Consider the following 56,507-nt stretch of genomic DNA (forward strand, 5'->3'; position numbering starts at 1 on the left):
CGGGGCGCTGAGTGAGGTAGTTGAAAATAAAAATCTCCTGTCAGCATCCTGACAGGAGATTTTTTCAACATAGTCAGCACTGCGGCTGCTATTTAACAATTAAGCGTTTTCCACCACTTTATAGTTTTCATGCGAAACAACCGTGAAGTTTGTACCGTAATCTAAAAGTAAAGCGTCTTCTTCTGATATACTTACAATCACAGATCGTTCGAGAATTTTTGTTACTTCGCCGGTAATATCAAAACCGTGGCGTGTAAATTTAACTTTCTGTCCTACATTAGCCTGTGTCATATCAGCACCCCATATTCTTAAAAAATAATTTGTAACGGACTGCACCCTATTATACATTAGCTGAGCCGTTTCTTTAAATCCTACGTCTATTTATTAGGTATATACCCCATTAGTACTTATGTATTCTACTATAAATAGTCCACAATAGGGTGAAATTTCTGTAATTTTGCTAAAAAATCGCTATCACTTACGATTGAGCGATCAGTCTGATAGAATAAACGATAGCTGATTTAAAGCGGAGGGCTTATTTGTATGAAAAGTAAACGATCATTTTGGTTCACAGCAGGTGGATACAGCATTATTATTCTGCTGATGACGCTTGCAGTTACGCTGAATATTTATCCGGGCGGCTATGGCTATATTTATGATGAAACAACACAGCAATTAACACTTGAGCGGGGCACGTTTGTAAAAGAAGACGTAACTGTTGAAGTAAACGAGGATAACACACTCACATATCTGCTCTACCAGGATGAAGTCAACCGTGCAATCCAGTCCTGGGTTCTCTCATTGACTCTTGGTATCTTTGCAGTCTATCTGCTGCAGCGCGTGATCCCGACCTTCCAAAAGAGGAAAGAAGAGGGGTATAAGGTAAAAGATATCCTGTACGCCGTTCTGCTGCTGATCTCACTCGTGATGATGGTTTTAATGCTAACATCTTTAAGCGGCAGCATTCAATATCTCGAGCAGGTATTTAATACAGCTGCTTCTTAACATCCCGCCATGTGCGGGATTTTTTTCGGCTTATGCGGAAATGTAACATGTCGCTGTCTTGAAATAGATCAGTAGCATAAACAGGTGAGTCAGAATCAGATTTGATTGGTTAATCACCTCTGGTAATTGAATCATCTTCCTTATGATTACACGATAAAAGCAATGAATTTTCTGATAAGTTGTGATAGCATTAGACTATCTTGTATAGCAAAGCAGGTGAATAAATGCGTAAAAAAAGAAGCAGATCTTCAGGAGAAGGGCTCATAAATCTTACTTTCACGATCATTTACCTAACATACTGGTGGTTTATCCTGCAGGAGATTTTCCAGGGAGCGTCTCATTTTATTTACATAAGCATTGTTCCATTTATCGGGCTGATGTTTCTTCACTCTCTTGCCACAAAGTGGCTTGAGCGTCGAAAAGAAAAGCAGCTTGTACTAAGCGTTGAAAAAAGCATTGCGAGATACAAGGACCGGATTAGACCCGGTGCGTAAAACTGCCGATATGAGCCCGGCGGTTTTTTTATTTTGTATGCTTTGTTAAAGGCAGGCTAGTAATTTTCGCTCCAGCACCGAGCCTTAGCAAATTAAAAAAGTGGTGCTGCGATCACGCAGTCACCACTTTATTACTGACAGGTTATCTCGACTTCACGAGCAGCTGTACAGCTTCATTAATATAATCTGCTGAATCTCCGTCCTTTTCAGCATTACGCAGGCATTCCTCGAGGTTCCGCGCCACAATCAGACCAATTGTACGGTCGAGTGCCGTGCGCGTAGCAGAAAGCTGAGTGACAACGTCTCTGCAGTCTTTACCTTCTTCCATCATTCGTAAAATACCCTTTATCTGTCCTTCAGCGCGTTTTAGACGATTAATTTGCTGCTTATCATATTCCATAACAGGATAAACTCCTTTAATTAAAATATCTAACTCATTATATCGTATAAGGCTACTCGGGATTTGTAAAGAAGTTAGCGTTTTACTTTTGAATTGTAAAAAGGTCCTCAAGCTTTTCCTCTAAAAATTGATGAGCGTCTGCAATCCCTTGATTATAGACAACAGGGGCGATTGTTTTTAAAAAGAAGTCCAGGATCAGTGTAGCCTTCAGCTGACCGATCTCTTCATCATGTTCCTGAAGAAAGTAGTGCTGAATCTGATCTGTCATGTCATGTTTGACTTCGGCACTTAACGAAAAAGGATCATTCATCTGGTTCCCTCCTGAATCGAAAAAGATGCCGGGCGAACCGGCATCATTTTTCTACGATTTTCTCATATATTGCTGCATATCTTTTTTGTGTTTTTCATCCCGTATAACAATAATTGCATGAATCAATCCAGGGATATAACCCAGAATTGTCAGTAGAATGTTCAGCAGGAATGAGCCGAATCTGCCTGTAAATAATACCGCAAGCGGAGGCAGGAATATTGCCAGAATATAAAGCATATCATCATCAACCCTTCTCGTTTGTATACAGGATTATTCCCGTATATCCTGCGCGTTAAACGGAAGTGCCAGGACGTAGGTGCTGTGACGGCTCACTTCAACCATATCCGATCTCAGAACCCCGAGCGGCTTGCTGTCTGCATGAATGCCATCTGCAAGGATATGCCACGGTCCGCTGGAATCGAGGTGGTATTTCACGGGTCCGCCGTGTGCATTATGAATGACGGTAAAGCGCTCATATGGTCCTTCTTTTGTAGTCAGGTCATACGAAATTAACCGTTCGTCAGTTGGATGGATATGCATACGTTCAATGATCTCTTCTTTTGTTCTCATTCTAAATGCAGGATGTGCTTTTCTGAGTTTAATTAACCCTTTAATGAATTCGACTGTCTGATTGAACTCTTCCCGTCTGTGCCAATCAAGCTTATTAATTTCATCAGGGGAGCGATAGCTGTTTTCAATGCCGTACTTTGTTCTCATAAACTCCTGACCTGCATGCAGGAATGGAACACCCTGTGATAAAAGGATAATCGATGTCGCCAGACGATGCATGCGTTTATGGTCGCTCATCGTGGCATTTGGCGTGGTGAAGCATAGTTTATCCCAAAGCGTATGGTTATCGTGTGCTTCTGCGTAATTGACGACCTGCTCAGGCGAGAGAAATGTTTTTCTGTCATAAGGAACCTTCATTCCTGCAGATACGCCCTGCAGCAGATGATGTCTCATTCCGAGTCGCCCATTGATAAATCCATTATCCTGCTTTGAAAAAGTATTTCCTTTTAAATGGTCACGCAGTGCATCGTTAAAATGAGCGACACCTATCATTTGATCTGCCTGGTACTGATTTGCCTTTAGATGATCAGGTAGAGCAGTCTGCAGGTCCCAGCCTTCCCCGAGCATGATAATGGCAGGGTCAATCTCGTTGAGTGCTTCTCTTGCAGCCCTCATTGTCTCAACGTCGTGAATACCCATCAGATCAAAGCGGAAGCCGTCAATCTGGTATTCAGTCGCCCAGTATACGAGTGAATCAACGATAAAGCGTCTCATCATTGCACGCTCAGAAGCAGTATCATTTCCTACTCCGGTCCCATTAGACAGTTTGCCATTTCGCGCGTAGCGGAAGTAATAGCCCGGTACAAGCTGATGGAAAGGGGATCTGGTGACATCATAGACATGGTTGTAGACAACATCCATAATGACACTCATTCCGCGATCGTGAATAGACTGAATGAGCGTTTTAAGTTCTGTAATCCGGAGCGCATGATGAGTCGGGTCTGTTGAGTAGGACCCCTCAGGTGCATTGAAATGTTTTGGGTCATAGCCCCAGTTATATTGAGGCTGATCAAGCTTTGTTTCATCCACCGTCCAGTAATCATAAAAAGGAAGGAGTTGAATATGCGTCACGCCAAGCTCTGATAGATAATCAAGCCCGGTTGAAAATCCGTGCTCTGTCACTGTTCCCTCTTCAGCAAGTCCTAGATATTTCCCCTTATTAAAGATCCCGCTGTCATGGTGAATCGTGGCATCTCTGATATGCAGCTCATAAATGACGGCATCAACTGGTGACTCAAGTGTTCTGGTGACAGGTTTCCAGGAAGCCGGATTTGTTTTTTCAAGATCGACGATGGCACTCCGCAGCCCATTTACACTGACTGCTTTGCCGTAAGGGTCCTGTGTTTCACGCCATTCCTTACCGATACGGACCCGGTACAGATAATGCGCACCCTCCCAGTCGCCGTTGAGATCAGTATGCCACGTGCCGCGTTCACCCTGATGCATTTTATATAAAAAGACTTTATCATTTTTAAATAATTTAATTTCAGCCTGCCGGGCAGAAGGGGCCCAGAAGCAGAAATAGGTCTTATCACGCGTATATTGTGAGCCCAGAAAGCCGTCATATTTAAATGTCTGGTCAAATTTTTTCGTTCGCATAATATCACCGAACGTTACATCGCAATAACCGAAGTGTGACAGGCTCACCTTATATTGCTTTGTTAAAGACAACCTGTTTTTCGTTTTGATAATTAAGCGGTTTGCAAGGTCTGATCCTGCATTTTCCTTTTCAACGCGGACTTTTTTTATTTCTCCACCTGCCAGTGAGACATGAAGATTATCATGCTCCCAGTCAAAAGACAGATTGGTCAAAACAGAGATCTCATCCCATTTATCCATTTTTGCGCTGATAATACCGGGGAAAACAGTCACATCGTTCAGATTTTCATATATTCGTTCCATGCCCTGCATCAGCCAGACCTCGGCTTGGCCGGAGGAATCAAAAGAAGTAATAAACCGGTCGTCAAAGCGCTTGCCAGCCCAGTCATTTTCTTCTGTACTTTTTCTTATAATAAAGCCGACACGCTCAATTTCTTCGGTACTCTGCATAGAGAATACAGCTGTTTTGCCATAGCTGTCCTCATCTGAGAACTCAACCATATTACCGGTTTCACCTTCCAGCCAAACCCACAGATTCCATCCGTCATAATCCTGGTCGTAGCGATGGTAATGAAGTGTAACGGTCACTTCTTTTAAAATTGGTGGTTGTTTTTCATAGGATTCTATTCTCACCATGGATATCAGACCTTTCTCTGTGGTGTACTGTTAAAAGTTTTGATTATTCAATCTCTTTGTATTCATTATACGGCACATTTGTGAAAAGAGGCACTTTAAGTTTCGATAAGTATGTAAAATGAGTATTTTCAATAGTCCGCACCAGCTTCATATAAAAATAAAGAAGATCAGGCAGACACCTTATCCGCTAAAAGTCTGAATTTTAAAAAGATTAAGCACTGATACGTGGCAACCGGAAGAAGATCGCTTAAAATAGAAGGAGCAGGATAATAAGGTTAGGGAGGAATTGTGATGAAAGTATTATATATTAATGCGAACCCGCGCACAAAAAAGTCAGTTAGTGAAGAGATCGCGGATACGTTTATAGAAGAACTGAAAAAAGCTGAACACGGTGTAGAGATTGAATATGCACACCTTTACGAAATGGATCTGCAGGAAATTGATGAGGATGTATTAGGTTCGTGGGGGAAGCATCGTACAGGAGAAGAATTTACAGAGGTAGAGAAAGAAAAAGTGAAAAGAATGGATGATGTACTGGATCAGTTTTTAGCAGCTGATTTGTATGTGTTTGTCACACCATTCTGGAATCTGTTATTCCCGCCTAGAGTCAAAACATACATTGATTCACTTTGTATTCCGGGCAAAACATTCCGCTATACAGCAAGCGGGCAGGAAGGCCTGATCGAGGGCAAGCGTGCCGTCCATATCGAATCAGTCGGCGGCGTTTACAAAGGAACAGGGCTGAATTTCTCTGAAGAATACCTGCGCGAAGTCATGCGCTTTTTAGGCATTAAAGAATATGATTCAGTCGTTTGTGAAGGGATGAGCCAGTACCCTGATATGGCTGATAAGATTCTTGATGAATCTAAAGCAGAAGCACGGGAACTGGCTCAAAAACTTGCACGACTTGAGTAGGCTGTTAATCCTGAGTGAAAAAGCGGATCACAAGCGGAATCTTAAAGACTTCACCTTTTAACGCGTACAATCCGGCAATGATCGCAAATACGATCCATAATACAGTCAGCACGGTATTGATCACAAAGCCGATACCGATAAAGAATAGAAAGCCTGCAGCTGCCTGATATAAAAAGTAGCTGACGGCAAAATTTAAATACACATAGCCATGCTCCCTGACAAAGGGGGCATCTCTTTTGATGTACCAGAGAATCAGTGGTCCGACAATGAACGTAACGGTACTCGTGAAATAGATCATTGCGGCGACGAGACGGTCCTGGTCTTCTGAATGCATGATCATGCTCCTTTCAAGAACAGTCTGTGTAGCTAAGTATACGTTATAGCAGCTGATAAGTTTCAACTTTGCAGATTTTTAGCAGCTGGGGCTGTCTGATGGAAAAGTGAGTTGGATTGAAGGAATTAATTGCTGTGCTGAATGAATTAACAGCCGAATTGATGGGAATATGTGCGCCGCAAGGGCAGTTGAGGCAATCATTTTGATATTGAAGGAATCATTTTCAAAATTGAAGGTATTATTTTCAGCATTGACGGAAAAGTTTCCGAATTGAGGGGAATACGCCTTGTCCCTTTGCCCCTTTGCCCCCTTGCCCCTTTGCCACTTTGCCCCCTTGCCCAGCCATATATTCCGCACACTCAACTACCACCTGAAAAGGACCTTCTCCCGTCACAGGAAAAGGTCCTTTCATTAGCTGCTTCTGCCAAGCAATACTGCTGCATAAAAGCCTGCAGCAAGTGTAATCATACAGATGATAATGTTACCTGCAGTCAGGGCAAGTCCCGGGTACACAACAAACAGTGAGCCGAATACAAGTCCGATGATAAATGCATACATCATCACCGGATAACGGTTCAGCATGTAGCGGATCAGTTTACTTGTGAAAATAAATCCGAATGCTACACCTGCTCCGATCAATGCAATGATAGGAAGGTTTAGATTACTTACAGCAGAAATTGCCGTGTTATAAACGCCTATGACAAGCAGCAGAAATGAACCGCTGATGCCAGGCAGCATCATTGCAGAGCTCGCAAGGATTCCGGCTCCAAAAAGCAGCGCCATATTCGGAGCCGTTAAGTTTGTAATCACTGCTCCTTCTTCAGAAGGATTTGAAAAACCGATAATCAGTACAATGACTGCCCCAACAACCAGCATCGCAATATGTTTCGCTTTAAAGTTTTCTTTCGCATTGGATTCCTTCAGCAAATAAGGCAGAATTCCGCCAATCAGACCGATAAAAAAGAAATAAGTAGGCTGCGGATGAACCTCTAGCAGCCATTCAATCAGGTTGCTGAGTGCAAGAATTGAAATGCCCATTCCGGCACCAAGTGTAATTAAAAATGGCAGGTGTTTTTTCCATTCTCTCGATGTAATACCGCTTAAAGCATTGATAAACTGATCATAAATGCCAAGCAGGACGGCAATCGTACCACCGCTGACGCCTGGGACAACATCACTTGCACCCATGGCCATGCCGCGGAATATATTTCTCCAATCAAACATACATACATGCTCCTTTTAGGTTGGTAAAATCAACAATATTCATTATACGGGAACAAAACGGTTTCGTCATGGCTGAAAAAAGGAAAGACATATAGAAAACGTTCACATTTTTAGGAGGTCTGGAGAATGCAGAAAGCAATGCTGATTTTAAACCCTTCTTCCGGTAAAGAAGAAGCGCTTGATCATAAGGAATCTGTACTTAAAGTACTGAAAGAAATGAACTATGACATTACGCTGAAAGAAACAGAAAAAGAAGATGACGCGACACGATTTGCTGAACAGGCATGCCAGGAGCGCTATGATCTCGTTGTATCAATGGGTGGGGATGGTACATTGAATGAAACCATCACAGGACTTGCAAAGCAGGAATACCAGCCAGCGCTTGGTATTGTACCACTTGGAACCGTTAATGACTTTGCGCGCGCGCTGAATATTTCAATGGATCCGGAAGAAGCGATCCAACAGCTGAAGACGGCTGAAACGAAGCGTGTGGATATCGGCCGGATCAATGACCGCTACTTTATGAATATTATTGCGCTCGGCGGGATCGCAGAAGCGACTTTCGGGGTGTCAGTTGAACAAAAAACAAAGCTTGGACCACTTGCCTATATGATAGAAGGATTTAAGACGATCCGTGAAAAGGAACCTTTTGAAGCTGACATTACATATGACGGTCAAAAATGGGAAGGCGATGCACTGTTATTTTTAATGGCACTGACAAACTCTGTCGGCGGGTTTGAAAAACTTGCACCGGATGCTGAAGTCAATGATGGCCATCTGCACTGCTTTATCATCAAGGATGTACCGCTTTATAAGCTGATCACGATCATGACTGCTTTACTGAAAGGTGAACTTGAAGAAGAAGAGAATGTAACGTATTTTAAAGCAAAAGAAGTACATGTGAATGCGGATAAGGATTTGATATCGAATGTTGACGGGGATGAAGGTGCGCACGTTCCTTTAACAGTAGAAGTGTTAAGCAGACATATTCCGATTATGTGCCCGTCAGACAATCAGAAAGAATAACAGGAGGCTAACAATGAATAAAGCAATGGTAACCGGTGGATCAAAAGGACTTGGAGCGGCAATTGTCAGCCATTTAATTGATCGTGACATTGAGGTGACTGATGTATCAAGGTCAGGTAACAGCATCTTGAAAGGTAATGATCTTTACCGCCATCAGCAGGTGGATATGACATCACTTTCTGAATCAATGAATTTCCTGAGATCCTGGACAGAAGAGCAGCGTGATTTGACGAAACTTTATCTGATTCAAAATGCAGGCACCGTTCAGCCGATGGAGACAGTCGGACATATGGACCCTTCAGCAATTGAAACAGCGATAGCCCTTAATTATACAGCGCCGGCAGCATGGGCAAACCTCGCTTTTAAATTGGCGGATGAAAGGGGATTTGAACTGATCATTGTGAACATCACATCAGGTGCAGCGGATAAACCAAATCACGGCTGGAGTGTATACGGCAGTACAAAGGCGGCACTTAATCTTTTCACTGAAACCGCCGCGCTCGAGCAGGGAGATCAGGGACATACCATTATTTCCTACAGCCCAAGCATTATGGATACAGGTATGCAGGAGGAAATCAGATCAACGGATGCCTCATCCTTTGCAGCAGTTCAAACCTTTCAGAAGTATAAGGAACAGGGGAAACTAAGGAAGCCTGAAGAAGTCGGCGGGGTACTTGTTAACATTTTACTCGATGAAAAGCTTGTGAACGGTAAGCTTTATCATGTGAATGATTATCTTCCGTCGACAAAGTGATATATTCCGTAAATGTTTTTTAATGGAAATGTAATGTGCTGTATACGTTTTCAAATACCGTCTTTGGGTAAAGATAGATATGTACAAAATCGATTTACCTAAAAGGAGATGACCACAATGAATTTTAAAAAATTTATGCAGGTTGGCGCAGCAGGTGTACTTAGTTTGGGTGTATTAGCAGCATGCGGTGATGACGGAGAAGAGATGGATCCGGCAGAGCCAGGCATGGAGGAAGAAGAAGCACCAATGGATGAAAATACGGATGATAACATGGAAGAGGATATGGAGGATACTGGCGATGATGCAGAAGAAGGCATGGATGACGCCGGTGACGAAATGGACGAAGAAACAGATGAAATGGAAGACGACATGGAAGAAGAAGACACTGAATAATATGATTAACCAGGCTGCACCTGTCCGCTGAGACCGGTGCAGTTTTTAGTTTCTCTTTCGTCAGGCGAAATACAATGATAAGCTGTAAGAAAAAGAAGGGGAATACATATCATGAAAACACTTTTATTAACGGGTTTTGAACCTTTTCTTCATTTTAAAAAAAATCCCACAATGGAGATCATTAAAGAATTTGATGGTCAGGTCATTGGAGATTGGAAGATCGCAGGACGAATCATGGAAGTGGATTTTAATAAATCAGGCGATCAGGTCATTGGTTATTATAAAAAAGTAGATCCGGACGCAGTGATCTCACTCGGGCTTGCAGGCGGGCGTACTCATATTACACCTGAGAGAATCGCGATTAATTGTAATAATGGTGAAAAAGACAACAGCGGGTATGTACCGGCTGGCGAAAAAATTGCTGAAGATGGACCGGATGGCATTTTCTCAACACTGCCGGTCAGCGATATGGTCGAGCGTCTGCACGAGAATGGTTTTCCTGCAAGTATTTCCAACTCTGCAGGCACCTATCTTTGCAACCACGTGATGTACAGAATGCTCCATCACCTGCAAAAAGAAGGAACCAGTATACCATCAGGCTTCATTCATATCCCTGCTTCACACGATATGGCAGTTGAATCAAGAAGACTCCCAAGCTGGTCACAGAGTGATTTGAACGCTGCGATCAGACTTTGTATTGAAGTGCTGTGAGGTTATCATTGTAAATGCTGTCTGATGATTGCAGCGAGAGAGGAATGCTTTCCTCGGACGAACGCTTTAATCATCAGCTTTGAAAGTATGATAATAGATTCTGACAAAACAATATTCACTTCAAGCTGACAGGTATGGAAAGTTAAGTGATAGTGTATTGCATCCTCAGCGCAGCGCAGTGAAACGAATTAAAAAAGCCGGAACAATATTGTCCCGGCTTTTCCCTATGCATTCTTAATCTTATTAATGCGCTGATCACACTTGTTCAGCGTTTTTTCGATTTCATCAAGAGATGCTACAAGCGCTTCACGGTCTCTCTGTCTCGCAGCAACCATTCTATCAATTGAATCTATCAGTGAAAGTACATGTTCTTTATTAAAAGAAGAATCTTTTTTCATAAAAAAGCCTCCATATGTTTGTTTATTTGGCTTTGTTAAAGTTGGCTGTTGATTGCAGCGAGAGGGGGACGCTTTCCGCGGCCGGGCTTTGAGCCAGCAGGCTTCGCCATAAGCCTCACACGTCCCTTCCTGCCGCAGGAGTCGCCCCCTTACGCTGCAATCACCAGCTGTGCAGAAATAACAATGACCTTTAACTAAGCTATTTATTAAATAGATACGGAGGCGTTTCTATTTAAAAGGGGGTATCAGGCGATTCTTTTTTGATGCATCACAATAGACAGCAAAATTGCCGGTGCGACTGCGATACTCATTCCGGTAAATGCGAGCCCGGCTTCAATGTCATAGAGAACGCCGCCAACCTGTGTCAGCACTGCTGCACTGAGTCCCATGCCAAGTGAAGCATATACACCTTGCGCAGTCGGGATCAGCTGTTTATCAACTGATCTGTACAGGTAGCGGATAAATGCGTAATGCGCCAGACCGAACGTCAGTGAATGGAACAGCTGTGTGATCAGGAAGATCCAGAGTGACGGGAAGAGACCGATCAATGCCCATCTGACTACAGCCGCAATGGATGCGATAAAAAACATAAATGCTGCAGGTCTGTTTTTGAAAAATTTATCTGCAACTGCAAAGAACACAATCTCAGATAAAACAGCAATATTTAAAATGAAACCTATGTAGGCTGTTGATACGTTCAATTCCTGAAGGTAAATAAAACCGTAATTATAGTAGGAAGCATGAGCGCCCTGAATCAGGACACAAATTGTGATTACAAGTACGAAGCCCGGTGTCTTAAATACAGCTGCATAACTGCCGCGCTTAGGGCTTACTTTTTCCTGAAGTGCATCAGGCGCATATTGAAAAGCGCCGGCGATCATCATGACTGAACCGACAACCATGACAGCAAAGATAGAAGATTCCGTCCAGATCGCTGCCACAAGCCCGACTACAATCAAACCAACTGTATAGCCGATTGAACCCCATGACCTGCTTCTGCCATAGTGGATATTGTCAGTCCGCATCAACAGTGAAGCATTGCTCTCCATCATTGGTAATATATTTGGATAAAATAAACTGAATAAAATCATCACGAGCATCAGTCCGGCAAAAGAATCAACAGGTATAAAAAGCATCAGAATAATCGTTGAAATCACCGGCAGTGCTTTCATTAAGAAGGCCAGTGAGAATCGCTTGCTGAGCTCTGGGAATAGAAATAATGTAGAGAATGACCGGGCAAATAATCCGGCTGCAATAATCGAACTGGCTGCAGCTACCGTCAGATCCTTCTCGAAAACGAGCCACCCTGTCCAGTACGGAAGGAAAATTCCCCATGTGAAGAAAAATGTAAAGAAATTAATCGAAAGCCAGGATTGTGCTTTCATCTGATCACGCTCCATTCGACAAATGAAAGTTTGCCATGAGCTAGTATAGCACAATTTAATGAAATATTAAGCCAAATAAAAACTGCCGGAAGCGAATATTCGCTTCCGGCAGCTGATCAATCTTATACAGCTTTAATGTCTAAATCAACATCAATATTTCCGCGTGTTGCCTTTGAATAAGGGCAGAAATCATGTGCTTTTTTCAGCAGTTCTTCAGCCTCATCCTGAGATACGCCGCTCACTTCAACTTCAAGCTTCACGGAAATTTTCACACCATCATCTTTTTCATCTTTGTTCAGGCTCACATGCGCAGTCGTAGTAGACTCTACTTTCTTACCTGCATTCTTCGCCATGAGATTAAATGCACCATCGAAGCATGCAGAATAGCCGGCTGCAAATAATTGCTCGGGATTTGATTTACCTTCCGGATCCTGACCGTCACCTGGCATTGCCAGATCAAGCTGGATTAAATCATCTGAAGATTTCACATGTCCATTTCTACCATTCTTAGCAGTTGCAGTACTTGTCAAAATTGCCATCAATCTCATCTCCATTTCATGTTTTAAAGAATTTTAACTACTCTTGTATGATTCACTTTTAAGTGTGTAATTAAACATTCTTTTAAAGTTGCAGGCTAAATATAGCATCTATATAAATGATTGAAATAGATGCTATTATTGAGCAAATATAGGTGAGCGGAGCGTAAGGCGGGCGACTCCTGCGGCAGGAAGGGCCTGGTGAGACCCCGCAGGTGCGCAGCGCTGAGGAGGCTCACCGGACCGGCCGCGGAAAGCGCCCGCCTGGAGCGCAGTGAACCGGCCCATATTAAATTCCAAACTTTTAAAGACATTTCCCGAATTACTACATAGTTCACTACTTTTTTGATAAACTGAAAGAATGTATAGAAACGCAATCAGAAAGGGACTTGAACAGCATGAGACTGGAAAATAACCAAAAAAAGAGAAGAACAAAATGGTGGGTCGCACTCGGCGCAACAGTCACAATTTTAGCTGGTGCTTCATTAGGTGCACTAAGTGCATATAACTGGTCTCCTGAAGAAACAATTGAAGGCCTGTTTGGCATATCAATTCAACAATCATTTACACAGAAAAATCATGAAGAACGCCTTATAGATGAAGATGTAAAAGAGATGTCAAGAGCAGAAAATGATGAGGAACCGTCAGCGCCAGAAGAAAGCGCTGATGACGGTGATACCGCATATCCTGATGAACCTGAAAGGACGCCTGAAACTGTGAATGAGCCTATTTATGTAAAAGGAGTACTGATCGCCAACAAACAATACCCTCTCCCGACAGATTATGCACCGGGAGAAGATCCGGCAGCACGTGCAGCCTATGATGAGATGCAGGCGGCTGCTGCAGAAGCAGGCCACAGCCTTGTAGCATTCAGTACATTCAGATCATATGATTATCAGACTGACCTCTATAACAGATATGTAGAGCAGCACGGTCAGGAAGAAGCAGACCGGTTCAGTGCAAGACCTGGTTACTCAGAACATCAGACAGGACTCGGTTTTGATATTGGTGCAGAGAATCAGGAGGAGCATTGGGCAAGCGATAGCTTTAAGGATACAGAAGAAGCCAAGTGGCTTGCAGAAAACGCCCATCAATTCGGATTTATCCTCCGCTATCCGGCAGGGAAAGAACATATTACAGGCTATCAGTATGAATCCTGGCACTTCCGCTACCTTGGTGAAGAACTTGCTACAAAAGTTTATGACAGTGGACTGACACTTGAAGAGTATCTGGGTATTTAAAATAGAATATTTCCTGGGAAATGAGAAAAAAGACTGAGAGGTGCTGGACTACCTTTCAGTCTTTTTTACTGCATTCATTTTTTCTTAGTTTCCCTAAACAATCTTTTCCGTTATACTACTATTCAGAAGAGTCAAATAATGGAGGATCTAAATGGGGAACAGGGTTTTAAAATTACTTATACAATGGGTGGCAGCATTTGTCGTATTAATGCTTCTACTATTGCTACCGAGAGACATGGAAATCGAGTCAGGCCCATCAGGGGAATTTGTAGCTGCACATTATCAATATTCTGTCAGCGCACACGTTGAGAGTGTGAAGGAATTTCTCGCACCGGTATTGAATGGGGAAGGACTAGGCAGTGACCGGTATAACAGATCATTTTTCGGTCACGCCTGGGAAATGATGCAGCGCAGCCTGTGGCTCATTATTCCTGCATTTTTTATCAGTATTTTAGCAGGTGTCGCAAAAGGGGTATTTGATTTCAGGACGCGTCATGGAAAGAGAAAAGTTGTGGGGCTTCAAACGACATGGCTTGGACTTTCTGTACCTGATCTTGTATTTATCGTATTTATTCAGATGACACTGATGTATTTGAACGTAAACGGCATTATCACAGGGTTGAGTCTATACAGCGCAGGGAATCCTGAAGCTGTCGTCATGAATGTGATTTACTTATCCGTTTTCCCTATGTTTTATTTAGCTAATGTGACGTTCCAGGCACTCAGTGACGAGAACGGGGCAGAGTATATCAGGACGGCCAGGGCAAAAGGGGTATCATCCTATAAGCTGCTTTACATACATATGCTCAGGAACGGACTGGCGAAAATCTTCGTCCACACAAATACGATTGTACTCTACTTATTATCAAATCTTTTTGTGATCGAGTATCTCACGCAATATAAAGGAGCTGCTTATTACTTTAAGGAATATGTGACTGTATCAACGAGAATTGTAGATGGACAGTCACTAGCTCTGAACGAAGGGGCAATTGCTGCATTTACTTTCTTTTTCACCGTACTGATTCTGCTTGCCGGGCTGGTCAGTCAGGTAGCAAGAGCGTTTCTGCTGCCTCATGAAAGAGGTGGTGAGGGATGAACAAACATTTAACCATCGGCAGTATGATGCTTTTAGTGTTATTAATTTTGACCTTTTTAGGGCCGCTACTACCTGTTGTAGATAACGGCATTACGCAGGAAGGCGCGCGTTACACAGAAGAAGGCATTGAAGTGCCGCCATTCCCGCCATCAGCTGAAGATCCACTCGGAAGTGACAGAGAAGGCAGGGATGTATTAAGCCTGATCGTTGCAGGGGCAAAGGAAACGTTTGTGGTGATATTAACGATCGTGATCATCCGTTTTATCATATCCGGCGTGCTTGGGATCGGCAGCTTTTATTCTCAGACCATCAGGGGATTTCTCTCGATCTGGAGCCAGCTGTTTTCGTTTATGCCCCCAATCTTTTTTGTCGTTTTCTTTTCAGGTTTGCCATTTGTGATCTTTTCAGAGAACCGTCAAGTCTGGCTGATTGTCATTATTGCAGCAGTCGAGGTAGGCAGAACAGGTGATATGATTAAAACATCCATGGATTACAGTGCGAAAAAGCCTTTCTTTGAGGCAGGAATTGTCGCGGGCTGCTCACAGTGGACATTGTTTAAAAGCTACTTCTGGCCGCAGCTGCGACTGACCATTGTGACCAATTTTATCAGTGATCTGGGAAGAACCCTTTTCCTGCTGGCTCAGTTTGCAGTGATTGGTGTATACCTACAGAACGCATTCTGGTCGATCCGGGGTGGCGGAGTAGAGACTGTAAATAATTCATTTATCTGGCCGTCACTTTTTATCAACATCCACCACGACGTATTCTCAGCAGAGTGGGTCGTTCTTTCAACTGTCACTGTGATTTCTTTTACAATGATTACTTTCTATCTATTGAGCAGTGGAATCAGATACTATTATCAGAAAAAATACCATCAATCCGATTAAAAGGAGTGTAATTGTAAATGAAACTGTTAATTTTAGGCGGAACAAAATTTCTTGGCAGACATATTGCAGAAAGTGCAGTGAATAAAGGACATGAGGTCACGCTATTTAACAGAGGGCAGACAAACACAAACCTGTTTCCTGACGCTGAAAAGCTGACAGGGGATCGTAATGGAGATCTGTCCACGCTTGAAAAAGGAAAATGGGATGCTGTGATTGATGTATCAGGTTATACGCCATCTCAGGTCAGAAAAACTGCAGACATGCTAAAAGGAAGAGTGGAGCAATATACGTTGATCTCCACCATTTCTGTCTACGAAGATTATGCAAACGGTCCAGCCGTTGAAGGTGTGACGAAACTTGCTGAACTCGAAGAAGAAACAGAGGAAGTGAACGGAGCTTCATATGGGCCGTTGAAGCAGCAAAGTGAAGAAGTTGTGAAAGAGCTGTACGGCGGCGATCATGCGCTGATCATCAGGCCGGGCTTGATTGTCGGGCCTCATGATCCGACAGACCGCTTTACTTATTGGGTATGGCGTGCGCAGCAGGGCGGTACTGCACTGGCGCCGGGGAGACCTGAGCGGAAAGTACAATGGATTGATGTCAGAGATTTAAGTGAATGGACGATTCATATGATTGAGAATCACGAATCTGGCACCTATAATGCGGCAGGCGGAGACCCGCTTCCGTCAATGGAGAAGTACCTGAACACTGCAAAAAAGGTTGCCAATGCTGATGTCACGTATCAGTGGGTGGATGATGAAGTGCTGACAAAACATGAAGCAGGTCCATTTGTCGAAGTGCCATTCTGGCTCCCAGTAACAGAACAATACCCGGATGGTTTTATACTTGCAGATGCTTCAAAAGCGGTTGATAAGGGGTTAACCTTCAGGCCACTTGAAGAAACAATCAGTGATACGCTGCTCTGGCTGAACGAGCGCAAGGAGCATGAATGGCAGGCAGGACTTTCCAAGGAACGGGAGCGAAATCTGCTGAACGAAAGTTAATTGATTTTTCTGAAAACGTGATATAATAGGGTTAAATATCTGCGGGGGTGGAGAAAATGAATCGTATTTCGCGGGCGGGGTATATCTTCACAGCTTTGCATACGTTGTTTTTCCTTAACCTGACCATTGACTTCATCATGTTTTATTAAAAAAAGAGCTGACTCCTTTAAACAGGGAATCAGCTCTTTTTCAATGTTGACTTTATTAAATTGGCGGACGAAAGCTCAGGCCAGGCAGAAACCCACTGCCTTCCGGGGTCTTTCACGATCGCTTTTCCGCAGGAGTCGTCCCTTTACGCTTCAATCACCAGCTGTGCAAAACTACAATTGGCTTTTTAAAAATAAATCGCAAATTACAGAATCGGTGACAGAAGCCTTGAAATCGACTCTTTAAACTTAATCAGAGTCGAACGCTGCTGATAAAGTTCAGGTGTCAGCTCTGTGCAGTCTTTCATATCCTCTTCAAAGACCATTGCGAGTGAAGTAGCTGTTTCCTGGTGATACAGGAATGCATTTACTTCAAAGTTCAGGCTGAAGCTGCGAAGGTCAATGTTGGCCGTTCCAACGGATGCTGCTTCATCATCAGTCACGAGTGTTTTTGCATGAATAAATCCTTTTTCATAAATATAAATACGTGCGCCTGCTTTCATCAGTTCGCCTACATGCGAATAAGTAGCCCAATACACAAACATATGATCAGGCTTATTTGGAATCATGATTCTTACATCGATTCCAGAGAGTGCTGCAACCTTCAGTGCATCAAGTAAGCTGACATCCGGGATAAAATATGGTGTCTGGATATAGACATACTTGTCAGCGTTATTGATCAGCTTCAGATAACCGGTTTTTATCTGTTCCCAATCTGAGTCGGGACCACTTGAGACAATTTGCATGGCCACGCCACCCTTTTGAGGAATCGGCGGAAAGTATACATCAGAATATTCGATATCATAGCGGTGTGATGCCTGATTCCAGTCCAGGATGAATCGTGTTTGAAGCGGGTGAAGGGCACTTCCTTCTATTCTTAAATGTGTATCACGCCAATAGCCGAACCGTGCGTCCAGCCCAAGATACTCATCCCCGATATTGAAGCCTCCAATATACCCCACACGCCCATCAATAATAGAGATTTTCCGGTGGTTCCGGTAATTTAGGCGCGGGTTAATGATCGGAACTTTTGACGGGAAGAAAGCTTCAACTTCACCACCGGCAGCGCGCAGCTCCCGGAAGTACCGTTTTGTCAGACCACGGGAACCCATGTCATCGTAAAGGACTCTGACCTTGACGCCCTGTTTCGCTTTTTTTACAAGCAGTTTGTATAGCTCACGCCCGAGGTTATCACGTCTCAGGATGTAAGTCTGGATGTGGATATGATCTTTCGCATGATCAATATCATCAAACAGCACTTTAAATTTTTCTCTGCCATCTACTAATATCTCTACCTGATTATCCTGTGTGAGGACAGCAGCATTGTTAACCAGCTGCATATAAATCAGGTCCTTCATTTTCTCGGTTTCCTCCGATTTAAATTGAAATTTCCGTTCATGAATCGCATCGATCTGATAACGGATCAGCTGTTCAATCCCAACACGCTTTCTGCCTTCCCAATTAAAAAGATGCTTTTTACGAAGACTGCGTCCAAATAGCAGATACAATGCGAACCCTGCTACAGGGATAAAGAACAGAACCATCAGCCATGCCCATGTTGCACTGGCATCTTTTCTTTCCAAAAAGATCAGGATCCCTGCAAAGACAAAGTTTAATATAAATACAAGTCCTACAAAAATTGAGATCCAGTCAAAGGAGTTAAAGTCCATATTCAGCCCCTGCCTATCTGTTAATTTCTTCTTTTATATATTATACGCATAATCAGACATAATCTCTAATAACGAATGACCGGGGATGAAAGTTTCACTTTACAGCAATTTTCTTATTTCACAATTTTTACAATTATTTGACTGATAGTTGCGTTAAAGTATTGAAATGTCTCTCAGTATAAGATACTTTTGTTATATAAGAAAAAGAGCATTCAGACTTTTTTTGTTGAATACCTTATAGGGGTATGTTAAAATAAGGTTGATAAGAATGCAGTGCAGGGAGGGAATGTGTTTGGAAGCTACTGAGCTGAACGAGCATACGCATTGTGGAAGTGAACGTAAAAGTCATCATTCAGAGGACATGAAGAAAAATCTTCAGACGCGTCTGAACCGGATCGAAGGACAAGTGCGCGGGATTAAAGGCATGATTGAAAAGGATACGTATTGCGATGATGTCATCACACAGATCGCAGCAACTCAGTCTGCACTGAACAGCGTATCGAAACTGCTTCTCGAAGGACACATGAAAAGCTGCATCGTGGACCGGATCCAGGAAGGTGACCTCGAGGTTGTTGATGAACTGCTTGTCACGATGAAAAGATTGATGAAAAAATAATCCATAATCAGGAGGAATACAGCATGTCTCAAGTAACATTGAATGTAGAAGGAATGTCATGTCAGCACTGCGTGAAAGCAGTCGAATCAAACGTTGGTGAAATGAGTGGCGTGGCCGCAGTAAAAGTTCACCTTGACCAGGGAACGGTAGATGTTGATTACCAGGAGTCATCAGTTACAGTTGATCAGATTAAAGACTTAATTGAAGACCAGGGGTATGATGTGAAATAACCGGACGTGCGCAGCCAATCTGCGCATTTTCTTAAGTGTTTAATATACCCCGTATAGGTATAAAAGGAGGTTCTGATATGGCTGAAAAAGAATTAAATATTACCGGCATGACATGTGCAGCCTGCTCTACGCGAGTTGAAAAAGGGTTGAACAGGATGGATGGTATGGAAAAAGCAAATGTCAACCTGGCACTCGAACGTGCAACGGTTTCCTATGATTCTGATAAGCTGACGCTCAATGAGATACAGGATAAAGTCTCAAGCCTCGGCTACGGCGTGTCGGTAAAAAAAGAGGAATTTGATATTACAGGCATGACATGCGCAGCTTGTTCTGCGCGCGTTGAAAAAGGACTGAACCGTCTAGAAGGCGTAAAGAGTGCAACGGTCAATCTTGCACTCGAACAGGCAACGGTTGAATACACAGAAGGCGTACTGTCTGTTGAGGATATTATTGGAAGAGTAGAGAAAATAGGCTATGGTGCAACCCGTAAAGAGGACCGCGCGCCTGAAGAGGATCACCGCCAGACAGAGATTAAGCGCCAGCAGAAACGGTTTTTATTTTCACTGATTTTTGCAGTGCCGCTGCTGTGGACGATGGTTGGACACTTTTCATTTACAGAGTGGATGTATGTACCGGATATCCTGATGAATCCATGGGTTCAGATGGCACTCGCGACACCGGTTCAGTTCATTGTAGGGGCCCCGTTTTATACAGGTGCATATAAAGCACTTCGTAACGGCAGTGCGAATATGGATGTGCTTGTGGCGCTCGGAACGTCGGCGGCATATTTCTACAGTGTGTACCTGGCGATTCAGAGTCTGTCGATGCCTGGACACATGATGGGGCTTTATTTTGAAACGAGTGCCGTATTAATTACACTGATCGTACTCGGAAAGCTGTTCGAAGCAAAAGCAAAAGGCAGATCATCTGAAGCGATTAAAAAGCTGATGGGTCTGCAGGCAAAAACGGCTTTTGTCATTCGTGAAGGGGAAGAAGTTGAAATTCCGCTCGAACAGGTCAAAGCAGGTGATCTGCTTGCTGTTCGTCCCGGTGAAAAAATTCCGGTGGACGGTATCATTCGTGAAGGTCAGTCTGCTGTAAACGAATCCATGATTACAGGTGAAAGTGTACCGGTTGATAAAACAGCAGGTGACGCGGTCATCGGGTCAACGATCAATCAGCAGGGATTTTTAAAAGTGGAAGCAGTAAAGGTAGGAAAAGATACTGCTCTCGCGCAGATTATCCGTGTTGTTGAGCAGGCTCAGGGCTCAAAGGCACCGATCCAGCGGCAGGCAGACCGCATCTCAGGCATTTTTGTGCCAATCGTCGTCGCGATCGCCATTGTCACATTTATCGTATGGATCACACTTGTGTCGCCTGGTGAAGTAGCACCGGCACTAGAAGCGACGATTTCAGTTCTTGTCATCGCCTGCCCATGCGCACTCGGTCTTGCAACACCTGTATCAATTATGGCCGGCTCAGGCCGTGCAGCTGAAGCGGGGATCCTGTTCAAAGGCGGAGAGCATCTTGAAGCAGCACAGGGTATTGATACTGTCGTACTTGATAAAACAGGTACAGTAACAAAAGGCGAACCTGTGTTAACAGATGTAGTTCCTTTCGCTGACTGGTCAGAAGAAGACCTGCTCACTTTTGCAGGGGCAGCAGAAGCCGGATCTGAACATCCACTGGCAAAGGCGATTGTTAACGGTGTGCGTGAGCGGTATATTTCAATGCCGGAAGCAACTGAGTTTGAGGCAGTTTCAGGATTTGGTATCCGTGCAACTGTAGACGGCAGAACAGTGCTTGCAGGAACAAGAAAACTGATACGTCAGGAAAATTTAGATGTGTCTGAAGTGGAAGCGATGATGCTTGAACTTGAAGATAAAGGGCGTACTGCCATGCTGATCGCAGTGGATGGTCAAATCGCCGGGATTGTGGCAGTCGCTGATACGATCAAAGAAACGTCAAAAGAAGCAGTAGCCCGCCTTAAGGAAATGGGTCTTAACGTGATCATGATGACTGGTGATAATGAGCGGACAGCGCGTGCAATTGCGCATGAAGCAGGTATTGATCAGGTCATTTCTGAAGTGCTGCCTGATGAAAAAGCGAATGAAGTGAACAAGCTTCAGCAGCAGGGGCATACCGTTGCGATGGTCGGTGATGGCATTAACGATGCACCGGCACTCGCAACCGCAGACACAGGGATGGCAATCGGAACGGGAACGGATGTTGCGATGGAAGCAGCAGATATCACACTGATCCGCGGAGACCTGAACAGCATTGCAGATGCCGTGATGATGAGCCGTAAAACGATGAAAAATATCCGCCAGAATCTGTTCTGGGCATTCGGATATAACACGCTTGGTATCCCAATTGCAGCAGTCGGACTGCTTGCCCCTTGGGTAGCAGGTGCTGCGATGGCATTCAGTTCCGTGTCTGTTGTATTAAATGCGCTGCGCCTGCAGAGAGTAAAATTGTAATTGATAAAAAGCCTTTCAGCATGATGTTTAGCTGAAAGGCTTTTTTGGTACCAAGTGAACGGGTTGAACACTGGATATGTGCTGGTTGAGTGCAGTGCCCGCCGGATTGAGTGACGTGCTCACTCGGTTGAGTGCAGTGCCCGCCGGGATTGAGTGACGTGCTCACTCGGTTGAGTGCAGTGCCCGCCGAATTGAGTGACGTGCTCACTCGATTGAGTGCAGTGCCCGCCGAATTGAGTGACGTGCTCACTCGATTGAGTGCAGTGCCCGCCGGATTGAGTGACGTGCTCACTCGATTGAGTGCAGTGCGCCCACGGTTGAGTGCTATGCCCTCCTGTTCTGACACATCAACGCTGTGAAATATCACTCAGTGTATCGCCGGCTTTATCATCTGACTGCGGATTTACAGCCAGGTCCCCAAGCGAGACAATCCCAACCACCTGACCATTTTCAATCACAGGCAGACGGCGCACCTGTGCAGATGCCATCAGATCAGCTGCATGTTCAGCAGCTGTTTCCGGTGTGACATGGATTAATTCATGGGTCATGACTTGATCCACTGTCTGATTTTTATGTTCAGCGACTCCGCGGATCACAATGTCCCTGTCAGTCAGCATGCCGGCTGGACTGCCATTTTCATCAAGTACCGGTAATACTCCGATATTATGTTCCTTCATCAATTCGGCTGCAGTTTCAACCGTATCATTTACGCGGCATGTATAAATCTCATTTGTCATCACTTCTCTGATATTCATTCGTTCCACCTCCAAATTTTGTACGCCATTATTATTTCCCCGAAATGAATGTTTATGCACAGGAGGTGTAATTTAGATAAATGTGTTGATTTCATTAATTTTTTTGATTTTTAAGGTTAATCTTTCTGCTCAGGTGGTATGATAATCGTAATGAAACTTATTTAGAAGAATAAGCTCGCAGATTAAAAATGTTGAAACTTTATGAAATGATTATTCGTATATTTAAACATACAGACTATATTGCGGGAGAGGTGCTCACACATGTCAAGAAACAGGGAAGGCATCAAGGAATTGATGACAAAAATGACTGAAGTAGGCGTTAAGATCACCACTACAAAATCACGTCTTGAAATACTTGAAGCTGTCAAGGAACCTCATCAGGTCTCAGGTACATGATCAGCTGAATGATGAAAGGTGCTCATTGACGGAGGACCTTTTTTTATTTGAGGATTTTTATCACAAATTGCGGGAATATACATAATAAATAAGTAAGGCAGAGGAGGTGCAAAAATGTTTCAAAAAGCAATGCTCATTTACAACGGTAATGCAGGGCAGCGGGATGCCGAGAAAATTCTGAGTCAGACAGCACCAATTCTGGCTTCAAAAATTCCTAAACTGTTTTTATATCAGACGCAAAAGCCGGGAGATGCAGAACATTTTTGCCGTCAGCACGGGGAAGAAGTGGAACTGGTTATTATCATGGGCGGGGATGGTACTGTCCATGAAGCAATCAACGGACTTGCGCCGCTTGATAAAAGACCGTGTCTTGCCATCCTGCCGGCCGGAACGTGTAACGATTTTGCTAGGTCGCTCGATATTCCATTGAATCTGAAGCAGGCTGCAGAGCTGATTGCTTTTAGCGGCATGGAAAAAGAGGTGGACCTTGTCGCAACAGACCATCGTTATTTCAGCAATTTCTGGGGAACCGGGCTGATTGCTGCTGCTTCTGAAAGTATAGATGATGAATCTAAAGGCATGTTCGGCCGCTTCAGCTATTATATGAGTGCGCTGAAAACCTTGTCAGAGCAGGATCGTTTCAATGTGAAACTTGAATTCGATGATCAGGTAATCGAAGAAGAAGCAGTGATGCTTTTATTCATGAATGGAAAATCAATCGGTGCAACTGAATTCCCGATGGACTCTATTCAGATGAACGATGGGCTGATCAATGTACTTGTCGTAAAAGAAGCCGGTTTTACGCTGTTGAAAGAAATCTTCACTGCCAAAACCTCAGTTGATTGGGAAGAGGATAAAAACACCATTACACAATTTAAAACATCGAGTTGCAGGGTAACGCTCAATACCACAAAAACCATTGACCTGGACGGAGAACATTATAAAGGTGACCACGACGAAATCACTGTACTTAAAAACCATATTTCAGTGATTGTACCGACACTTGAAGCAGAGTGAATCAGATTTAAATAAAAACGTGTTAAAAGCATTTGGCTTTTAACACGTTTTTTTAATCCTCATCTTCACTTGAAAACATATAAGTACGATGGTGGAATTTCATTGAGAACAATAGTCCAAGCGCAAAGAGTGTACCAATCAGCGAACTTCCCCCGTAACTGATCAGCGGCAGCGGAATACCTGTAATCGGCAGCAGCTGAATCGTCATCCCGATATTCTGGAATACGTGGAAGGTAATCATACTGATCACACCTGCACACACATACACATTGAACTGGCTCTTTGTCTCTAGCGCAACCTTCGTTAAATGGTAAATCAGCAGGAAAAATAAGCTGACCACAATACTTGCACCGATAAAGCCATATTCTTCACCAATGACGGCAAAAATAAAGTCAGTGTGGTTATCCGGCACATATACCTGACGATCCTGATACCCTTTACCAAAAATTTCTCCTGAGCCGATCGCACTCATCGCAGTCGTCAGCTGATAAGCATCCCCTGACGCATAGCTGTAGGGATCAAGCCACGAATAAATTCTCCGGAGCTGGTAGTCTTCAAAAAAGCGCTCCATTAAATCCCGTCTGAAGAGAACGAGGTAGATCGCCGCTGAAGCTACAACAGCTACGGATGAAAATGTCGGAAGCAACAGCTTCCATGTGATACCTGATACAAGGATAATCCCGACTGTAATCGCTACGAATACAAGCATCGTACCAAGATCGGGCTGTTCATTGATCAGAATGAGCGGGATTCCGGAGACCAGGCCGATTTTCGTAAGCAGCCACAAGTCACTTTTTAAATCTCTGTTCACAAAAGCTTCATTGTGGGAAGCAACGACCCTTGCCAGCACAATCACTGTAAAAGTCTTCATAAACTCAGAAGGCTGTAATGTCCCAATGACAGGGAAGTTATACCAGCTATAAGCACCGTTTCTGTAAGGAACAATACTTTCAGGGAGCACAAGCAGCCCTACTAACAGAACGATGCCAAATCCGTATAAAAACCAGGCCATTTTTCTATATTGATCCATGTCAAAATACATCATCATACCGATCAGTACGAACCCGGCTATATAGATCATACCCTGTCTGATTGCAAAGTTCGTGCCAACTGCAGCGTACTGTCCTGTAGTCTGGGCAGAAGAAATTGCCAGTACGCTTGCAATCATAAATAAAATCAACAGTGACGCAAGGGTCCAGTCAATTCTGTCTGAAAAGTGTTTATTTGTATTCAATCTATTCACCTGAATTCTAATTTTTCCTCTAATAAACAATGCTTTCAGCGTATCAGATTATTCACTGTTTCACAATTCACTAGAAGTCACAACGCTGTAATTTTAATCAAGACTTTTGTCACAGCTGTCACAATTACTAAACGAATAAGTATTAGGAAAAGTTTCTTTTTCTCCTTTTTCAAACTATTTGATACAATGGGAAAATAAGAGGTTATTGTGAGGGGATGATGACATGAAAAACCAGGGCTGGGTTTACCTTCACCTGAATACAGCTCAGGACTTTGTGATGTCCAGCGGTATTGATATGAAAGACTTTTATCATGCATTATCAGACAGAGTTCATCATCTGCTCCTTTTGAAGCATAAATTTGAGCAGTCTTCTTTCAATATGCACACGTATCTGGAATATGTGCATGAGCAGGAAGTTCAGGACCTGATCAAAGAAGACATCTCAGCATACGGAGAATTTTGCTGGATTGATTTTGAAGATGAAGCAGGTGTGGATGAAATGAGTGCCCAGGAGCTTGCAGAGCTTTTATATATGGGGCATATGAAATATCACCTGAACATGCCATTTTACAAAAAATTAAACAACCGGTTTGTTTACCTTTCAACAGAGGACGGAATGCTGAACCGTACATATTACAAGGACTGGACAGACTTCTTTCTAATGGTCGGCAAAGTGATTCCTGAAAAAATGGCGGGACGTAAAAATCCGAAACTGCTTCAATGGAAAAAAGAAAAACAGCTTTCGCCTATTCCAAAAGAAGTCGTTATGACGATCTCGCATCTTCTGAGAGAAGGGGTTGTCATTTCATTTCAGCATGGCGTCATTAATAAAGGGAAAATTGAAGTCCCGGTCTGGGTAGCCGGTGATTACGCAAACATGGATGACCTGCAGGAAGATATGCAGAAAAAATATAAGAGAGAACCGTCAGCCGTGTTTTCCTATGACAGGAAGACAAAGGAATGGTCAGCGGCAATCTGAACACACAGGCACTTGCAGCAGGCAGGTGCTTATTTTAATAATAGAGGAAGTTTGTAATGCACCTAACAGATAAATTAAGGATAAAAGAATATAGTAGAGCCCGGGCGAAGATTCGGCTTGGATTTGATAGGTGACAAACATTGAAAGAACAGGGTGATGATTGATATGAAAAAAAGTACTATCTTTTTAGCCGGGTTGCTCCTTGCCGGCTGCAGTTCGCAGGAAGCCGGACAGGAAGATCTTAATCTCTCGGATTCATCATGGGAAGAGATTACTGATACCGCAGCAGGAGAAACAGTGCGCCTTTATATGTGGGGCGGCGACTCAGGTATTAACAGCTACATAGATGAATATGCGATTCCGGCATTACAGGAGGAATATGACGTCACGCTTGAGCGGATCCCACTTGATACGAATGAAATTATTCAGAAGCTTGAAACGGAAAAAAGAGCGGATCAGGATGAGGGTACGATTGACCTGATCTGGATGAATGGAGAAAATTTTAAGCGTGCAAAAGAAGGCGAACTTCTTTTCGGACCGTTTGTTGACGAACTTCCCTCCTATCAGGATTATTATCAGCCGGGAGATTATGAATTTGATTTCGGTACAGCAACGGAAGGATACGAGGCACCGTGGGGAAAGGTACAGTTTGTCTTTAACTATGACACGGCCAAAATAGACAATCCGCCTTCATCTTTAGATGAGCTGAAAGCCTGGATCAATGAGAATCCTGGAAGATTTACGTATCCGGAAGCAAGTGACTTTACCGGGAATGCATTTATCAGACACGTGATGCTTGGGGAAGCGGTTAAACCGGAAGCATTACTCGGCGAGCCATACGCACCACTTGAAGAAAGTCAGGCAGCTGCGATGTGGAATTACTTAAATGAGATTGAGCCTGACCTGTGGAGGGGTGGAGAAACGTACCCCGCTTCACTGGAGGAACTGGATCGTCTCTACAGTCAGGGAGAAGTATGGATGACAATGGGCTATAACGAGGCGCGTGCAGAATCACTTGTCCGTGACGGCGTGTTCCCTGAGACGACTGAATCATTTGTGCTGGAAGATCCGGGTTCAATCGGGAATACGCATTTCCTGTCAATTCCTTATAATAGTCCAAATAAAGAAGCTGCAATGGCTGCGATTGATTTCTTTCTTAGTCCGGAAGCTCAGCTTGAAAAACTCCAGCCTGACTATTGGGGTGAGAGCTCGCCCATTGATATTGCCAGCCTGAGTGAGGAAGAGCGGGCAGGCTTTGAGGAGCTGGACCGTGGGAAAACTGTGCTTGATGCTGAAATACTGTCAGAATCATATATACCTGAAATCGATGCAGAGTATGTAGAGTGGATTGAATCGGAGTGGCGCAATGAAGTGGCGGCAGACTAACCGGCTTCTCCTGTTGCTTCTCCCTGCCTGTGTTTTTCTGCTGCTGGCAGGAGGGAGTCTGATTCTCGCATTTATGGAAAGTGTAAGAGGAGAAAATGGCTTCTCCTGGACCTATTACAGTTCGCTTTTTGACAGACGGGAGCTTGTTGACAGCCTGCTCTACAGTATCTTCATCACATTAAGCTCAACGCTTGTCTCACTTGTTGCAGGCTGGCTGATTGTCAGAAGCTTTTATCAGTTGATTGATGGCAATGGAAAGTGGATGGTGTGGATGCCAATGCTGTTCCCGCATTTTGTGTGGGGATATTTTGTGCTGCTTTTACTCGGCCAAAGTGGATTGGTTTCAACATTTCTTGTGCAGACAGGTTTGCTTGAAGACAGAACACTTTTTCCGATTCTTGTGCAGGATCAGTCAGGTATCGGAATTTTCATTACCTATGTATGGAAAGAGATACCTTTTGTGATTTTAATGCTTCTTCCTGTATATCTGCAGCTGCCAAAGCAGTTCAGGGAAGTCAATGCAGTACTTGGCGGAAGCGATGCTGACTGGTTTAAAACAGTTGAATGGCCGTGGGTTAAGCCTGTGATGTTTGAGACAGCGCTGATCATCAGTGCTTTTGTCTTCACGGCCTATGAAGTGCCAGGGCTGCTTGGTGTATCCTATCCACAGATGACACCGGTGCTCGCATATCAGTGGTTTTACAGTGCCGCGCAGGATGAGCGCACAATGGCGTTTGCCTTATTAATGTTTGTCGCGCTGATTTTTGGAACGATTGCACTCGCAGGCTTTGCACTTATGAATAAAAGAAGGATGCTGCTGTCAAAAAGCAGTCATCGTTACTAGGAGGGACTATGAAAAAGAAACTTTTTTATCTCAGCTGTCTGATCTTTTTTATCGTCCCTGTCCTTATCATGCTGATTAAAAGTGTCACAACACCCTGGCGGTCAGGCATCGCACTGGACTGGACACTGAGAGGCTGGGAAGTCGTTTTTCAGGACAGCAGAGTCATTGAATCGATGTGGACTACGCTTTTCATTGCACTTGCTGTCGCACTGATTAATCTGCTTGCAGGCGTGCCGATTGCAAAAGCGTTATCCCACCGCTCATTCCCATTAAAAAACACACTTGAAGCAATGCTGCTTCTCCCGTTATTTCTGCCGATTATGGCAGCAGCGATGGGCCTACATATCACAATGATCCGCATGGGTCTGGCGAATACGTGGATGGGTGTCACCATTGTCCACCTCGTTCCAACAATTCCTTATACGATCAAAGTATTAAAAGCAGGCTATGACCGTATTCCCCAGGATATGCTGAATCAGGGCAGGATGCTGAAAGCTGGTGCATGGCACACATTTCGTACCATCGAACTGCCGCTGTTGATCCCAAGTATCAGGAGTTCGATTTTTCTTGCAGTGACAATCAGTGCAGGGCAGTACGTTCTCACTGCGATCATTGGTGGCGGCAGCGTACTGACGATGCCGATCATCTATTATCCATTTCTTCAGTCAGCTGATGACACGGTCATGGCTGCATTTTCAATTGCATTTGTACTCATTCCGGCAGCTGCGATCATCATTGCAGAAGCAGCCGCCATGCTCGTTGCAGGAAGATTATTTATGAAAAGGAGGAGCGTATTGTGAGTCTCCCCTATCTACAGGTGAAAAATGTGTCAAAAACATTTGATGAAAACAGGATATTTACAGAACTTTCTTTTTCTCTTAAAAAAGGAGAGATCCTCTCGTTGGCAGGTCCATCCGGAACCGGAAAATCTACACTTCTCCGCTGCATTGCAGGGCTTGATTATTTTTCACATGGAGAAGTGATGATCGAAGGGGCTGACCTGTTAAATAAACCGGTTAAGCACCGGCCAGTCGGCATGGTCTTTCAGCAGGCGTTACTGTTTCCACATATGACACTGCTTGAAAATGTCGCGTACGGTAAAAAGATAACAGACGGAAAAAAACAAGCGTACGAGATGGCGCGCGATTATTTAAAAGAAGTGGGACTTGATCAGCAGATCAATCAGTATCCGCATGAACTATCCGGCGGTCAGCAGCAGCGGGCAGCACTTGTCCGTGCCATGCTATTAAAACCGAAGCTGCTGCTTCTTGATGAACCATTTTCGAGTCTGGACCCGGGACTCAGGAAAGATTTAAGAGAGTGGGTAAGGGCATTTTTGAAAAAAGAAGATATGACCTCAATCTTTGTGACGCATGATAAAGAAGAGGCGATGCTGCTTGGCGACAGGACGGCAGTGATGGCAGAGGGGCGTATCCAGCAGATCGGCCACCCTGAGGAGCTGTACCATTCACCGCAAAATGCCCTCGTCGCCTCACTTTATTCAGATGTGATTGTTCTTGACAAAACACGCTTTTGTCCCGCTGAGAAGGCAAGGTGGTCTTCAGAAAAAACAGCGGATGGGGAATGGTTTGCGGCAGAATGGGTAAATGAAACATACCACTTCGGCCGTAGATATGCCCATGTCTTGCTGGATGGCGGCGGGCGTATAACAATTCCGGCCGGAGAACAACATTCAGCTTTAAAGGGATATGTCATCATACCGGAAGACGAGATCAGATTTTTTAATGCACAATAACGTTCCATAGAGAGGGGGTAGATGATGAAAAGGAAAACAGTTATAGCGGCAGTGAGCGCGGTAGTCATCGCGATCTTCCTGTACTGGTTCAACAGGACCTATCTGGATGTGTCGCCCACAGATATTCAGCAGTGGATCCAGTCTATCGGCTGGTGGGGACCAATGCTGTTCATGACCATTTATGCTTTCAGACCGCTTATATTGTTTCCTGCCTCAATCCTCTCTATTGCAGGCGGTCTTGCTTTTGGGGCGATTTTCGGGTTTATTTATGTCATGATTGGTGCGGTCCTCAGTGCCATTGTTGCCTATTTAATTGCCCGCAGATTCAACCATACTTTTATAAAAAAGATCCAGGATCCCCGCGTACAGCTGGTGACAGCCAAAATGGAGGAGAAAGGGTTTTTATATGTACTGCTGTTAAGGCTCGCTCCGTTATTAAACTTTGATCTGGTCAGTTATTCTGCCGGACTTGCAAATGTGAAGCTTAAAGCTTTTACGCTTGCGACAATCATCGGTATTATTCCCGGTACGTTTGGCTACATCTTTTTAGGGTCAAGCTTAGCAGAAGGAGACATCAGAGTCATTCTGCTTGGTCTGGCATTTTTTGCTGTAGTTATCACAGTTCCAATCATCTACAGAAAGAAGATGGCTGTCTGGCTGGGACTTCAAACTAAAGATAAAGAGGAGTAGGGGGTGTAGACACTGCTGGATACATATGGAAGAAAATATGCAGAGCCTGCCATCCGTAAAACAGCAGACCGCTTCCTGACATTTGGCTGGACGGCCAATCAGGTAACCATCGGTGCATTTATCATCGGATCGACTTCAGGTCTCATTTATTATCTCGGCTTTCCGGTGATCGCAGTCATCGTCCTATGGCTATCCGGCTTTCTGGATGCGGTCGACGGCTCAATGGCCCGCGCCACAAAAACGTCTCCATTCGGCACAGTCATGGACGTCACCTTTGACCGCATCGTAGAAATCAGTGTCATTCTTGGCGTTGCATTTCTCTATCCGGACATCATGTGGGCTGCACTGCTATTAATGGCATCAATCGTAGTTTCAATGACGATCTTCCTCACAGTAGGGAACGTATCTGAAAATAACGGAGTCAAGTCATTCCGCTACCAGGCAGGGCTTGCTGAGCGGACTGAAGGCTTCATTTTCCTGAGCGTCATGATGCTTGCACCATCCATCGTCTTATGGACCACGCTCGCTTTTTTCGCAGTGGAGCTATATACAGCAGGTCAGCGGTTTATGGAAGCGAAGAGATTATTGGGTTGAGTGGAACTGGAATTGAGAGCAACTGACATAGTTGCTAAGATACAAATTAAATATATGTTTATTTCATATAGAAGACATTTAACTTTTTGCACAGATGGAGATCACCAGCCCGCTGCCAAAAATAAAAACACTCGCACCACCGGTTTTCCGGAAGCTGCGAGTGTTTTTCTATGCGAGCTGCTGATCAGCAAACTCTCTATAAAGCGGATGCGTCTGGATCAGCTGATGATGCGTGCCAATCCCTGTGATCCGTCCTTTTTCAATAAAAATAATTTTGTCTGCATCCACAATGGTCGACAGTCTATGCGCAATAATAAACGTCGTCCTTCCCTGCATCAGTCTGCTCAGCGCCTGCTGGACAATCGCTTCAGACTGACTGTCAAGACTCGCAGTCGCTTCATCCATCATCAGAATTTTAGGATCTCTCAGGAACGCTCTGGCAATCGCAATCCGCTGACGCTGTCCACCTGAAAGCTTCACGCCGCGCTCGCCGACCTGTGTATCGAGTCCCTCAGGAAACTCCCTGATAAATGGTTCTGCATAAGCCATCGCCGCTACTTCCCATAGCCTGTCATCACTGATTGAATCAGCGGCATCCAGGCCATATGTTAAGTTATCACGGATTGTACCGGCCATCATTGGGCTGTCCTGCGAAACGTATCCGATCTGACTTCTCCATGCATTCATTGAGAGCTCCGTAATCGGTGTCCCGCCGATAAAGATGCCGCCTTTTGCAGGTTCGTAAAAACGCTCCAGCAGACCGAACATTGTGGACTTTCCGCCACCACTTGGCCCTGCAAAAGCAACCATTTCACCAGGCGAAGCGTCAAACGATACATTTGAAATGATGGGCTCACCTGTTTCATAGGAAAATGATACATTCCTTACATGGACCGGCAATCCGCTGATATCGATGTCATCGCCTGTTCTGCCGTCCTCCGGTGTAAGGTCAATAATCCCGATAATCCGCTCTGTCGCACCTTTTGCTTTTTGCAGCTGCGTAAAAAACATCGCAAATGACGTAATCGGAAAGACAATCTGAAACAGATATAGCAGGAAAGCAACAAGTGACCCTGTCGTCATGGATCCTTCCGCAACCCGGATGCCGCCATATCCGATAATGACAACAATGACAGCCATCATCACCAGATAAATCAATGGTCCGATAATCGCAAAAATCCTCATCTCTTTTAAGCCGAACATTAACAGGTTTTTAATGCCTCCCTTTCCTTTAGCAGCTTCAAATGTCTCAGCGTTGGAGGCTTTCATCAATCTGATCTCACTTAACGTCTGCTGGATCTTTCCTGTAAAATCAGCCGTTTCATCCTGCAGTCCGCGTGAAATCTTAGACATCTGTCTGCCGAGTGGAATCATAATCCCAACCGTGACAGGAACAGATATCAGCATCAGAAGCGTCATCCGCCAGTCCATCACTAAAAGAATAATGACTGCACCAAAAATCGTAATAATACCAGTGATAAACTGAGGGAAGTGCTGGGAAATCAGATCCTTTACAATCCCAGTATCATTTACCACGCGGCTCACAGACTCACCGCTTGCCTTCTGATCATAGTAGCTGACAGGCAGACGGATCATCTTCTCCCACATCTGTTCACGCAGCCTTGCCACAACAACCTGGCCCGTATAACCGAGCAGATAAGTCGAGCCGCCATCAATCAGCGCCTGAACAATAAAGACGATCGCAATCGCTGCGACGAGCCATTCGCTGATAGAAACTGAAAAGCCATCAACCAGTTCGCGTGTTAATAACGGAATCGTCAGTCCAACAAGGGTCGTCAAAATACTCCCGACCAGGCCGAGCGTCAAAGCAAGCTTAGGAATTTTAGTTGATAAAATTAATTGAATAAAAGGTTTTATACCTGCATCATTCTGTGTCATAAAAGACTCCCATCTTTTCGGATTTCCTTATGAAAATTATATCCTATTTCAACCCTCCAGGCTGTGTCAGAAGCATGTACGCTTTATTTTCCGGGCAGCTGCCTGATAGAATAGAGAAAACGCTCAGGAGGAAATCATGAAAACAATTGTACTTGCCGGGGGTGGGCACACACACCTTGAAGTATTACGCCGGCTCACTGCTGACCGCGATACAGATGTGAATTGGGTCCTCGTGTCAGCATCCCGCTATCATTATTATTCCGGAATGTTCTCAGGCTTTGCCGAAGGGCTCTATACACTTGAAGAAATCCGGATTGATTTGAAGAAAATATGTGAAGAAAAGAAAATACATTTTATAGAAGAAATGCTTCAATCCTTTGATCCTGAAAAACAGCAAGTCGTTCTGTCATCTGGAGAACGACTGCAGTATGACCGCCTGTCACTCGATATCGGTTCACATACTGCGCCCCGTAAAATAGAAGGACTTGCAGAAAAGCAGGTGCAGATCAAACCCGCTCATCTGTTTCCGGACCGGATCGAAGCATGCCGCAAAGCAAAAGAGCTCGTCATGATCGGCGGCGGTGCAGCAGCTGTTGAGATGGCATTCTCATTCCATCAGTGGAAGCAGCAAAGCGGCCGCAAATATGACCGCGTCACTGTGATCGCATCAAGTCAACTGATTGATCAAAAATCAGATGCTGTGATTGAAAAGCTATTTGATCACAAAGGCATCCGTTATGTTAAAGGTGAGGCTGCTGTGAAAGTAACAGACCGTTATGTCGTGACTGGAAGCGGGGAAGAGATTTTATATAATGAAGTGATCTTCCTTGGTGGAGCCCAGGCGCCTGCGCTTTTAGAGCAGTCAGGCCTGCCGGTTGATGAACAAGGCTTTATCAAAGTGAATGGCTGTCTGCAGACGTCTGATGACAGCAAGGTTTTTGCAGCAGGAGATTGCGCTGCGCTCACCACGCATCCGAAGCTGGCGAAAAGTGGAGTGTACGCAGTGCGGCAGGGAGAAGTGCTCCATCATAATCTGATTGCCAGTCTTCACCGTGAGGGAATGAAAGACTATACACCTCAGCGCCGTGCATTGATCCTGCTTTCCACAGGTGGAAAACAGGCACTGATGCTATACGGGAAGTGGCGTCAATTCGGCAGCTGGGCATGGTGGTGGAAGGACTATATCGACCGTGGTTATATGAAGAAATATCAGTGAATGGATAGAAAAAACCGGAGCGTGCTTGTGTGCACGCTCCGGTTTTTCTGTTAATAATCAGATTTAAGGTAATGGGTATATTGTCATGAAGCTTCGAACATGCCTGTCTGAACGGCGAACGTAGGTTGTTTTTCTCCGAACATTGGGCGGTAACCTTCGAACAACCGCGTCTATTCTTCGAACACCACATGTTTTTCTCCGAACCAGTTATCACCAATCACCCAGCCTTCACTGCCGATTCACTCTTCACCTTACTACGCTTCGTAAAACGGTCAACAATCGAGCTGATTGCACCATCTCCAGTCACGTTTGTAGCAGTACCAAGGCTATCCTGAGCTAGGTACAGGGCAAGCATCAGTGATGTCATTGCGCCTGAGAAGCCGAGCATGGATTCAAGCAGGCCAAGTGAAGCAACAACCGCGCCGCCCGGTACACCAGGTGCTGCGATCATTGTCACACCAAGCATCAGAATGAACGGGAAGATCTGAGTGAATGTTGCAATCTCACCCTGGATCAGCATCACTGCCATTGCACAGCTGACCAGTGTGATTGTACTTCCGGCTAAATGAATATTTGCAAGCAGTGGAACACAGAAGTCTGCTGTCTTTTCACGAACGCCCATCTTTTTAGACTGTTCAAGTGTAACAGGAATGGTTGAAGCTGATGATTGCGTACCAAGTGCTGTGAAGTAAGCAGGCATCATATTTTTCAGCATCTTAAATGGATTCTTGCCGTGCAGTGCACCTGCAGTTGAATAGATTGATACAAGGTACAGCATATGCAGTGCAATAATCATGACGAACACAAGCAGGAATACATTGATAATGGCACTCACCTGTCCGCCCTGTGTCATATTCGCAAAAATACCGAATATGTGAATAGGAAGGAGCGGGATAATGATTTTTTCAATCAGTTTTTGAATGATTGTACGGAATTCTTCAAGACCTTTTTGCAGGACGCTGTTTTTAAACGCTGAGATTCCGATTCCAAGAACAAATGACAGCAGCAATGCAGACATAATGCCCATCACAGGTGTCATTTCAATACCGAAGTATCCACCAAGTAATGCTTCTTCAGGATTTTCAAATGCTTGTGATGCTTGAGACCCTAAGAGAATGGGGTATAGGACTGTAGCGCTTAAAAAAGCAACCAGACCTGCAATAACTGTTGATGCATAAGCAACTCCGGCAGTCAGGCCAAGCGCTTTTCCGGCACCGCGACCCATGGCACCGATACCTGGGGCGATAAAGGCAATAATGATTAATGGAATTGCGAATGACAGGAATCCGCTGAAAATATCATTAAATGTTGCAGCCACTCTGATCAGCCATTCAGGACTGACACTTCCGACAGCAACACCAAGTGCAATTGCGATTACAATACGGGGGAGTAAGCCAATTTTTTTCATCATAAAGTCCTCCTGTTGTGTACAGTTGTATTTGATAGATGGATTATAACGCGATGTTTATAGCTTGTTAAGAGAAAATGCTTAAAAAATAATAATAAAATTATTTAGAATTATCAGTCTTATTAAGGGGTTGTGACATAAAAGGTAGGTTTTTTGTTATAGTAAAAAAACAAAAAATCGATTCATCAAACTCATTTCCCAAATCACAAAACGTGATAAGATGGAGGAGTATGATTTTCAACATCGCTCTGTTAAAGTCAGTTGTTGTGTATGCACAGCAGTTGATCGGAGCGTAAGGTGGCGACTCCTGCTTAAAAACGATCGTAAATGACCCCGGAAGGTCTTGATCTTCTGCCTGGTCTGAGCGTTCGTCCGAGGAAAGCGTCCCACTGGAGCGGAAATCAACAGCCAGCTTAAACTAAAGGATTTACATAGATGATCGTATTAAACAATCAAATGGAGGATTTTATACATGAAAATCAAACTATGTTTACTGTTCGGCGGTAAATCTGCAGAGCATGAAGTATCACTTCAGACAGCCAAAGCCGTCATTAAGGCACTGGATTTAACGAAATTTGACATCGACCCGGTATTTATTACAAAAGAAGGTGAGTGGAGAAAGGGATCATCACTTTCTGCGCCTGTTGAAGATGTAAAGCAGCTTCAGTTTGGAGAGCAGGCCGGAGTGTCACCTGCTGAAGCATTAACACATGTACCATCTGCACCTGAAGCAACTTACGATATCGTATTTCCATTACTTCACGGACCTAACGGCGAAGACGGAACGGTTCAGGGATTGCTTGAAGTGTTAAATGTCCCGTACGTTGGAAACGGTGTGCTCGCTTCATCAGCAGGTATGGATAAGGTTATTATGAAGAATCTGTTCAGAGATGCCGGTCTGCCGCAGGTTGACTACACATCCTTTATCCGCTCAGCGTGGGAGCAGGATAAAGAAGCAGCTTACGTGAAAACAGAAGAAGGAATCGGCTATCCGTGCTTTATTAAGCCTGCCAATCTTGGTTCAAGTGTCGGGATCAGTAAGTGTACGAACCGTGCGGAGCTTGAAGCCGGATTTGAAGAGGCATTTCAGTTTGACCGTAAAATTGTCATTGAGCAGGGTGTAAAAGCGCGTGAAATTGAACTTGGTGTGATCGGTAACGACTTCCCGGAAGTATCAGTACCAGGTGAGATTGTAGCGAAAAAAGATTTCTACGATTATAAATCGAAGTATGTCGACGGAGATTCAGTCATGATCATTCCTGCAGAACTGCCTGAAGGAATGGCTGAAGAACTTCAGCGCATGGCGAAGGTTGCATTCCAGGCGGTGGATTGCTCAGGACTTGTGCGTGCAGATTTCTTCGTGACGGATAAAAATGAAATTTTCATCAACGAAATTAATACAATGCCAGGATTTACTCCTTACAGTATGTTCCCCCTTCTATGGGAAAACACTGGCGTTCCATATGCTGAGCTGATTGAAAAGCTTGTGCAATTCGGAATCGAGCGCTATGAAGATAAACAGAAATTAAAAACTTCAATTTAAGGAGAAGTCAGTCATGAAAAAAACTTTACGCGAAATCGCTGATATCTTAGAAACGGATGCTCCTTCAGAAGAATTTGCCGGGGCGGTCGTCGAAGGCGCAAGTATCAATACACTAACGATTCAGCCGGGAAACCTTTTTGTTCCATTTAAAGGTGAAAGAACAGATGGGCACAAGTATGTCCGTCAGGCTTTTGAAAAGGGAGCAGGCGCTTCTTTATGGCAAAAAGGTGTGCCGGATGTACCGGCAGACTTACCGGTGATCTTAGTTGACGATCCTGAAAAAGCACTTCAAAAGCTCGCAGCAGCCTACCGCAAGGAAAATCATTTTAAAGTTGTTGCCATTACCGGCAGTAACGGGAAAACGACAACAAAAGATATGATCGCAGGCGTTCTTTCTACCAAATTCAGCGTGCAGAAAACAGAAGGTAACTTTAACAACAACCTCGGGCTGCCACTGACACTGCTCAACATTAAAGAATCGACTGATGTAGCGGTACTTGAAATGGGTATGAGCGGATTTGGTGAAATCGAATTGTTAAGTCAGATTGCAACACCGGATATTGCAGTCATTACAAATATTGGTGAATCACACCTTCAGGACCTCGGTTCAAGAGAAAATATCGCGAAAGCAAAGTTTGAAATCATTTCAGGTTTAAATGAAAACGGCATCCTGTTTTACTACGGAGATGAGCCATTATTAAAGAACCTGGTTGATCAGACTGAAGGCTTGAAATGCGCATCGTATGGCTATAAGGATACGAATGGTCTGTATCCGAGAAACACTGAAATCGATGATGCAGGCAGCCGTGTTCAGCTTGGAACTGAGGAAACCTGGGTATCGATCCCGGTCCTCGGCAGACACAATGTACTGAACGGACTTGCTACAGTCCGCACAGCGCTTCACCTTGGTCTGACGCTTGAAGAGATTGAAGAAGGCTTCGCTAAAACTGAAATGACATCCATGAGAATGGAGCGCGTTGAAGGGTCTAACGGCGAAGTATTTATCAATGATGCTTATAATGCGAGCCCGACTTCAATGCTTGCGGCACTTCAATTTCTTGAAGAAGCAAAAGCGGAAGGTAAAAAAATCGCAGTGCTTGGGGATATGCTGGAGCTTGGTGACAACGAAGAAGAGTTCCACCGTGAAATCGGTCAGAAGATCAATTTTAACGAAATCCCTGTGCTGCTTACATTTGGTCCGCGTTCAAGATGGCTGGCAGAAGAAGCAATTGAAAGAACCCCGTTAGTATACTGGTTCGATCAGCATGCTGAGCTTATCGCAGAACTGAAAAAGCATCTATCTGAAGGTGACATCGTACTTGTGAAAGGTTCACGCGGAATGGAGCTTGAAAAAGTGATTGAGGCATTTAAATAAAATACCTGTGAAGCCGTCCTGTGGGGCGGCTTTTTGCTGTTAGCCTGCTATGTAATGGCGCTCGATGATGGTGAGGAGGGCAGTCAAATGTGCGGGTAAGGCACTCAGTGGCTGTGTGACAGCACTCGATCCGGGTGTTTCGCTACGTCAACCGGAAATACACCTGCTTCGATCGCGCACATATAGCGTTCGAATGCCGCACCCACTTTATGCCTTTCAGAAACATGACTGTAGTGTCTGAAAGACATCAAGCTAGGGGGATGGCACCCGGATTGGCACCCTGCAGCACTCAACCCTGGTGTATCACTACGTCAACGCTCGGATCGTATACCTCGCCGGTGAAAACACATACCTCAACAGCCAATACACATGCATACAGATTCAAAAACACATAATATGGGTATAAAAACGATAGAAGATTGAACGGAGGGAAGTCATGGGACAGACAGGATGCCTGCTGCTTCACGGATTTACCGGCGGTGCTTATGAAGTGAATCCGCTGGCAAGATATTTACGGGAGCATACGGACTGGATTATTTCAGTACCAGTACTGCCAGGACACGGCAGAAACCTCAGGCTGCATGAGACGAATGCTGTGGAGTGGATTACGTATGCAGAGGAAGAACTGAAAAGATTATATATGTACTGCGATGAAATCTACGTTGTAGGCTTTTCTATGGGCGGGCTGATTGCAGCTTATCTGACCATTCATTATCCGGTTAAAAAGCTCGTATTACTAAGCGCAGCCGCATTATATATCAACCCCAAGCAGATTTTCAGCGATGTCAGAACAGTGATTTCAGATACAGTGCGAAGAAGGCTGAATGAAAATGAATGGTTTGGTCATTATAAATATAAGCTTTTTCATACACCGATTCGCTCAACAATAGAATTCAGACGGTTGGCCTCCTATGTAGTACCACTGCTTCCGAAGATACGCGTGCCTGTTTTCATTGCGCAGGGGGGGATGGACGGGATCGTGCCTCCAAAAGCAGCAAGATTCGTCTATGATCGCGTCGGAACTTATCAAAAAAGATTATATTTATCAAAATCGTCGAAACACCTGATCTGCTACGGGTCCGACTGTGACAAGCTTTTTCATGAGATCGCTTTCTTTTTAAAACAGGAGAAAGTTCCCGACAATGGATGATTGTGTTTTGAAAATAGACATGATAAGATACGTAAGACATCTGCTACAATTAGCAATTAGCTCTCTTATTTATAAGAAGAGTGTGATATAACTTTTAAATGCGTCAAGCGGAATTTTCCGTTATGGACCAAATATGTCCTGCGTATTTTTGATGGTTGTCTTTAACCAGCATGAAAGACCAATTGAACGATTGGCATCTCTGACGCACTCGGCCTCGTACCGAGTTTTCTTTTTGGGGAAGAAATGCCCCTAGTTATTTTAACCGTTAAGGACAACGAATAAAGGCTGTCGCAGTCTTCTGAGCGATCTTAGCTATGTGTATGAAATAGATGATTCACAAAACAAAGGAGAATGAAGGATTTGACACTTTTTTCAGAACTACCAATTAGTCCAGTAATCCAGAAATCAATTAAACGTATGGGATTTGAAGAGGCAACGCCGATTCAGGCTGGCACAATTCCACTATCAGCAGAAGGTAAAGACATTATCGGGCAGGCGCAGACAGGAACAGGTAAAACGGCTGCATTCGGTATTCCTATGCTTGAAAAAGTGGATACTAAATCACAAAGCATTCAGGGTCTGATCATCGCACCAACGCGTGAGCTTGCGATTCAGGTTTCTGAAGAGCTTTACAAAATCGGCAGCGACAAGCGTGTGCGTGTACTTTCTGTATATGGCGGACAGGACATTCAGCGTCAGATTCGCGCAATGAAAAAGGCGCCACATATTATCGTAGGTACACCTGGTCGTCTTCTTGACCACATTAACCGTCGTACACTTAAGCTTGACCAGGTTCAGACACTTGTTCTTGATGAAGCGGATGAAATGCTTAACATGGGCTTCATCGACGATATCGAATCAATTCTTAAAAACGTTCCGGAAACTCGCCAGACACTATTGTTCTCAGCAACAATGCCTGGACCGATCCGTAAGATTGCTGAACGTTTCATGAAGAACCCTGAAGTTGTAAAAGTTCAGGCGAAGGAAATGACTGTTGAAAACATCGAGCAGTTCTTCGTAAAAGCGCATGAGCGTGAGAAGTTCGACGTACTTTCACGTCTGATCAACGTTCAATCACCTGAGCTTGCAATCGTATTCGGACGTACAAAGCGTCGCGTTGACGAGCTTGCACGTGCACTTGAAATCCGCGGCTACATGGCTGAAGGAATTCACGGTGACCTTACACAGACGAAGCGTATGAGCGTACTGAAGAAGTTCAAAGAAGGCCGTATTGACGTACTAGTTGCGACAGACGTTGCTGCACGTGGACTTGATATTTCAGGCGTAACTCACGTATATAACTATGATATCCCTCAGGATCCTGAAAGCTACGTTCACCGTATTGGACGTACAGGCCGTGCAGGTAAAAAAGGTATGGCGATGACATTCGTTACACCACGTGAAATGAACTACCTTCGCGTTGTTGAACAAACAACGAAGAAGAAGATGGAGCAAATGCGTCCACCAAGTTCATCAGAAGCACTTGAAGGTCTTCAGCGCGCAGCTGTTGATGAGCTGAAAGAAACGCTTAAGAAGAACAACCTTGAAGAGTACAAAGTACTTGCACGTGAGCTATTAAACGACGGTGAGGAATCATTGGATCTAATCGCTGCTGCTCTTAAGATTCTTACAAAAGAGCCAGACGAAACACCAATCGACATCACACCTGAGCGCCCGCTTTCTTCTAAGAAGAAATCATACCGCAAAGATGACAAAAAGTTCGGCAACCGCGGTGGAAACCGTGGCGGTAAAGGCGGAGGCGGCGGCAAGCCGTACAACAGCCGTCAGCGCCAGCCAAAGCGTCAATCACGCGAAGGGTAATTAGAAAAGCGTAAGGCGCTTGGTCAGCTCACAGCACCATAAGCTGAACAAAACCTAAAAACAGCCCAGGCAATCGCCTGGGCTGTTTTCTGCTTTAAAAAGTACGGGTGCTGTTTACCGTTGTAGCGGTGAATTGAATCACTCACACAATTAATTGGTTCAGCGGTCACATTAATTGAATCACCTCAACACGTAATTGAACGCACCACCAGCCGTCTCCCAGCCCTATTCTTCAAAGCTGAATTCCCCAAACATAACAAAAAAACTGCCCCGGAAAGTTGCCCGGAGCAGCTATTTATTCACGTTCCTGAGATGTGTACTTAACCCCATTCACCTGCAGCATGCCATCAATCTTCGGAAAAGCGCTGATCATATGTCCATTTCTGACAAACAACAGATCTTCACCATCGCTCATATTGAAAATAAATGTCTCGTGTTCAACATCATCATTTGCTCTGAGCATGACTGCACTCTCAATGTCACTCCACTCATACTCAGTAGAAGTAATCGAAAGCAGCCCGTTGTGAATGATTTTTTCTTCTCTTAATATGGAGTAGTTTGTCACGCTTACTACGAGAAGCAGCCCAGACAGAATTAAAGCGGTAAAGCCTGTTGCTTTATATGCTTTTCCTTCTTTGTACATCATGAAGAAAAACAAAGACAGCAGAACGCCAAAGATGCCAAACAGCACGTTAGAGATGATCGGTGTCTGAATCAAGATGATGTCCCCATAAGAGAAAAACAGATAGTGGAGTAAGTTTGGTCCGATAAATCCAAAGATAATTGCAGATATAAATGTAATCACACTCAGTACAATCCACATCATATTTCCTTCGTGAAATTCCTGGTTCATAGAGATCCCCCTTACAATATTTACATATCTACTATACAGAAAATTTCCATAAAAAGTTTCACTTTTTCAAAAATTTACTCTGAAAACTTTTGAAACATATGTACAGGGAGGTTCGTATGATAGAGTAGGTACATAAGAGACATTAGATAGGAGAGAATACGATGGGGAGACAGGAGCCTAAAATGAGAATTTCAGAACGGGCATTAACCGTCTGGAGACTATATGGCTGGATATCTGCAGCTTTTACACTGCTGGCAGGTGCTGGTGTCACAACGCTTGCGCTGATCTTCGACTGGTCAGTATGGTTCATCGTCGGCTCAGCGGCTGCATTAGTGCTTGAAATTATATTATTCGTATTTGTATTGCCGACGCTGAAGTGGAAGCGCTGGCGCTATGAAGTAAGGGATGAGGAAATTGAGCTGCAGCACGGGATTTTTGTCGTGACACGTACGCTTGTGCCGATGGTCCGTGTACAGCACGTTGATACGGAACAGGGACCGATTCTAAGGAAATACAGGCTGGCAACGATCAGCATTTCAACTGCAGCGACACTGCATCAGATTCCGGCACTTGATATCGATGAGGCGGACCAGCTGAGAGATTCGATATCTGCTTTAGCAAGGGTGGCTGAGGACGATGTCTGAGGAAAAACGTCTGCATCCGATTACCACTGTATTAAATGCACTGAAAACGTTAAGAGAAGCATTTATTCCAATTGTCATTTTAGTCTTTTTAAATCGTGGAGAAGCTGAATCAATTCTGGATTACCTGCCGTATTTCATCATGGGTGCGATGATTATACTTTTTTTATTCATCGGGGTGATCAAGTGGTGGCGATTTAAATACTGGATTGAAGAGGGAGAGCTCAGAATTGAGCAAGGCCTTTTCGTAAAGAAAAAACGATACATTCCCTTTGAGCGGATTCAAAGCCTGAATTATACAGAAGGCATTTTACACCGCCCATTAAAGTTAGTCAAAATCAAAGTTGAAACTGCGGGAAGCTCTGCCAACCTTGATTCGGAGGCTGAGCTGACTGCGATTACAAAGCAGGAAGCCGACGAACTGAACCGGATCATTTCAACCGCTAAAAAGAAGCTGAAGGAAGAACAATCAGAACTGACTGAGGGCGAAGAATTTGTTGAGCAGGAGCCTGAAGAGCATATCCTCTACAAGATGAGCCCGAAAGACCTGATTGTTATGGCCACAACATCTGGCGGAGCAGGGGTAGTGATTGGTGGTATTCTGATCTTCCTCTCCCAATTTGGAGAAGTGATTCCATTTGAAGCAGTATTTGCAGAGCTCGTTGACTTTGTAGAAGCCGGCTTCCTTCTCGCGGGAATTGTTGCCGTACTTGTGTTCTTCTTCGCATGGCTGATCGCAGTTGGTATGACATTCCTGCGCTATGCTCATTTCACGGTCAAACTCGTGGACAAGGATATCGTCATTACCCGCGGACTGCTTGAGAAGAAGCAGACAACGGTGCCGCTGAAAAGAATTCAGGGGATTACCTTTGACCAGAACGTAATAAGAGAGCCGTTCGGGTACACATCTGTGACAATCGAAAGTGCGGGCGGTTCAGTGCTTGAAAAGGATTCAAACGCAATCCGTCTTCTTCCGATGATCCGTGAAAAAGAAACGTATGCCATCCTGGATCAGATTTTACCTGATTATCACTGGAAAACAGAATTTACAGGCGTGCCAAAGCGCGCATTAAAACGGTATATTTTCTGGAAAATGCTATTTTCACTTGTGATCATCGGACCGGTATCCTACTTCTTTTTCCCGCTTGGACTGGCTTCATTAATCCTGATTCCACTTGCTGTGATATTAGGTTTTTGGCAGTATAAAACAGCGGGCTGGAGCGCATCACGCGATCAGCTGACCATGAAGTTCCGCGGGATCAGTAAACAGATCGTATATATGAAAAAGAAACGTGTTCAGTCACTTGAATGGACACAGACCATCTTCCAGCGAAAAGGGAACGTTGCAACGATTCATTCAACGATCAAGTCCTATACCAGCGGAAGTCACAGCAGCATCGCGCACATCGCAAAAGAAGATGCAGACCTGATGATGGACTGGTACAGCCCTGAAGCGGAAGTGAAAAAGGTGCACGAACCGGGCCTTGAGCCTGAAATCGAAACATATTAAAAAAGCCTGGAGCGCAGCCGCTCCAGGCTTTTTTTCTATTCGCGCCGGCGCTGCTGGAAAATGAACAGGCCGATGAATATTCCCGCAATCAGTCCTGCAATATGCGCCGTCACGTTAATATTTGAGCTGAAAAATGTCATCACAACACTGATCACAATGATCGGTACCATGACCTGTCTGATTTCCATCGGTGCAGCCTGCTTATAGATCAGCCAGATTGCTGCATACAGACCGAATAATCCGAAGATCGCACCACTTGCTCCGACTGAAGAGTAAAACGGCGGCTGCAGCACCCAGGTTGCAACGTTCGCAATAATTCCTGCAAGCATGTACACCACAATAAATTGAACCGAACCCAGCAGTCGTTCAAGCGCCGGAGCAAACAGTACGAGTGAAAATGTATTAAACAACACGTGAAACAAGTCTGCATGTGCAAAAATCGGCGTAACCAGACGATAGTATTCACCCTCAGAGATCAAACCATTAATGCCTGCCAGTGTAAAAAGTATCTCATTACCAAGCCCGCCCGGCAGAGAAGTCGCAATAAACACAAGCGCATGTATTAAAATTAACACTGATACGACAGGGTAAAACCTGATAAACTGTGATAAGCTTTCAGTACGTAAAAACAAATGAAATCCTCCCTGTAACTGATTATTACTATCATACAGGATTCTATACGAAAAAGGTGACTCAGATGATTCATGGAATCGGCTTGGATATCGTAGAAATTGAACGGATCGCCACACTTTTAGACAGACAGCCGAAAATCGCCCGGCGCGTGCTGACAGCAATGGAGCTCAGGCAATTTAACGAGCTCGGTGTGAAGCGGAGAGTTGAATTCCTTTCAGGGCGCTTCGCCGTAAAAGAGGCCTATGCAAAAGCAATCGGCTGCGGCATTGGCCGCGAACTGTCATTTCAGGATATCGAAATTGTCAAAGAACCATCCGGCCGGCCGTTTATCAGGCATCCGGAATATAAAGTACACGTAAGTATTACCCATACAAAAGAATACGCCGCCGCGCAGGTGGTAGTGGAAAAGACAGACGCTTAGATCAGGCGTCTGTTTTTTGTATTTGATCATTCATCAACTTTCAAAAGGCGTTCCACTGTAACAGCCCGCCCCTCTTGATGCACTTGGGTAACTAAAAGATTTAAAGACTGTGACTTAAGGGCATGGAGTGCCGGGGGCCAGCACGGGAGCTTAATGTGGGGATGATCGCGGGGGGCTGCGGTTGTTTATTTCCATCACCTTTTAGATGATTCGCACGCCCTCGCCATCCGGAGCTAATCAAGCGCCTTCCACTTTTCTTTGTCCAGCTCCAGCGCCTAGACCCTCGAGTCATAAGTCAACCTGAGAAAACGGGAAAAGTCACCCGTTTTTCTCAGGTCGCCTTATGCTTGTCGGGTCTGAACAAGGCGCTTCCACTTTTCCGATTGTCCAGCTCCAGGCGCTAGCTCCTCGGATCATAAGCCACGCATCGGTAAACGGGGAAAACCACCCGTTTTCCGCTCCGCGTCTTATGTCTGTCGGAGCTGACCAATCGCCTTCCACTTTTCTTTGTCCAGCTCCAGCAGGCAGGTCCTCGAGTCATAAGCTGTGATGAGAAAATGGGATAGGTCACCCATTTCTCTCATCACATCTTATGCTTGTCGGATCTGAACGCCTGCTTCCGCTTTTCTAATTGTCCAGCTCCAGGCGCTAGCTCCTCGGATCATAAGCCACGCATCGGTAAACGGGGAAAACCACCCGTTTTCCGCTCCGCGTCTTATGTCTGTCGGAGCTGACCAAGCGCCTTCCACTTTTCCAAGTCATACAAGCACCCCCTGCCTCATACACTTAAAGTGCATTCGCAACGACGCTTAATGAGTGAAGGGGAGGAAACCATGAAGAAAATCGCTCTCTGTTTGATAACGGTCTTTTTAGTGATGCTGCTAGCTGCGTGCGGTGAGAAGACGAGGGAGGAAGCGGCTCAGGATTTAATGGACAAGGTGGAGACGGCGGAAAGCTATAAAGCAAAGGCGAAGATGGTCTTTAGCACTGGTGAGACGCCACAGGAGTATGATGTGGAAGTATGGCATATGAAGCCGCATTTTTACAGAGTGCATCTGAAACATGCGGAGGATAAGCAAAGCCAGATGATTATCAGGAATGATGAGGGTGTTTTTGTACTGACGCCTGCCCTGAATAAGAGCTTCCGTTTCCAGAGTGACTGGCCTGCAAATGGCAGCCAGGCGTATTTAGCGGAATCACTTGTGAAGGATATTCAGGAGGACAAGGAAGCAGTATTTACTGAGAAAGAAGGAAAGTATGTATTTGATACAAAAACAAGGTACAAGCATCAGCATATGTTCCCGCTCCAGCAGGTGATATTTGATAAGAAAACCCTCGCACCGACTGATGTAAAGGTGAAGGATGGAGAAGGAAATGTGAAGATTGAGCTGAGCTTCAGTGAAGTGGATTATGAAGCAACATTTGAAAAGAGTGATTTTAATCTTGAGAAAAATATGATGAGTGCACAGCTTGAAATGCCGGTGTCAGGTGATGGCGAGGAAATAGAGGATTGGGCGGTTTTATACCCGACAGCTGAGATTGAGGGAGCCGCGCTGAAAGAAGAAAAGGAAGTGAAAACAGATAACGGAAGCCGTATGATTCTGACGTATGAGGGAGCAAAAAATTATACGATTATTCAGGAGAAGCTTGATGCGGCGCCAGTGATGCTGACAACAACTGATGCGACAGGAGAAATGGCGGATCTCGGGTTTGCTGTCGGTGCAATGACAGAGAATTCGCTTGAGTGGACGTATAATGGGGTGAGTTACCTGCTCGCTTCACATGACCTGACGCAGGAGGAAATGCTCGAAGTCGCTCGCTCAGTTCAGGGGTCTATGATAAAATAACGGCATCCAAACAGGAATACATCCTGTGACAAGAGAAGGTGCCAAATGATGAGAAATGAATTTCACCGTGATACATGGATTAAAGTAGATCTTGATGCGATTCAATATAATATCAGTCAGCTGTCAAATCAACTGAATCAGGACACAGTGATTATGGCTGTTGTAAAAGCCAATGCTTATGGACATGGCTATCTTGAAGTGGCAGAAGCAGCACTTGAGAGTGGAGCGGAATGGCTGGCAGTTGCATTTTTGGATGAAGCACTTTTTCTGAGAAAGCACGGCTTTACCGCTCCTATCCTGGTGCTTGGTGCTACACGTCCTGACGATGCAGGCCTTGCTGCAGCGCATGGGATCCGTCTGACAGTGTTCTCGGCGGACTGGATCAGGTCAGCGCGGGAATTTCTTGATCATACACTGAGTATTCATTTGAAAATAGATACGGGTATGGGTCGTCTTGGTTTTACCGATCTGCAGGAGGCGAAAGAAGCAGAAGCGATTGCCTCTGATGACAGTTATCTGAACATTGAGGGTGTCTTTACCCACTTTGCTACAGCGGACGAGCCGGACCGCGCTTATGCTGATCAGCAGCACGAACGATTTCTTGAGTTCCTGAATGGTTTTAAGAAAAAACCGGAAATGGTTCACGCTTCTAACAGTGCGGGTGCATTTCTACGGGATAATTCCGCTTTTAATGCAGTGCGCTTCGGGATTTCAATGTATGGGCTTGTGCCTTCAGGGGATATTCGCAGTGAAATGCCGGTCCCATTGAAACCTGCGCTTTCGCTCTATACAAAAATGGTTCAGGTGAAAAAGCTGAAGCAGGGAGAAAAGGTCAGCTATGGTGCAACGTATACTGCAGAGCAGGATGAATGGATTGCCACGCTTCCGATTGGCTATGCTGACGGATGGATCAGGCAGATGCAGGGCTTTGAAGTGCTTGCAGGGGAGCACCGGGCTGAGATCATCGGACGGGTCTGTATGGATCAGTGTATGATCCGGCTTCCGTTTGAAATGAAGGAAGGGACTGTCGTCACACTTGTCGGAGACGTCCCAGGCGACCGGATCCTGCTTGATGATATCGCAGCGCATAATGGTACCATTCATTACGAATCCGCCTGTCTGCTGACTGCGAGAGTACCAAGAATGTATAGGAAAAATGGATTAATTGACAAAGTCTTCAATCATCTGAAGTAATCATTTTTGCAAAGAATTGTCAGATATTTTATGAGATTACCTTTTCAGGTTCCACATTTAGTGTTAATATAAACATGGACTTGAATGATGAATGAACAAAAGAATAATTGTTTCAAAAAAAATAGGTATGCATATGATGGTGGAGGTGTAGTTTGTGTCGGAATCCAGCGCAACATCAGAAATCTTGGTACGATTACCAAAGCAACTGCTTACAGAACTGGAAGCGTTTGCCGAACAGGAAGAATTAAGCTGCAGTGATTGCATTTATCGCGCAACAAAAGCTTATGTCCGTGACAGACGCCGTAAACAAACTCAAGATGCGATGCGCCGGGGCTATATGGAAATGGCGAAGATCAACTTGTCAATGGCTTCGGAAGCACTTCAGGCAGAATACGAAGCAGACCATACCATTGAACGATTGGTAAGTGGAGGATAACGCTTTGATAGTGAAGCGTGGAGACGTATTTTTTGCTGACCTATCTCCCGTTGTCGGTTCAGAGCAAGGTGGAGTCCGCCCCGTTCTCATCATCCAAAACGACATCGGAAATCGGTTTAGTCCCACAGTAGTGGTCGCGGCAATTACAGCACAAATTCAAAAAGCTAAGCTTCCTACCCACGTTGAAATCAGCTCGAAGCGTAACGGCTTTGAACGTGATTCAGTTATTTTGCTGGAACAGATCAGGACATTAGACAAACAACGATTAACAGACAAAATAACCCATCTGGATGACGAGACGATGGAAAAGGTAGACGAGGCGCTTCAGATCAGCCTTGGCTTGGTAGACCTCTAATGTGGAAAACGCTCTTTGTGGGGCGTTTTTTTCTTATGAATAGACCATTGCGTCTCACTCATCTATAATAGAACATAAGTACGAAAACAGAATGATAGGTTAGAGGTGAATTTTTTGTATAACAAGATAACCGGGCATATAGAAGAGCACCGCGAAGAGCTCGAGAAGATCTGGAAAGAAAAGCTGATCAGTGATGCGGATTCACGTATTATCGATGTCATGCCACAGCACATATTTGAAACAACCAGCAGTGAATTTTTCGATATCATTCTGCTGAACCTGAAAGATAAAGAGAAAGAATATAAGCAAATGCTCAGACACTTTTCTGACAAAATAGTCAGACTGGGCTGGCCGGTTGCACTTGTTGTAAAAGGATTGAGAGAATTTGTACATACCGTGCAGGAAAACTTAGTCCAATATGGAAGTATAGATAAAGAGAACGAAGGCGAATATCTGGAGTTGCTCGATAAGTGGATGACACCAGTATCGAATGAAATTATCCAGACTTACGCTGAAACATGGGAGAAAACAGTATCACTACAGAAAATGGCGCTTCAGGAACTTTCAGCACCGCTGATCCCGGTTGTTGATCAGATTTCTGTCATGCCGCTTGTGGGTACCATTGATACAGAGCGGGCTAGACTTGTAATGGAAAATCTGCTTGACGGAGTAGTCAGCCACCGTGCTGAGGTCGTGCTGATAGACATTACAGGCGTGCCGGTTGTCGATACAATGGTTGCTCATCATATTATTCAGGCGGCAGAAGCAGTTCACCTTGTCGGAGCGAAATGCATGCTTGTCGGAATCCGTCCTGAAATTGCCCAGACGATTGTCAATCTGGGAATTGACCTGGACCGTTTCATTACGACCAGCACGATGAAAAAAGGTGTAGAGCTTGCGCTTGAGATGACAGGCAGAAAAATAGTGGAATTGGAGGGGTAAACAGTGAGGATTCCTATTTTAAAACTGAACGATTGCCTTTTGATTTCGATTCAATGGGAGCTGGACGACCAGACTGCCCTTGAATTTCAGGAAGATTTATTGAAAAGAATTCATGAAACCAATGCACGCGGAGTTGTGATTGATATTACATCAATTGACTTTATCGACTCATTTATCGCAAAGGTGCTTGGTGATGTGATTAATATGTCCAGACTCATGGGTGCGAAAGTGGTCATCACAGGGATCCAGCCGGCAGTTGCCATTACACTGATCGAGCTTGGAATCAGACTTGATGATGTCATGACGGCACTTGATCTGGAAAAAGGTTTAGAGAAACTACAACAGGAATTGGGGGACTGACCATATGGAAACCCAATCCTGTGTATCCATTCTAAATGAATGGGATATCGTAGCTGCACGGCAGCTCGGTAGAAATGTAGCCAAAGAGCTGGGATTTGGAACCGTGGATCAGGCTAGAATTACAACAGCCATCAGTGAACTTGCCCGAAATATTTACCTCTATGCAGGAGAAGGTCAGTTGTGTATCGACCGGCTGAATGAAAATGGTAAAGCAGGGCTTAGGATTATCGCACTGGATAAAGGTCCAGGTATTCCGGATATCAGAAAAGTAATGGAAGACGGTTTTTCAACTTCAGGGGGTCTGGGTGCTGGCCTGCCGGGTGTAAGAAGATTGATGGATGATTTCAACATTGATTCTAACCCTGGTGAAGGTACAGACATCCGCGCGACGAAATGGCTCCGATAGGAGGGGCATTTGACGAATGAATAAACAGGAAACACTTGAAGCACAATATAGCAAAATTATACAGGAATATATGAACAACCAGTCTGAGCAGGCTTTGTATGCTGCTCAGCAATTCAGCCGGACTGCCCTTGAGAAAAAGGTGCCGCCGGAGGAAGTCATTAATATTCAGAAAAGTGCCATGCAAGAGCTAATGCCTGACCTCTCACCGGAAGTCTGGCATTCTTTTGATATTCTTCTTGAAGTAATGACTGCATACGGCTTTGCTTTCAGAGAGCATCAGAGTTTACTGGATACACAAAAAGAATTAAAGAATGAGATGGAAATTGCCTCTAACGTGCAGGATACACTGCTTGGTACATCGGTTCCGACAGTAGACGGTCTTGAGATCGGTGCGCTGAGTGTTCCGGCAAAGCAGATGAATGGCGATTACTACCACTTTGTTCACGACGGTGAGCATTCAGTGAATGTTGCAATCGCTGACGTGATCGGCAAAGGGATTCCGGCAGCGCTCTGTATGTCCATGATCAAATATGCGATGGACAGTCTGCCTGAATACAGAAAGGATCCGAGTGCTGTACTCGAAAGTCTGAACAGGGTAGTGGAGCAGAACGTAGATGACTCTATGTTCATTACAATGTTTTACGGGATGTATGAGCTGCGCAGTAATATTCTTCATTTTGCATCAGCAGGCCATGAGCCTGGTTTCTACTACCGTCATAAAGACAAAGAATTCCTGGACCTTGAAGCAAGAGGTCTGCTTCTTGGTGTGGATAAAAATGCAAAATACAAGCGCTACGAGCAGGCTATTGAGATAGGAGATATGATCATTCTGATGTCAGACGGCGTAACAGAGTGCCGGACTGATGAGGGATTTATTGAACGTGAAACATTAATCTCCTATATCAACGAATATATTGAACTCCCTCCACAGGAAATCGTCAATAAAATATTCCGTGATCTGGAACGCCTGCAACACTTCCAGCTAAGAGATGATTTCACAATTATTATTTTAAAAAGGACAGAATAGTTTTTTGTGAATCACGTTTAATCGTTTGAAGTTAGGGTAGTTTACAAGTACGTCTTACGGAGATTCTGAGAAAGTTTCGGTAGTTGCTGAAACTGGACACTAGATAAAAAGGTGGAACTAACATGAATATAAAAGTTGATATAACAGAGCAGACAGAAGAATATACAAAGCTTGAAATTGCTGGTGAGATTGATGCTTATACTGCACCTGTCCTGAGAGAAAAAACGGAGCCGCTTTCAAAGCAGGATAATATGAAAGTAGTTGCTGACCTTTCAGAAGTAAGCTACATGGATAGTACGGGTATCGGTGTATTTGTAGGATTGTTCAAAGGGATTAAAGCAAACGGTGGCCATCTTCAGCTTGTCGGTCTTTCAGATCGCCTGAAGCGCCTTTTTGACATCACAGGACTTGCAGACATCATGGATATTAATCCCGAAGTAAAAGGTGGAATGGAATGATGAAACCATTTGATTATATCGAAATGAAAATTCCCGCCAAAGCCCAGTATGTAGGTGTCATCCGCCTGACAATCTCAGGTGTGGCAAGCCGCATGGGCTTCACATATGACAGTATTGAAGATCTTAAGATTGCGACAAGTGAAGCGATCACGAATGCTGTACAGCATGCTTACAAAGAAAACGATGAAGGTGAAATCGTTGTAGGGTTCGCACTTTATGAGGATCGTCTTGAAGTGATCGTTGCAGATCATGGTGCAAGCTTTGATTTTATCAAAGTAAAAGAAGAAGTTGGACCTTACAATGAAGGTTCACAGGTTGACATGCTCCGTGAAGGGGGGCTTGGTCTTTACCTGATCGAAAGCCTGATGGATGACGTGAAGATCAGTCAAAAAGAGGGTGTAACGGTCTTCATGACAAAGTACATTGAGGAAGAGCAGGTGGAGAGGGATGCGGAAACTGTCTCAACCTAATCAGCCAAGCAAAGACGAAGTACTTGAGTGGATCAAAGCCTATCAGGAAACGCAGGATGTCGACGCACAGCATAAGCTGGTCGTTCACTATAAAAATCTTGTGGAATCCATTGCTAGAAAGTACTCGAAAGGGAAGTCTTATCACGAGGATATTGCACAGGTCGGCATGATTGGTCTGCTTGGTGCGATCAGACGTTACGACGACACTTTCGGAAAAAGCTTTGAGGCATTTGCCATTCCAACGATTATCGGTGAGATCAAACGATTCCTCCGTGATAAAACATGGAGTGTTCACGTGCCGAGACGAATCAAGGAACTCGGACCTAAAATTAAAGCGACAGTTGAAGAACTGACAACTGATTTGCAGCGATCTCCTAAGGTAAGTGAAATTGCCATGCATCTTGAAGTTTCTGAAGAAGAAATTTTAGAAGCAATGGAAATGGGGAAAAGCTATCAGGCCCTGTCAGTTGATCATTCTATCGAAGCTGACTCTGACGGTAGTACAGTTACACTGCTTGATATTGTAGGCAGCATGGATGACAACTATGAAAAAACCGATCAGCGTATGGTGCTCGAAAAAGTCCTTCACGTGCTGAGCGATAGAGAGAAACAGATTATTCAATATACGTATCTTGAAAATATGAGTCAAAAAGACGCGGGTGATATGCTCGGAATTTCTCAAATGCATGTGTCCAGACTGCAGAGAAGAGCGATCAAAAAATTGCGTGATGCGATCCAGGAAGAAAATGCACAAGATGGTGACTTTACTTGATGGAAGTGCTTGACCACAGTTTAGTCACAGTACACGCTGGACAATATGCGAAAATAGGACGACAGGATTGCGGTGACAGTTACTTCTTCACCTCAACTGACGACTTTTTTATCTGTGTAGTTGCAGATGGTCTCGGAAGTGGGAAATATGCCCACGAAGCTTCCCAGGCTGTATGTGATGCAGTTGAAGAAAATGTGAATGAAGATGTAGATCAGCTGATGGAAAGAGCCAACCGGGCTGTTGCCGAAAAACGTGGCGCAGCAGTTGCGATTGTAAAAATCTATTATGCAGACCAGACGGTTACATACAGCTGTGTTGGAAATATACGTTTTTATTTTTACTCAGAAGCAGGTAAGTTAACTTACCCGCTTCCGGTAACCGGATACCTTTCCGGCAGGCCACAGCAGTATAAGACGCAAAGCTTTCAGTATGAAGAAGGCGCATCTTTTCTCATTCATTCAGATGGACTTCAGATCACACGTGTACGACCGCTGCTACAGTCAGGACGTTCAATTGACTATATTTCAACCTATCTCGACTCAATTGTCTCAGATAGTGATGATACAACATTTATTATTGGGAGGCTGCCTTAAAAGGAGTCTTCTTTTTTTGTGCGCTTTTAAAAAGTCAATTGTTGTTCCTGCTCAGCTGGTGATTGGAGTGGAAGGGGGCGGCTCGCAGGAAGGGACATGTGAGGCATATGGCGAAGCCTGCTGGCTCACCGCCCGGCCGCGGAAAGCGTCCCCCTGTCGCTGTAATCACCAGCCCAATTTTGTGTGGAAAATGATCACCACATCACCATGTGGTACAATTAATCCCGGAACTGATAAATAGAAAGGCAGTGAATCGGATGGAACAGCACAAACAACAGATCACCCGTCTGGCAGCAAACATCTCAATTGATGCCGTAAAAGTTGAAAAGGTTATTCAGCTTTTAGATGAAGGAAATACAGTGCCTTTTATTGCACGTTACAGAAAAGAAATGACAGGTGCGCTTGATGAAGTCCAGATCAAACATATCTCGGACAGCTGGGCTTACCTGCAAAACCTTGAACAAAGAAAAGAAGAAGTGCTTCGCCTGATTGAAGACCAGGGAAAGCTGACTGATGAACTAAAGCATTCTATTATAAAAGCAGAAAAGCTGCAGGCAGTAGAAGACCTCTACCGTCCATATAAGCAAAAGAGAAGAACGCGTGCGACAAAAGCTAAGGAAAAAGGGCTTGAGCCACTCGCAACATGGCTATTATCCTTCCCGAGAAACGGAGATGTTGAAGCAAAAGCGTCAGAATTCGTATCAGAGGAAAAGGAAGTGGCGAACACAGAAGAAGCACTGGCTGGCGCAAGGGATATCATCGCTGAAATGCTCGCAGATGATGCAAAGATCCGGGAGTACATAAGAAATCAGACATTCAGAAACGGTAAGATCACCTCTGCTGTCAAAAAAGCTGAGCTTGATGAAAAAGGAATCTTCGAAATGTACTACGAGTATGAAGAGCCCGTTTCAAAAATCGTTCCTCACCGTACGCTCGCACTGAACCGTGGTGAAAAGGAAGACGTGCTGCGCGTATCTATTCATCCTGACCAGGAGAGAATCCTGTCTGAATTAAAGCGTAAGCATGTGAAATACCCGCAGTCTGTTTCAGCAGAACAGGTAGCAGAAGCGATTGAAGACAGCTATAAGCGACTGATTCTTCCTTCTATTGAAAGGGAGATCAGAAATGAGTTGACTGAAAAAGCAGAAAATCAGGCTATTCACATTTTCTCAGAGAACCTGAAAAACCTGCTGCTTCAGGCGCCATTGAAAGGGAAAAAAGTGCTGGGCGTAGACCCTGCCTACCGTACCGGCTGCAAGCTTGCAGTGGTGGATGAAACCGGAAAGATGCTATATATCGGTGTGATCTATCCGCACACAACAAAAGATCCTTCTAAAGCTGCTGCGACATTTAAAAAAGTTGTCAAAGACTTCGACATTGAGCTTGTGGCGATTGGAAATGGAACAGCTTCACGCGAAACAGAACAATTCGTTGCAGACCAGCTCCAGGAAATTGAC

General features: G+C 44.5%; 63 protein-coding genes (2 of these 63 only partly in view). 45 read left to right on the forward strand and 18 right to left on the reverse strand.

All coding sequences use genetic code 11. From position 1 onward, the window contains the following. Positions 1-52 carry the end of a hypothetical protein gene (locus DH10bf12_RS07620; protein ID WP_471737916.1) on the forward strand. Its footprint begins 110 nt before the window's first position, so only the last 52 of its 162 coding nucleotides appear in the window; its start codon lies off the left edge, out of view; it ends in the stop codon at positions 50-52. Between the two features lie 47 nt (positions 53-99). On the opposite strand, the gene DH10bf12_RS07625 is transcribed toward DH10bf12_RS07620, so the two are convergent. After that, positions 100-291: a DUF2187 family protein gene (locus DH10bf12_RS07625; RefSeq protein WP_404407522.1), complete on the reverse strand. Its 192-nt coding sequence runs from the start codon at positions 289-291 to the stop codon at positions 100-102. Between the two features lie 252 nt (positions 292-543). On the opposite strand from DH10bf12_RS07625, the gene DH10bf12_RS07630 reads away from it, so the two are divergent. Both DH10bf12_RS07630 and DH10bf12_RS07635 read left to right on the forward strand, forming a co-directional pair. Then, positions 544-1,005, forward strand: a complete 462-nt coding sequence (locus DH10bf12_RS07630; protein ID WP_471737917.1) for a hypothetical protein — start codon at positions 544-546, stop codon at positions 1,003-1,005. A 224-nt stretch (positions 1,006-1,229) separates the two neighbouring features. Continuing rightward, the gene (locus DH10bf12_RS07635; protein ID WP_471737918.1) at positions 1,230-1,499 is read left to right on the forward strand and encodes a hypothetical protein; all 270 of its coding nucleotides are present in this window, start codon (positions 1,230-1,232) and stop codon (positions 1,497-1,499) included. A 142-nt stretch (positions 1,500-1,641) separates the two neighbouring features. Here DH10bf12_RS07635 and DH10bf12_RS07640 read toward each other — a convergent pair whose 3' ends face one another. The 4 genes from DH10bf12_RS07640 to pulA form a co-directional block, all read right to left on the reverse strand. Further along, positions 1,642-1,899, reverse strand: a complete 258-nt coding sequence (locus DH10bf12_RS07640) for a metal-sensitive transcriptional regulator (protein WP_134380549.1) — start codon at positions 1,897-1,899, stop codon at positions 1,642-1,644. A gap of 82 nt (positions 1,900-1,981) precedes the next feature. Continuing rightward, the gene (locus DH10bf12_RS07645; protein ID WP_471737919.1) at positions 1,982-2,209 is read right to left on the reverse strand and encodes a DUF2164 domain-containing protein; all 228 of its coding nucleotides are present in this window, start codon (positions 2,207-2,209) and stop codon (positions 1,982-1,984) included. Positions 2,210-2,260: 51 nt separating this feature from the next. Continuing rightward, on the reverse strand, positions 2,261-2,446 hold the full coding sequence (locus tag DH10bf12_RS07650) for a YqaE/Pmp3 family membrane protein (protein ID WP_471737920.1): 186 nt from the start codon (positions 2,444-2,446) through the stop codon (positions 2,261-2,263). 33 nt (positions 2,447-2,479) lie between these two features. After that, a complete protein-coding gene (gene pulA, locus DH10bf12_RS07655; protein WP_471737921.1) occupies positions 2,480-5,014 on the reverse strand; it encodes a type I pullulanase in 2,535 nt (844 codons plus the stop codon). A 291-nt stretch (positions 5,015-5,305) separates the two neighbouring features. Between pulA and DH10bf12_RS07660 the strand changes: the two genes are divergently transcribed. Beyond that, complete coding sequence (locus DH10bf12_RS07660; RefSeq protein ID WP_471737922.1) at positions 5,306-5,929, forward strand: FMN-dependent NADH-azoreductase; 624 nt, start codon at positions 5,306-5,308, stop codon at positions 5,927-5,929. A gap of 4 nt (positions 5,930-5,933) precedes the next feature. Here DH10bf12_RS07660 and DH10bf12_RS07665 read toward each other — a convergent pair whose 3' ends face one another. The 3 genes from DH10bf12_RS07665 to DH10bf12_RS07675 all read right to left on the reverse strand — a co-directional run bounded on the left by DH10bf12_RS07665 (position 5,934) and on the right by DH10bf12_RS07675 (position 7,487). Continuing rightward, entirely contained in the window at positions 5,934-6,263 is a 330-nt protein-coding gene (locus DH10bf12_RS07665; RefSeq protein WP_471737923.1) for a DUF4870 domain-containing protein, read from the reverse strand. Between the two features lie 78 nt (positions 6,264-6,341). Further along, positions 6,342-6,620, reverse strand: a complete 279-nt coding sequence (locus tag DH10bf12_RS07670) for a hypothetical protein (protein ID WP_471737924.1) — start codon at positions 6,618-6,620, stop codon at positions 6,342-6,344. 54 nt (positions 6,621-6,674) lie between these two features. Then, complete coding sequence (locus tag DH10bf12_RS07675; RefSeq protein WP_471737925.1) at positions 6,675-7,487, reverse strand: DUF368 domain-containing protein; 813 nt, start codon at positions 7,485-7,487, stop codon at positions 6,675-6,677. Between the two features lie 126 nt (positions 7,488-7,613). Between DH10bf12_RS07675 and DH10bf12_RS07680 the strand changes: the two genes are divergently transcribed. From DH10bf12_RS07680 to DH10bf12_RS07695, 4 genes are all read left to right on the forward strand, one after another. Further along, a complete protein-coding gene (locus DH10bf12_RS07680; RefSeq protein WP_471737926.1) occupies positions 7,614-8,513 on the forward strand; it encodes a diacylglycerol/lipid kinase family protein in 900 nt (299 codons plus the stop codon). Between the two features lie 13 nt (positions 8,514-8,526). After that, the gene (locus DH10bf12_RS07685) at positions 8,527-9,267 is read left to right on the forward strand and encodes an SDR family NAD(P)-dependent oxidoreductase (protein ID WP_471737927.1); all 741 of its coding nucleotides are present in this window, start codon (positions 8,527-8,529) and stop codon (positions 9,265-9,267) included. Positions 9,268-9,384: 117 nt separating this feature from the next. After that, positions 9,385-9,660, forward strand: coding sequence for a DNA primase (locus DH10bf12_RS07690; RefSeq protein ID WP_471737928.1), 276 nt, complete (start codon positions 9,385-9,387; stop codon positions 9,658-9,660). A 111-nt stretch (positions 9,661-9,771) separates the two neighbouring features. Then, positions 9,772-10,371 carry a pyroglutamyl-peptidase I gene (locus DH10bf12_RS07695; RefSeq protein WP_471737929.1) on the forward strand — a complete coding sequence of 200 codons (600 nt, stop codon included), beginning with the start codon at positions 9,772-9,774 and terminating at the stop codon, positions 10,369-10,371. A gap of 224 nt (positions 10,372-10,595) precedes the next feature. Here DH10bf12_RS07695 and DH10bf12_RS07700 read toward each other — a convergent pair whose 3' ends face one another. The 3 genes from DH10bf12_RS07700 to DH10bf12_RS07710 all read right to left on the reverse strand — a co-directional run bounded on the left by DH10bf12_RS07700 (position 10,596) and on the right by DH10bf12_RS07710 (position 12,693). Then, positions 10,596-10,769 carry a hypothetical protein gene (locus DH10bf12_RS07700; protein WP_471737930.1) on the reverse strand — a complete coding sequence of 58 codons (174 nt, stop codon included), beginning with the start codon at positions 10,767-10,769 and terminating at the stop codon, positions 10,596-10,598. A gap of 245 nt (positions 10,770-11,014) precedes the next feature. Continuing rightward, complete coding sequence (locus DH10bf12_RS07705) at positions 11,015-12,154, reverse strand: MFS transporter (RefSeq protein ID WP_471737931.1); 1,140 nt, start codon at positions 12,152-12,154, stop codon at positions 11,015-11,017. Positions 12,155-12,276: 122 nt separating this feature from the next. Beyond that, a complete protein-coding gene (locus tag DH10bf12_RS07710; RefSeq protein ID WP_471737932.1) occupies positions 12,277-12,693 on the reverse strand; it encodes an organic hydroperoxide resistance protein in 417 nt (138 codons plus the stop codon). 395 nt (positions 12,694-13,088) lie between these two features. Between DH10bf12_RS07710 and DH10bf12_RS07715 the strand changes: the two genes are divergently transcribed. From DH10bf12_RS07715 to DH10bf12_RS07730, 4 genes are all read left to right on the forward strand, one after another. Continuing rightward, entirely contained in the window at positions 13,089-13,931 is an 843-nt protein-coding gene (locus DH10bf12_RS07715) for a M15 family metallopeptidase (RefSeq protein ID WP_471737933.1), read from the forward strand. Positions 13,932-14,082: 151 nt separating this feature from the next. After that, on the forward strand, positions 14,083-15,027 hold the full coding sequence (locus DH10bf12_RS07720; protein WP_471737934.1) for an ABC transporter permease subunit: 945 nt from the start codon (positions 14,083-14,085) through the stop codon (positions 15,025-15,027). Continuing rightward, positions 15,024-15,914 (forward strand): ABC transporter permease subunit, encoded by an 891-nt coding sequence (locus DH10bf12_RS07725; protein WP_471737935.1) that lies wholly within the window; start codon positions 15,024-15,026, stop codon positions 15,912-15,914. The genes DH10bf12_RS07720 and DH10bf12_RS07725 overlap by 4 nt, the downstream gene beginning before the upstream one ends. 17 nt (positions 15,915-15,931) lie before the next feature. After that, positions 15,932-16,918, forward strand: coding sequence for an NAD-dependent epimerase/dehydratase family protein (locus tag DH10bf12_RS07730; RefSeq protein WP_471737936.1), 987 nt, complete (start codon positions 15,932-15,934; stop codon positions 16,916-16,918). Between the two features lie 352 nt (positions 16,919-17,270). Here DH10bf12_RS07730 and cls read toward each other — a convergent pair whose 3' ends face one another. Beyond that, a complete protein-coding gene (gene cls, locus DH10bf12_RS07735) occupies positions 17,271-18,734 on the reverse strand; it encodes a cardiolipin synthase (protein WP_471737937.1) in 1,464 nt (487 codons plus the stop codon). Between the two features lie 292 nt (positions 18,735-19,026). On the opposite strand from cls, the gene DH10bf12_RS07740 reads away from it, so the two are divergent. The 3 genes from DH10bf12_RS07740 to DH10bf12_RS07750 all read left to right on the forward strand — a co-directional run bounded on the left by DH10bf12_RS07740 (position 19,027) and on the right by DH10bf12_RS07750 (position 22,060). After that, positions 19,027-19,350 carry a metal-sensitive transcriptional regulator gene (locus tag DH10bf12_RS07740; RefSeq protein ID WP_374097970.1) on the forward strand — a complete coding sequence of 108 codons (324 nt, stop codon included), beginning with the start codon at positions 19,027-19,029 and terminating at the stop codon, positions 19,348-19,350. A gap of 23 nt (positions 19,351-19,373) precedes the next feature. Then, positions 19,374-19,580 (forward strand): copper chaperone CopZ, encoded by a 207-nt coding sequence (gene copZ / locus DH10bf12_RS07745; protein WP_471737938.1) that lies wholly within the window; start codon positions 19,374-19,376, stop codon positions 19,578-19,580. 77 nt (positions 19,581-19,657) lie between these two features. After that, on the forward strand, positions 19,658-22,060 hold the full coding sequence (locus DH10bf12_RS07750; protein WP_471737939.1) for a heavy metal translocating P-type ATPase: 2,403 nt from the start codon (positions 19,658-19,660) through the stop codon (positions 22,058-22,060). A 347-nt stretch (positions 22,061-22,407) separates the two neighbouring features. Here DH10bf12_RS07750 and DH10bf12_RS07755 read toward each other — a convergent pair whose 3' ends face one another. Continuing rightward, entirely contained in the window at positions 22,408-22,815 is a 408-nt protein-coding gene (locus tag DH10bf12_RS07755; RefSeq protein ID WP_471737940.1) for a CBS domain-containing protein, read from the reverse strand. Between the two features lie 261 nt (positions 22,816-23,076). Here DH10bf12_RS07755 and DH10bf12_RS07760 point away from each other — a divergent pair, with 261 nt between their 5' ends. Beyond that, entirely contained in the window at positions 23,077-23,211 is a 135-nt protein-coding gene (locus tag DH10bf12_RS07760) for an Lmo0850 family protein (RefSeq protein ID WP_248782141.1), read from the forward strand. A 114-nt stretch (positions 23,212-23,325) separates the two neighbouring features. Next, complete coding sequence (locus tag DH10bf12_RS07765; RefSeq protein ID WP_471737941.1) at positions 23,326-24,228, forward strand: diacylglycerol/lipid kinase family protein; 903 nt, start codon at positions 23,326-23,328, stop codon at positions 24,226-24,228. Positions 24,229-24,280: 52 nt separating this feature from the next. Here DH10bf12_RS07765 and DH10bf12_RS07770 read toward each other — a convergent pair whose 3' ends face one another. Further along, positions 24,281-25,462, reverse strand: a complete 1,182-nt coding sequence (locus DH10bf12_RS07770; protein ID WP_471737942.1) for an FtsW/RodA/SpoVE family cell cycle protein — start codon at positions 25,460-25,462, stop codon at positions 24,281-24,283. A gap of 232 nt (positions 25,463-25,694) precedes the next feature. Between DH10bf12_RS07770 and DH10bf12_RS07775 the strand changes: the two genes are divergently transcribed. From DH10bf12_RS07775 to DH10bf12_RS07805, 7 genes are all read left to right on the forward strand, one after another. Next, the gene (locus DH10bf12_RS07775; RefSeq protein WP_471737943.1) at positions 25,695-26,450 is read left to right on the forward strand and encodes a hypothetical protein; all 756 of its coding nucleotides are present in this window, start codon (positions 25,695-25,697) and stop codon (positions 26,448-26,450) included. 165 nt (positions 26,451-26,615) lie between these two features. Further along, complete coding sequence (locus DH10bf12_RS07780; RefSeq protein WP_471737944.1) at positions 26,616-27,836, forward strand: ABC transporter substrate-binding protein; 1,221 nt, start codon at positions 26,616-26,618, stop codon at positions 27,834-27,836. Next, positions 27,817-28,680, forward strand: a complete 864-nt coding sequence (locus DH10bf12_RS07785; RefSeq protein ID WP_471737945.1) for an ABC transporter permease family protein — start codon at positions 27,817-27,819, stop codon at positions 28,678-28,680. Before DH10bf12_RS07780 ends, DH10bf12_RS07785 begins: the two co-directional genes overlap by 20 nt. A gap of 8 nt (positions 28,681-28,688) precedes the next feature. Beyond that, positions 28,689-29,480 carry an ABC transporter permease gene (locus tag DH10bf12_RS07790; protein ID WP_471737946.1) on the forward strand — a complete coding sequence of 264 codons (792 nt, stop codon included), beginning with the start codon at positions 28,689-28,691 and terminating at the stop codon, positions 29,478-29,480. Continuing rightward, a complete protein-coding gene (locus DH10bf12_RS07795; protein ID WP_471737947.1) occupies positions 29,477-30,436 on the forward strand; it encodes an ABC transporter ATP-binding protein in 960 nt (319 codons plus the stop codon). Before DH10bf12_RS07790 ends, DH10bf12_RS07795 begins: the two co-directional genes overlap by 4 nt. A gap of 24 nt (positions 30,437-30,460) precedes the next feature. Then, complete coding sequence (locus DH10bf12_RS07800; protein WP_471737948.1) at positions 30,461-31,126, forward strand: TVP38/TMEM64 family protein; 666 nt, start codon at positions 30,461-30,463, stop codon at positions 31,124-31,126. A gap of 75 nt (positions 31,127-31,201) precedes the next feature. Further along, a complete protein-coding gene (locus DH10bf12_RS07805; RefSeq protein ID WP_471738208.1) occupies positions 31,202-31,720 on the forward strand; it encodes a CDP-alcohol phosphatidyltransferase family protein in 519 nt (172 codons plus the stop codon). Between the two features lie 168 nt (positions 31,721-31,888). On the opposite strand, the gene DH10bf12_RS07810 is transcribed toward DH10bf12_RS07805, so the two are convergent. Continuing rightward, positions 31,889-33,619 carry an ABC transporter ATP-binding protein gene (locus DH10bf12_RS07810; RefSeq protein ID WP_471737949.1) on the reverse strand — a complete coding sequence of 577 codons (1,731 nt, stop codon included), beginning with the start codon at positions 33,617-33,619 and terminating at the stop codon, positions 31,889-31,891. A 136-nt stretch (positions 33,620-33,755) separates the two neighbouring features. On the opposite strand from DH10bf12_RS07810, the gene DH10bf12_RS07815 reads away from it, so the two are divergent. Beyond that, complete coding sequence (locus tag DH10bf12_RS07815) at positions 33,756-34,835, forward strand: NAD(P)/FAD-dependent oxidoreductase (protein ID WP_471737950.1); 1,080 nt, start codon at positions 33,756-33,758, stop codon at positions 34,833-34,835. A 217-nt stretch (positions 34,836-35,052) separates the two neighbouring features. On the opposite strand, the gene DH10bf12_RS07820 is transcribed toward DH10bf12_RS07815, so the two are convergent. Next, the gene (locus tag DH10bf12_RS07820) at positions 35,053-36,243 is read right to left on the reverse strand and encodes a dicarboxylate/amino acid:cation symporter (protein WP_471737951.1); all 1,191 of its coding nucleotides are present in this window, start codon (positions 36,241-36,243) and stop codon (positions 35,053-35,055) included. A gap of 472 nt (positions 36,244-36,715) precedes the next feature. Here DH10bf12_RS07820 and DH10bf12_RS07825 point away from each other — a divergent pair, with 472 nt between their 5' ends. The 4 genes from DH10bf12_RS07825 to cshA all read left to right on the forward strand — a co-directional run bounded on the left by DH10bf12_RS07825 (position 36,716) and on the right by cshA (position 42,132). Continuing rightward, positions 36,716-37,786 (forward strand): D-alanine--D-alanine ligase, encoded by a 1,071-nt coding sequence (locus tag DH10bf12_RS07825; RefSeq protein WP_471737952.1) that lies wholly within the window; start codon positions 36,716-36,718, stop codon positions 37,784-37,786. 13 nt (positions 37,787-37,799) lie between these two features. Then, positions 37,800-39,161, forward strand: a complete 1,362-nt coding sequence (locus DH10bf12_RS07830) for a UDP-N-acetylmuramoyl-tripeptide--D-alanyl-D-alanine ligase (RefSeq protein WP_471737953.1) — start codon at positions 37,800-37,802, stop codon at positions 39,159-39,161. A gap of 436 nt (positions 39,162-39,597) precedes the next feature. Continuing rightward, positions 39,598-40,311, forward strand: a complete 714-nt coding sequence (locus tag DH10bf12_RS07835; protein ID WP_471737954.1) for an alpha/beta hydrolase — start codon at positions 39,598-39,600, stop codon at positions 40,309-40,311. Between the two features lie 360 nt (positions 40,312-40,671). After that, entirely contained in the window at positions 40,672-42,132 is a 1,461-nt protein-coding gene (gene cshA / locus DH10bf12_RS07840) for a degradosome RNA helicase CshA (protein ID WP_471737955.1), read from the forward strand. Positions 42,133-42,427: 295 nt separating this feature from the next. Here cshA and DH10bf12_RS07845 read toward each other — a convergent pair whose 3' ends face one another. Next, on the reverse strand, positions 42,428-42,985 hold the full coding sequence (locus DH10bf12_RS07845; protein ID WP_471737956.1) for a hypothetical protein: 558 nt from the start codon (positions 42,983-42,985) through the stop codon (positions 42,428-42,430). Between the two features lie 161 nt (positions 42,986-43,146). Between DH10bf12_RS07845 and DH10bf12_RS07850 the strand changes: the two genes are divergently transcribed. Further along, positions 43,147-43,629 (forward strand): PH domain-containing protein, encoded by a 483-nt coding sequence (locus DH10bf12_RS07850; protein ID WP_471737957.1) that lies wholly within the window; start codon positions 43,147-43,149, stop codon positions 43,627-43,629. Next, positions 43,622-45,136, forward strand: coding sequence for a PH domain-containing protein (locus tag DH10bf12_RS07855; RefSeq protein ID WP_471737958.1), 1,515 nt, complete (start codon positions 43,622-43,624; stop codon positions 45,134-45,136). The genes DH10bf12_RS07850 and DH10bf12_RS07855 overlap by 8 nt, the downstream gene beginning before the upstream one ends. Before the next feature lie 35 nt (positions 45,137-45,171). Here DH10bf12_RS07855 and DH10bf12_RS07860 read toward each other — a convergent pair whose 3' ends face one another. Then, complete coding sequence (locus DH10bf12_RS07860; protein ID WP_471737959.1) at positions 45,172-45,768, reverse strand: rhomboid family intramembrane serine protease; 597 nt, start codon at positions 45,766-45,768, stop codon at positions 45,172-45,174. Positions 45,769-45,833: 65 nt separating this feature from the next. Here DH10bf12_RS07860 and acpS point away from each other — a divergent pair, with 65 nt between their 5' ends. From acpS to DH10bf12_RS07930, 14 genes are all read left to right on the forward strand, one after another. Beyond that, positions 45,834-46,190, forward strand: coding sequence for a holo-ACP synthase (gene acpS / locus DH10bf12_RS07865; RefSeq protein ID WP_471737960.1), 357 nt, complete (start codon positions 45,834-45,836; stop codon positions 46,188-46,190). Between the two features lie 833 nt (positions 46,191-47,023). Next, positions 47,024-48,037: a LolA family protein gene (locus DH10bf12_RS07870; RefSeq protein WP_471737961.1), complete on the forward strand. Its 1,014-nt coding sequence runs from the start codon at positions 47,024-47,026 to the stop codon at positions 48,035-48,037. Between the two features lie 48 nt (positions 48,038-48,085). After that, positions 48,086-49,231, forward strand: a complete 1,146-nt coding sequence (gene alr / locus DH10bf12_RS07875) for an alanine racemase (protein ID WP_471737962.1) — start codon at positions 48,086-48,088, stop codon at positions 49,229-49,231. Between the two features lie 154 nt (positions 49,232-49,385). Next, entirely contained in the window at positions 49,386-49,667 is a 282-nt protein-coding gene (locus tag DH10bf12_RS07880) for a CopG family ribbon-helix-helix protein (protein ID WP_039807347.1), read from the forward strand. Positions 49,668-49,671: 4 nt separating this feature from the next. Then, positions 49,672-50,022 carry a type II toxin-antitoxin system PemK/MazF family toxin gene (locus DH10bf12_RS07885; RefSeq protein WP_039807348.1) on the forward strand — a complete coding sequence of 117 codons (351 nt, stop codon included), beginning with the start codon at positions 49,672-49,674 and terminating at the stop codon, positions 50,020-50,022. 114 nt (positions 50,023-50,136) lie between these two features. Then, a complete protein-coding gene (locus DH10bf12_RS07890; protein WP_471737963.1) occupies positions 50,137-50,964 on the forward strand; it encodes an STAS domain-containing protein in 828 nt (275 codons plus the stop codon). Positions 50,965-50,967: 3 nt separating this feature from the next. Then, a complete protein-coding gene (locus DH10bf12_RS07895; protein WP_039807352.1) occupies positions 50,968-51,324 on the forward strand; it encodes an STAS domain-containing protein in 357 nt (118 codons plus the stop codon). A gap of 4 nt (positions 51,325-51,328) precedes the next feature. Further along, positions 51,329-51,730, forward strand: coding sequence for an anti-sigma regulatory factor (locus tag DH10bf12_RS07900; protein WP_471737964.1), 402 nt, complete (start codon positions 51,329-51,331; stop codon positions 51,728-51,730). A gap of 16 nt (positions 51,731-51,746) precedes the next feature. Continuing rightward, entirely contained in the window at positions 51,747-52,757 is a 1,011-nt protein-coding gene (locus tag DH10bf12_RS07905) for a SpoIIE family protein phosphatase (protein ID WP_471737965.1), read from the forward strand. A gap of 122 nt (positions 52,758-52,879) precedes the next feature. After that, positions 52,880-53,215 carry an anti-sigma factor antagonist gene (locus DH10bf12_RS07910; RefSeq protein WP_471737966.1) on the forward strand — a complete coding sequence of 112 codons (336 nt, stop codon included), beginning with the start codon at positions 52,880-52,882 and terminating at the stop codon, positions 53,213-53,215. Further along, entirely contained in the window at positions 53,215-53,685 is a 471-nt protein-coding gene (gene rsbW / locus DH10bf12_RS07915; protein WP_471738209.1) for an anti-sigma B factor RsbW, read from the forward strand. Before DH10bf12_RS07910 ends, rsbW begins: the two co-directional genes overlap by 1 nt. Beyond that, the gene (gene sigB / locus DH10bf12_RS07920) at positions 53,663-54,457 is read left to right on the forward strand and encodes an RNA polymerase sigma factor SigB (protein WP_471737967.1); all 795 of its coding nucleotides are present in this window, start codon (positions 53,663-53,665) and stop codon (positions 54,455-54,457) included. The genes rsbW and sigB overlap by 23 nt, the downstream gene beginning before the upstream one ends. Continuing rightward, positions 54,457-55,050, forward strand: a complete 594-nt coding sequence (locus DH10bf12_RS07925; protein WP_471737968.1) for a PP2C family serine/threonine-protein phosphatase — start codon at positions 54,457-54,459, stop codon at positions 55,048-55,050. Before sigB ends, DH10bf12_RS07925 begins: the two co-directional genes overlap by 1 nt. 257 nt (positions 55,051-55,307) lie before the next feature. Continuing rightward, positions 55,308-56,507, forward strand: the 5' portion of a protein-coding gene (locus tag DH10bf12_RS07930; protein ID WP_471737969.1) for a Tex family protein. It continues 972 nt past the right edge of the window; only the first 1,200 of its 2,172 coding nucleotides appear in the window; the start codon lies at positions 55,308-55,310; the stop codon falls past the right edge of the window.

It is taken from the genome of Jeotgalibacillus sp. 10bf12 (assembly GCF_055597105.1).

What these genes read in the sequence shown, in the direction of transcription:
- pulA (WP_471737921.1), bottom strand. Translation starts at nt 5,014, where the DNA reads ATGGTGAGAATAGAATCCTATGAAAAACAACCACCAATTTTAAAAGAA.
- DH10bf12_RS07630 (WP_471737917.1), top strand. Translation starts at nt 544, where the DNA reads ATGAAAAGTAAACGATCATTTTGGTTCACAGCAGGTGGATACAGCATT.
- DH10bf12_RS07845 (WP_471737956.1), bottom strand. Translation starts at nt 42,985, where the DNA reads ATGAACCAGGAATTTCACGAAGGAAATATGATGTGGATTGTACTGAGT.
- DH10bf12_RS07640 (WP_134380549.1), bottom strand. Translation starts at nt 1,899, where the DNA reads ATGGAATATGATAAGCAGCAAATTAATCGTCTAAAACGCGCTGAAGGA.
- DH10bf12_RS07925 (WP_471737968.1), top strand. Translation starts at nt 54,457, where the DNA reads ATGGAAGTGCTTGACCACAGTTTAGTCACAGTACACGCTGGACAATAT.
- DH10bf12_RS07870 (WP_471737961.1), top strand. Translation starts at nt 47,024, where the DNA reads ATGAAGAAAATCGCTCTCTGTTTGATAACGGTCTTTTTAGTGATGCTG.
- DH10bf12_RS07730 (WP_471737936.1), top strand. Translation starts at nt 15,932, where the DNA reads ATGAAACTGTTAATTTTAGGCGGAACAAAATTTCTTGGCAGACATATT.
- DH10bf12_RS07660 (WP_471737922.1), top strand. Translation starts at nt 5,306, where the DNA reads ATGAAAGTATTATATATTAATGCGAACCCGCGCACAAAAAAGTCAGTT.
- DH10bf12_RS07850 (WP_471737957.1), top strand. Translation starts at nt 43,147, where the DNA reads ATGGGGAGACAGGAGCCTAAAATGAGAATTTCAGAACGGGCATTAACC.
- DH10bf12_RS07800 (WP_471737948.1), top strand. Translation starts at nt 30,461, where the DNA reads ATGAAAAGGAAAACAGTTATAGCGGCAGTGAGCGCGGTAGTCATCGCG.
- DH10bf12_RS07680 (WP_471737926.1), top strand. Translation starts at nt 7,614, where the DNA reads ATGCAGAAAGCAATGCTGATTTTAAACCCTTCTTCCGGTAAAGAAGAA.
- DH10bf12_RS07750 (WP_471737939.1), top strand. Translation starts at nt 19,658, where the DNA reads ATGGCTGAAAAAGAATTAAATATTACCGGCATGACATGTGCAGCCTGC.
- DH10bf12_RS07790 (WP_471737946.1), top strand. Translation starts at nt 28,689, where the DNA reads ATGAAAAAGAAACTTTTTTATCTCAGCTGTCTGATCTTTTTTATCGTC.
- DH10bf12_RS07900 (WP_471737964.1), top strand. Translation starts at nt 51,329, where the DNA reads ATGGAAACCCAATCCTGTGTATCCATTCTAAATGAATGGGATATCGTA.
- DH10bf12_RS07685 (WP_471737927.1), top strand. Translation starts at nt 8,527, where the DNA reads ATGAATAAAGCAATGGTAACCGGTGGATCAAAAGGACTTGGAGCGGCA.
- DH10bf12_RS07835 (WP_471737954.1), top strand. Translation starts at nt 39,598, where the DNA reads ATGGGACAGACAGGATGCCTGCTGCTTCACGGATTTACCGGCGGTGCT.
- DH10bf12_RS07765 (WP_471737941.1), top strand. Translation starts at nt 23,326, where the DNA reads ATGTTTCAAAAAGCAATGCTCATTTACAACGGTAATGCAGGGCAGCGG.
- DH10bf12_RS07855 (WP_471737958.1), top strand. Translation starts at nt 43,622, where the DNA reads ATGTCTGAGGAAAAACGTCTGCATCCGATTACCACTGTATTAAATGCA.
- cls (WP_471737937.1), bottom strand. Translation starts at nt 18,734, where the DNA reads ATGGACTTTAACTCCTTTGACTGGATCTCAATTTTTGTAGGACTTGTA.
- DH10bf12_RS07775 (WP_471737943.1), top strand. Translation starts at nt 25,695, where the DNA reads ATGAAAAACCAGGGCTGGGTTTACCTTCACCTGAATACAGCTCAGGAC.
- DH10bf12_RS07700 (WP_471737930.1), bottom strand. Translation starts at nt 10,769, where the DNA reads ATGAAAAAAGATTCTTCTTTTAATAAAGAACATGTACTTTCACTGATA.
- DH10bf12_RS07755 (WP_471737940.1), bottom strand. Translation starts at nt 22,815, where the DNA reads ATGAATATCAGAGAAGTGATGACAAATGAGATTTATACATGCCGCGTA.
- DH10bf12_RS07820 (WP_471737951.1), bottom strand. Translation starts at nt 36,243, where the DNA reads ATGAAAAAAATTGGCTTACTCCCCCGTATTGTAATCGCAATTGCACTT.
- alr (WP_471737962.1), top strand. Translation starts at nt 48,086, where the DNA reads ATGAGAAATGAATTTCACCGTGATACATGGATTAAAGTAGATCTTGAT.
- sigB (WP_471737967.1), top strand. Translation starts at nt 53,663, where the DNA reads ATGCGGAAACTGTCTCAACCTAATCAGCCAAGCAAAGACGAAGTACTT.
- copZ (WP_471737938.1), top strand. Translation starts at nt 19,374, where the DNA reads ATGTCTCAAGTAACATTGAATGTAGAAGGAATGTCATGTCAGCACTGC.
- DH10bf12_RS07760 (WP_248782141.1), top strand. Translation starts at nt 23,077, where the DNA reads ATGTCAAGAAACAGGGAAGGCATCAAGGAATTGATGACAAAAATGACT.
- DH10bf12_RS07725 (WP_471737935.1), top strand. Translation starts at nt 15,024, where the DNA reads ATGAACAAACATTTAACCATCGGCAGTATGATGCTTTTAGTGTTATTA.
- DH10bf12_RS07635 (WP_471737918.1), top strand. Translation starts at nt 1,230, where the DNA reads ATGCGTAAAAAAAGAAGCAGATCTTCAGGAGAAGGGCTCATAAATCTT.
- DH10bf12_RS07910 (WP_471737966.1), top strand. Translation starts at nt 52,880, where the DNA reads ATGAATATAAAAGTTGATATAACAGAGCAGACAGAAGAATATACAAAG.
- DH10bf12_RS07625 (WP_404407522.1), bottom strand. Translation starts at nt 291, where the DNA reads ATGACACAGGCTAATGTAGGACAGAAAGTTAAATTTACACGCCACGGT.
- DH10bf12_RS07785 (WP_471737945.1), top strand. Translation starts at nt 27,817, where the DNA reads ATGAAGTGGCGGCAGACTAACCGGCTTCTCCTGTTGCTTCTCCCTGCC.
- DH10bf12_RS07780 (WP_471737944.1), top strand. Translation starts at nt 26,616, where the DNA reads ATGAAAAAAAGTACTATCTTTTTAGCCGGGTTGCTCCTTGCCGGCTGC.
- DH10bf12_RS07825 (WP_471737952.1), top strand. Translation starts at nt 36,716, where the DNA reads ATGAAAATCAAACTATGTTTACTGTTCGGCGGTAAATCTGCAGAGCAT.
- DH10bf12_RS07720 (WP_471737934.1), top strand. Translation starts at nt 14,083, where the DNA reads ATGGGGAACAGGGTTTTAAAATTACTTATACAATGGGTGGCAGCATTT.
- DH10bf12_RS07645 (WP_471737919.1), bottom strand. Translation starts at nt 2,209, where the DNA reads ATGAATGATCCTTTTTCGTTAAGTGCCGAAGTCAAACATGACATGACA.
- DH10bf12_RS07690 (WP_471737928.1), top strand. Translation starts at nt 9,385, where the DNA reads ATGAATTTTAAAAAATTTATGCAGGTTGGCGCAGCAGGTGTACTTAGT.
- DH10bf12_RS07705 (WP_471737931.1), bottom strand. Translation starts at nt 12,154, where the DNA reads ATGAAAGCACAATCCTGGCTTTCGATTAATTTCTTTACATTTTTCTTC.
- DH10bf12_RS07710 (WP_471737932.1), bottom strand. Translation starts at nt 12,693, where the DNA reads ATGGCAATTTTGACAAGTACTGCAACTGCTAAGAATGGTAGAAATGGA.
- DH10bf12_RS07675 (WP_471737925.1), bottom strand. Translation starts at nt 7,487, where the DNA reads ATGTTTGATTGGAGAAATATATTCCGCGGCATGGCCATGGGTGCAAGT.
- DH10bf12_RS07830 (WP_471737953.1), top strand. Translation starts at nt 37,800, where the DNA reads ATGAAAAAAACTTTACGCGAAATCGCTGATATCTTAGAAACGGATGCT.
- DH10bf12_RS07815 (WP_471737950.1), top strand. Translation starts at nt 33,756, where the DNA reads ATGAAAACAATTGTACTTGCCGGGGGTGGGCACACACACCTTGAAGTA.
- rsbW (WP_471738209.1), top strand. Translation starts at nt 53,215, where the DNA reads ATGAAACCATTTGATTATATCGAAATGAAAATTCCCGCCAAAGCCCAG.
- DH10bf12_RS07695 (WP_471737929.1), top strand. Translation starts at nt 9,772, where the DNA reads ATGAAAACACTTTTATTAACGGGTTTTGAACCTTTTCTTCATTTTAAA.
- acpS (WP_471737960.1), top strand. Translation starts at nt 45,834, where the DNA reads ATGATTCATGGAATCGGCTTGGATATCGTAGAAATTGAACGGATCGCC.
- DH10bf12_RS07715 (WP_471737933.1), top strand. Translation starts at nt 13,089, where the DNA reads ATGAGACTGGAAAATAACCAAAAAAAGAGAAGAACAAAATGGTGGGTC.
- DH10bf12_RS07810 (WP_471737949.1), bottom strand. Translation starts at nt 33,619, where the DNA reads ATGACACAGAATGATGCAGGTATAAAACCTTTTATTCAATTAATTTTA.
- DH10bf12_RS07650 (WP_471737920.1), bottom strand. Translation starts at nt 2,446, where the DNA reads ATGCTTTATATTCTGGCAATATTCCTGCCTCCGCTTGCGGTATTATTT.
- DH10bf12_RS07665 (WP_471737923.1), bottom strand. Translation starts at nt 6,263, where the DNA reads ATGCATTCAGAAGACCAGGACCGTCTCGTCGCCGCAATGATCTATTTC.
- DH10bf12_RS07905 (WP_471737965.1), top strand. Translation starts at nt 51,747, where the DNA reads ATGAATAAACAGGAAACACTTGAAGCACAATATAGCAAAATTATACAG.